The sequence below is a fragment of the Sphingomonas sp. genome, from assembly GCF_041661825.1.
Classification (GTDB): Bacteria; Pseudomonadota; Alphaproteobacteria; order Sphingomonadales; family Sphingomonadaceae; genus Sphingomonas.
This window is the reverse complement of record NZ_JBAZTU010000001.1, coordinates 1,244,294-1,301,964: the sequence shown is the minus strand read 5'-3', so window position 1 is coordinate 1,301,964 and position 57,671 is coordinate 1,244,294. Positions and strand designations below refer to the sequence as shown.

Sequence of the window (57,671 nt, the reverse complement as noted above, 5' to 3'; positions counted from 1 at the left end):
GCGTGGTCTGGGCCTGTGCGGCAGCTGCGACGCAGATGGCAACGATCGAGACGCCCAGCCGGGCGGCGGTGCGAATGCGGTTCATGATTTTCCCCTAAACGCTCTTCGGCGAGACGGGAGTTACCGCCGCTTTGGTGGCAATCTCCCCGCCGTCGCCCTTGCGGGTCAACGTTACCGGGCCATGACCGTTTGACGGCATTTCCGTTACGGAATCGGGTTTTTGTGAAGCGGGCCGCCCAGTCCGGACCGGCAGCCTGCAACTAGGACCATAACGGTACTGAAACCGCCGTCAGGTGCATCCATGCCGCGTTTTTGGGCGTAGCTTGCCTCATCGCCAGAACCGGAGGGGAGCATGTCCAGGCGAACGATCGGTGAGGAACTGCAGTATCTGTTCGCCCGGCGCGATCAGGGATTACTGCCCGAAGACGAATTCCAGCGGCGCAAGGCCCATCTGCTTCGGGTCAGCGCCTGCCGCCTTCCGGCGCTGATGCCCGACCCGGTCGGCACGGCCGCGAAGGCAGTGGCGATCACCGGCGGTGCCGCGCTGGTCGTTCTCGCCGCAATAAGTGTCGCCGGCTGAGCCGGGTCGGGCTAGGGCTGGTTGGAACCACGTCCGAAATTCAGGTATTCGCAGGCAATGTTGTTGCGCTTGGTCAGAATGTTGTTTCCGCGCAAGGTCTTGCCAGAGGGGGAGGCGGCGCGGATCGGAGCGCTGCGCGACGGTCTGGCGCTCGATCCTTCACAGCGCGACATGACCAGGCTGGTGCCGATAATCGTCCCTGAAGAATGTTTGAGCCTCGATTGGCCCGGCCCGATTATGCGCCTTGGCCAGCTTCCGCTTGCGGTGGCGTGGACTGTCATGGGCGACGGGAACATGTTCTTTCACGTTAACCACGATCAGGCGGCCTATTGGGATGGCCTGGCAATCGACTGGCGCGCTGAGGCGATGAAGAATCTCGCGGACATGAGCGGCGGAAGGCTGCGCGCGTCAGGCGAAAAGCTCGACGATACCGGACGCCCATTCGTCTATGTCTTGCTGCAGGAGGATGCGGTGGGGCCGTCCCGATTGCTCCTGCCGCACCTGTTCGACGACATCTTCGGGGCAGATTATCGCGTTGCGATTCCCGAACGGACCTGCGCGGTGATCTACCGCGCAACGCTGACCGATGAGCAGACAGCGACGGTGGACGCCATGATCAACGCCTGTTTCGAGCATGGCACCGAACCGATGAGTCCGGAACGCTTCGACCCGGCATCCTTCTGGGTGTTTGGTTCAGCGGAGCCCCGGTTGGAACTTTAGCCCCTCATAGGTCCGCACCGCATTGCCGCGTTCCAGCTCCTGATTCTGGGTCCATAACGCACGCTTGCCGCCCGCGACCCCCTGCCGGCGCTGCTCGTCGAACTGCATCGCCAGCTTCAGCCGGGCGATCTTGCGGTTGGCGAATTGCGATCTCTGATCTTGCGAGACGCTGGTCAGGCCGGTCGGCACATGCGTCGCCCGCACCGCGCTGTCGGTCTTGTTGACATGCTGCCCGCCCGGGCCCGATGCGCGGAGGGTCTGGTAGCGGATGTCCGCGTCGCGGAAGTCGGGGATATCCTCGATCGTCGGGACGGGCTTCACCCCGACGAACCAGTTGCGGCGCTTGTGCGTCGGGCGGAACGGGCTGGTGCCGATCCAGCGGATCGTGCCCGTCCGGGCTCGGGCAAAACCATCGCTGCCTTCGCCGCTGATGCGGATCAGGATCGAGGCGCTTGGGCCGTCGACGGGCTCGACCGGCTCGCCCGTCAGCCCCATCGACATCGCCTCGCGGCAAAAGGCGTGCGCCAGTTGCGCCACGACCCATTGGCATTCTTCGGGCCCCTGCCCGGCGGAGAGATGGAGGATGATCTCGTTCATGACCGCCTCGTCTTGTAGGTGATGAGCGGACGTAGTGTGGCGATCACTTCGATCAGCCCGGCCCGGTCGAGATCGTCGATCACCTGGGCGATGTCCTTGTACGCCTGCGGCGCCTCCTCATAGATCAGCGCGCGATCTTCGCAGATCACTCGGCTGCCCAGCCTGGTCCGTTCGAGATCGGCGATGCTGTAGCGCCGGTCGAGCTTCGCGCGCGCCTCGCTCCGACTCCATTTCCGGCCCGCGCCATGCGCCAGCGATTGCAGCGCGCGGTCCCCGGCGTCCGGCTTGGGCCGGACCAGCCAGGTCAGGTCGCCGCGCGACCCCGGCACCACGATCGGCCCCTTGTCAGCCGGTGCCGCGCCCTTGCGGTGAAGCCAGCCGCCGTCCCAGGGCGTCACGCTGTTGTGGCAGATGTCGAGCAGACGAACGGCTCTCATGCCGAGCCGCTCACAGAAGCGTTCCGCGATCACCTCCCGGTTGAGCACTGCCCAGCGCACCGCCTGGTCATGCTCCGCCAGATAGGCAGCACAGTCGCTCGATCCGGCCTCCAGCGACTGGGCATTTCGATGCGCAAGATGCCGCACCAGGATCGCATCGCCCAGCCCGCGCGAGCCGCTATGCACCATGAGCTGCACGGCATTGCGGTCGATGCCGAGTGCGACGAAGCTGTCTTCGTCGAGCACCGTATCGACCGCAAGCAATTCGGCGAAATGATTGCCGGCGCCGATGCTGCCCAGTGCTTCGCCCATCAGCGATGGCGGCAATCCCGCTTCCTCGAGCCGTGCGCCATGGTCGCCCGACCAAGGCGCCTCCAGCCCGTGCAGCTTGCGATCGGCAGCGTCGAGCCGGAACTTGCGCACCGGCGTGTCGCTCGCCCAAAACCCCATGCCGCAGCCGATGTCATTGCCAACGAGATGCGGGAACACACGGGTGCGCGACCAGAAGGCCGCCCCAACCGCGATGCCGCGCCCGGCGTGGAGATCGGGCAGGCCGACGATGCGGTCCATTCCCTCCAGCGCCGCCGTCTGGTGGAGCTGGTCGATCGCTGCCTGCTCGATCCAGCTCTCGGGCGAGGCGATGATATCGACGTGCGCACTCATGCCCCGTACCTCCACAGCGGCGCCCATTTCTTCATCTCGCGCTTCGACAATTGGCGCTGCTCGATGACCGACCAATCCGCGCCGCTGCGCCAGGCCGATGCCACCAGCAAATCCCGGAGGTCGAAGTCGCTGATCGGCGGCCGACCGTCGAGTCGGTAGAGGAACCAGCCCTTTTCCCGACGCAGCACGAGGCGACTCCCGTCGATCCAGCGCAGCTCGTCGCACCGCACCGGCATGCGAACGGCGCGACGAATGGCCTTGCGCGAGTCGATCTTCCGGCCGCGCTCCCGCCAGAAGGTCGCGCCATCCTTCAGAATGCCGTCCTCCGGATCGACATAGAAATCGCGCGGGTAGAAACGGCGCCCGCCCTGATCGAGCGGCAACCCGTCGAGCAGCCACTCGCCATAACGGCCACGTGAGATACGGACCGCGATGAAATCCTCGAGATGCTGGCGCACATGCATCTTCACCGTGCTGCCCGTGTCGAGTCCGGCGCAGATCTCGCTGAACACCTCGTCCCATGGCCGCCCCACCCGGCTGCGCACGAAGCGGATCAGTGGATTCAGATTCTCGTTGAGCCCCTTGGTGAAGCAGGTCTGTTCGCAGGCATGCCGCTTGAGGCCGATATGGATGCGGTCGGTATGATCCTTTCGGAGCTTTATCGGCGGCGCGTCGCGCGATCCCCAGCGGGGTCGCTCGACGATGACCTTGAACATGTCAGCGCGCATGGCGAACCTCCCCGGAAACGAGGATGTCGACATACGAAACCAACCGCGGAAACCATGGCGGAAGATGGAAACGAAAAACGGGAAATGATGCGGCCAGATGGCCGCAAGAATCGGTCAGGCGATCGAGATCGCCTTTACAGGGCTTGCCCATGCAAATTGTTCCTGAACACTACGGACTAGGAGAGTGATCGAGCTGTTTGCAGTTGCGGGTCGCATGGAGCACTCCTTTCCGGTTCGAGGAACATTGTCGGTATCGACGCGCGGCCAATACGCGCGGCACCGGGATCGATCAAGGGTGCCGGGCAACTTCCCAAGGGGCGTGCCAAATCCGCAACACGCCCGTGATGTTCCCTGGAGTCGCTGTCGAGGGCGTGGTTCGCGGCGTGGAAGATCCAGATCGCATTCCATGCCGCAGATGCCACCAATATGACAGCAACTCGTCGGCGACACGTGACGGCGGACAATCCCGCGTCAGGGAGAATGGCCTGGTCCTCGTGATAAATGGCTTGAGGTTAATCATGTGGCAATGTCGTTTCCGACCAATACATTGGTTGAGGCACGGCAGTATTTCAGCCGTGAGGGCCGAATCGACCGATTGATCGATTCGATATCGATACAATTATCCGCAGGGTCGCAGACTCAACTCGGGGGGCATCATCCTGAGGAGAAGATCATGGCCGACCATATTCAAGACATCGAAGTGCTGGGCGATCTGCTCGGACAATCCGATGCGATTGCCAATCTGCTGCAGGCGCGGGGCGCCTTCGATACCGCATATGCCGCGTTTCGCGCCGAGGACGCGAAGAAGTTCCAGTCCGTGCTCGAGCGCGCGCAATTGCAGATCCATTGCCACAGGATCTGCCACTGGATCCGCACCAAGGAGTGCGTTTTCCTGTGCCTGGAGCTCGCGGGCCCGCCACAGCCTGCGACCGCGCTCGATCCGCGCGTCCTGGCCAAGGCGATCATCCGGCTGGGGGAGGATGAAAAGCTGGTGCGGCGCGTCGCCGACGTGCTGGCCAAGCGCGACCGGGCGGGCTTCGCCGACATCCTGAAGCTGCTCAAGATCGAGCCCTATGCACATCTGTTCTGCCACTGGCTGTGCGTGATCCGCTATCGGCTGGTGTGCCGCTGGATCTGCCATGTCGGCAAGATCGAGCGGCCGGTGCTCTGGGTCGAGCTCCAGGCGGCGGCGCGCGCCATCGGCGTGCTGGTCAAGGACGAAAAGGCGTTTCGCGCGGCGGTCATCGCATCGACGGCCGGGGACGCGGCCAAGCTGGGTGCGGCGATCACCGGCGCGCAACTGGGGCTGCGCTGTCACTTCGTGTGCGAATTCTTCTGTTCCTGGCGCTGCGTCCTGGTCTGCCTGACCTTGGCGCGACCCTTCCCGTTCGCCGCGATCGAAGGGCCGGCGCAGATCAAGGAGGCGCGTGAATTCGCCGCCGCGATCGTCAAGCTGGCGCAGAACCCGACCGACCTGATGCGCTTCAGCGCGGCGGTCGGTACCGGCAATGTCGATGCTTGGACCGCGCTGATCAAGCAGTACAAGTTCGAACGCTTCGCCCTTCAGCTATGCCACTGGATCTGCGGCTGGCGCTGTGGCCGCTTCTGCAAGCTGGTGTGCGTCAACATCGATTATCATCCGTGGTTCACGCATATCGGCGATTTCAGCATCACCGGCGATATCAGCCCGGCGACCGGCCGCACCGTCGGCCCGCGCGGTGGCCATGGCGGCCCCGATTTCGGCTTCTTCGGCGCCATGAGCCTGCGCGGCTTCTGCCCGAAAAAGGATCCCGCCCACCCGGCCGAGGACATGGCGTACCGCTTCCTGTTCCAGCCGGCAGGCGCAGCGCAACCGATCCCGATCGGCCCCGGTTTCGCTGCGGAAGTGCTGGTGGGGACGCGCTATACCTTGTGGAATGGCGATCCCAACACGCTGCAGACCGTACGCCTGCGCGGCACCGGCCCAACCCCGACACCGCCGACGCCAACCGCCGATCCCACCCCGCCCGACCATTTCATCGTGCCCGATGCGGACGGCTGGGTGCTGGTCGACCAGCGTGCCCTTGACGATGCGTTCAGCGGCTATCTGATGGGGTTCAATTCGCTGGCGGCGATCCTGCCCAACGGTGCGGCACCAACCGGCGTAGCGGCCGGAACCGCGGTGCCCGTCGGCGACCAGAAGAACGGCGTCGATTGCGCGATCATCTTCCAGGCGACGCGCGCGAACACCATCGGTCTGGTCAATGGCGGGGCGGCGCCCGACTATACCAACCAGATCGGCAAGGTGCGGATCAACAACTGGAGCCAGGTCGCATTGCTCGATCTGCTGCAGTTCCATACCGGCGGCGGCACGCCCTGTTCCCCGCTCAGCTCGGCACTCGATATCGAATACAGCGTCGATCACGAGCTGATCCGGGACTGGAGCATCGGCCTGTCGACGGCGGCGCCGGGCGTCTCGCTGACCAGCCCGCCACCGCCGCCTTCCACCGCCCGCGGTGGCGCCGGCACGCACCATGAGGACATTTCGACCTGGCCGACCTGTTCCTACACGGTGACGCTGACGACGCGGCGGCGGCTGACCAACGGACTGAACGACGATCCGAACTGGCCGGTCCCGAAGACCTTCTGCATCGGGCGCGGCACGGTCCGGCCACGGCCCGCCTGACCGCGGCGAGGGCCGGCGCACTTCCCATCCTTTCGCCTTGCCGAGCGAGACGGAAGGGTGGGAGTGCGCTAAATGTCTTTCATGGACCAACCCGAACCGTCCGCGCCCCGCGCGACCCATATCGCCAGGCTCACCCTGGCCGGCCTGCTCGCGCTGCTGGGACTGTGGATCGCCTGGACTTTCCTGCCCTCGCTGGCCTGGGCGGTGGTGATCGCGGTGGCGATCGACCCGATGCATATGCGGCTGCGTGCGCGGTGGCCGGCGGGCCGCACCTGGATCGCCACTGCCATCACCTTGCTGGTCGCGCTGGTGGTGCTCGTGCCGGTCGCGGCCGGCATCACCCAGGCGGCGCGGGAAGCGCATGACGTCTCGGTCTGGATGACTCAGGCCCAGGCGAACGGCCTGCCGCTGCCGGAGTGGGTGGCCAAGGTGCCGGTCGGTCGCGAGATGCTGACCAACTGGTGGCAGGCGAACCTTGCCACGCCCGAGGGCGCGGTCCACCAGTTTCATCAGCTGCGCGCCGTCGCCGATACGCGCCTGATCGGCACTAACGTGCTGCACCGGTCAGTGGTCTTCGCCTTCACCCTGCTGACCCTGTTCTTCCTGCTCCGCGACCGCGAATCGATCATCGCGCAGATGCGCCGTGCCGGAGACCGCCTGTTCGGTCCGACCGGGGAGCGGGTCGGCGTGCAGGCGCTGCGTTCGATCCGCGGGACGATCGACGGCCTCGTCCTGGTCGGCATCGGCGAGGGCGCGGTGATGACGATCGTCTATATCGTGCTCGGGGTGCCACATCCCCTGCTGCTCGGCTCGGTGACGGCGGTGGCGGCGATGATCCCGTTCGGCGCTGCGCTGGTCTTCGCGATCGCGGGGGCGCTGCTGATCGGGATGGGGTCGGTTGCCGGCGCGGTGGCGGTGATGGTGATCGGGCTGGTCGTGGTCGGCATCGCCGATCACTTCGTCCGCCCCGTGCTGATCGGCGGGGCGACCCGGCTACCCTTTCTATGGGTGTTGATCGGCATCCTCGGGGGCGTCGAAACCCTGGGATTGCTCGGCCTGTTCATCGGCCCGGCGACGATGGCGGTGCTGGTGATGCTGTGGCGCGAGTTCCTGGAGACGCCGGGACAGGCCGAGGAAATTCCCGCCGCTCAGTAAACCCCGCCGACCGCCTGCACCGTCGCCACCGCGACCTGCAGCCGGCTGGTGCGCACGTCCAGCAAGGAGCGCTGAGCGTCGAGCGCGGCGGTCTGGGCGGTCACCACTTCCAGATAATCCGCCGCGCCGTCGCGGTAGCGGATCAGCGCCAGGTCGCGGGTGCGTTCGGCCGCCGTCGTCGCCGCCTGCTGGTCGGCCTCCTGCGTCACGAGATAGCGGGCGCGGGCAAGATCGTCCTCCACTTCGCGGAAAGCGGTGAGCACGGTCGAGCGATAGCTCGACGCCGCCTCGTCATATTGCGCGCGGCTGATCTTCACCCGGGCGCGGCGGGCGCCGCCGTCGAAGAGCGACAGCGCGGCCGACAGCGGCCCGAGCGCCCAGAAAGCGTTGGGCGCGCTGAAGATGCCGCTGTCGCCGGCTTCGAACCCGCCGGATCCGCCCAGCGTGAACGACGGATATTGCGCGGCGCGTGCCACGCCGATGCGTGCATTGGCCGCGGCGATCCGCTCCGCTGCGGCGACCACATCGGGGCGGCGCTGGAGCAAGTCGGAGGGCACGCCGACCGGGATCACCGGCGGGGCAAGCGGCATCTCGGCCACCGCCAGCGAAAAGCTCGACGGGGATTCGTCGACCAGGATCGCGACGGCATGCTCCAGCGCGGCGCGGTCGGCGGCGACCGAGGACAGTTCGGCCTTCGCGCTCGACAGGATCGAGGAGGCACGGCTGACGTCGATGCCCGAGGCGATGCCGCCGGCGTGGCGCGTGTCGGTCAGGTCATACGCGCGCTGGAACGCTTCGACGGTCTGCTTCAGCAGGGTGATGCGCGCGTCGAGCCCTCGCATCCGCACATAATTGTCGGCCAGCACTGCCTGCAGGCCCAGCCGCACGGCGGCCAGATCCTGCGCGCTTGCCCGGGTGTCCGCGGCGCTGGCCCTGATCGAATTGCGCACGCGACCGAACAAGTCGATCTCATAGGCGAGCGAGGCCCCCACGCGCAGATCGCTATCGGTCGCCGCCTTGCCGGAGCCGAACGGCCGGCCGGCGGAGATGCGCGAGCGATCGGCATCGGCACCAACATCGACGCTGGGCAGCGCCTGTGCGCCCGTCTCGCGGAGCGCGGCGCGGGCCTGGTCATAGCGCGCGACCGCGGCGGCCAGATCGGGGTTCGCCGCTTCGATGCGGGCTTCGAGGTCGTTGAGGATCGGGTCGGCGAACAGCGTCCACCATTTGCCCGCCTCGGGCGGCGTCGCGGCGATGGGCTGCCACGGGCCAAGCTCCTTGTACGCGGGCGCGGCGGGGCTGGGCGGGAGCGTTTCGGGCGGGGCGAGCGAACAGCTCGCGAGGCTCGTCGCAAGCACCGCTATCAGTACGGCCTCAGCTCGCCGCACGGGTCGCCCCCGGCTGCGCCGTCCGCACCGCATCCCCCGACTGCAGCGAGTCCGGCGGATTGTCGATCACCCGGTCGTTCGCGGTCAGCCCGGCGCTGATCTCGACATTGTCGCCATTGTCCCGTCCGATCGTGATGGTCTTGAGCAGTGCCTTGCCGTGAGGCCCAAGCACCGCGACCTGAGTCCCGTTCGCCCCGATGATCAGCGCGCTCGGCGGCAGGCGCACGCCCGCCCCCGGGCTGCCCGCGCCGAGCGGCAGCTTGACCTGGGCATAGGCGCCCGGCTTCAGCGCGCGGTCGCCGTTCGTCGCCTGGAATTCCATCAGCACGGTGCCCGATTGCGGATCGACCGCGCCGGCGCTCCGCACCATCTCGATATCGAAATCGCGTCCCGGATATTCGGGCACGTTGAGCGAGGCGTGCAAGCCCGGATGGAACGCGCCCGAATAAGGCTGCGGCACCCGCACATAGACACGCATCCGCGCGATATCGGCGACCGTGAACAGCGGTGTCGAGGCGGCGGTGCCCGCGGTGACGAGCGCACCGATCTGGGTCGACCGGCTCGTCACCACGCCCGAAAAGGGCGCGACCAATCGGGTGAAGCCCTGCAACGCGCCGAGCCGCCGCACATTCGCGTTCGCCGCATTGGCGATGGCGGTCTTGGCGGCGAGATCGCCCGCTTTCTCGTCGGTCTCCTGCTTCGACACCGCGTCCTTCGACAGCAAATTGTTCCAGCGTGCGGCGGTCGACTGAGCGAGCGCGCGATTGGCCTGGGCCGTCTGGAGATCGGCGCGGGCGGCGGCGACCTGCTGATCCACCTCGGGCGCATCGAGCACGGCAAGCACCTGCCCGGCGCGCACGGAATCGCCGATATCGACGAACCAGCGGCTGATATAGCCCGTGGTGCGGGCGTAGATCGCGGCGCTGTTATAGGCCTGTACGCTGCCCGGCAGGGTCAGCGCATCGGTCTTTTCCGCCGGCGTCGGGCGGATGATGGTGACGACGGGGGTGGCTTGCGCATCGGTCCAGGTCGTGAGGCTGCTTTGCGCCCGCATCCGGCTGAAGATGCCGAACGCGACGATCAGCAGCGCGACCGCCACCGCGACGATGGCGACGGTCCGCAAATTGACCGAAGGGCGCGCGTCCAGGGAGTCGGTACGGACGTCAGGCATGCGATTCCTCCAGCGCGGCGGCGATGGCGGCGCGCTTGCTTGTCTTTTCCGCGTCGCGGCGATGCGCGAGGCTGAAGATCACTGGCACGAACATCAATGTCGCGACCGTCGCGACGATCAGCCCGCCGATCACCGCGCGGCCGAGCGGCGCATTCTGCTCGCCGCCTTCGCCCAGCCCCAGCGCCATCGGCACCATGCCGATGATCATGGCGAGCGCGGTCATCAGCACCGGGCGGAAGCGCGTGACGCCCGCCTCCAGCGCTGCCTTCATCGCGTCGCCATGTTCGGCCAGCCGCTCGCGCGCGAAGCTCACCACCAGGATCGAATTGGCCGTCGCCACGCCCATGCACATGATCGCGCCGGTCAGTGCCGGCACCGACAACGTCGTGCCCGTCACGAACAGCATCCAGATGATGCCCGCGATCGCGCCCGGCAAGGCAGTGATGATCACGAACGGGTCGAGCCAGCTCTGGAAATTCACCACGATCAGCAGGTAGATCAGCAGGATCGCCCCGATCAGGCCGAAGAACAGGCCGGAAAAGGCGGTGTTCATCGTCTGGTACTGGCCGCGCAGGGTGACGGTCACGCCCTTCGGCGCCTCGGCCTTCATCTGTTTCAGCACCCGGTTGATGTCACCCGCCACCGCGCCGAGATCGCGCCCGCTGGGCGTCGCGAAGATGTCGATCGCGGGCGCGATGTTGTAATGAGAGACGATCGCGGCGGCGTTGCCGCGCGACATGGTGGCGATGCCGCCCAGCACCTGCGATCCGGCATGGCCGGCGCCGGTGATCGGGATGTTCTGCAGGTCGCTCAGCGATCCGACGCGATATTCCGGGGTCTGCGCGACAACTGAATAGGACACGCCGTTTTCGGGGTTGAGGTAGAAGACCGGGGATGTCTGGCCCGATCCGGCAAGCGCACCTGCCAGGCCGTTGGTCACGTCGCGCTCGGTCAGCCCGAACTGGCTGATCCGGCTGCGGTCGACCGCAACGCGCATCTCGGGATAGCGTGCGCTCTGCTGGATCCGGGCATCGGCCACGCCGGGGATGGCCTGCAGCTTGCGCAGGATGTTGCGCGCATAGACGTAATTGGCGGCCTGGTTGCGCCCGCCGGTGATCTGCACGTCGATCGGCGCCGGCGCGCCGAAATTCAGGATCTGGCTGGTGATGTCGGCGGGCAGGAAGGAAAAGGTCGTGCCGGGAAAGGCGCGCGGCAATTCCTCGCGCAGCTTGCGTACATAGTCGTCGGTCGGCGCGTGATCCTTCGACAGCTGGATCAGGATGTCGCCGTCCTGCGGGCCGATCGTGCCCGAATTATTATAGACCAGATTGATGCTGCTGAAGGGCAGGCCGATATTGTCGACGATCGACACCAGCTGGTCCGCCGGGATGATCTGCCGGATGCGGCGTTGGATTCGGTCGAACTGGGCCGAGGTCTGCTCGATGCGCGACCCGATCGGCGCGCGGATGTGCAGGGTGATCTGCCCGGCATCGACCGAGGGGAAGAAATTCTGCCCCAGGAACGGCACCAGCAGGAAGGACAGCGCAACCACCGCAAGGAAGCCAATCACGAAGCGCCGGCCCGAACCGAGCGCGCGCTCGAGCAGCACGCCATAGCCCGTGCGGATCCGCTCGAACCGCGCCTCGAACCCGCGCTGGAAGCGGACCAGCGGGTTGCGCGAGTCCGGGGTGCCCGCTTCGTGGCCGTGACCCGGCGCATGCGGCTTCAGCAGGAACATCGCCATGGTCGGCACCAGCGTGCGCGACAGGATGAACGATGCGATCATCGCGAACACCACGGCGAACGCCAGCGGCACGAACAGGAATCCGGCGATGCCCGGCAGGAAGAACATCGGCACGAACACGATGCAGATGCACAGCAGCGAGACGAAGGCCGGCGTCACGATCTGGGCCGCGCCGTCGAGGATCGAGGGGATCACACCCTTGCCCTGCTCCATATGCCAGTTGATGTTTTCGATCGTCACCGTCGCATCGTCGACCAGGATGCCGACCGCGAGGCTGAGCCCGCCCAGCGTCATGATGTTGAGCGTCTGCCCGGTCGCGGCCAGCGCGATCAGCGCGGCCAGGATGGCGAGCGGGATCGAGACGGCGATGATCACGGTCGACCGCCACGATCCCAGGAACAGCAGGATCATCAGGCTGGTCAGCGCCGCCGCGATCGCGCCTTCCTTGACCACGCCATTGATCGCAGCCTTCACGAACAGCGACTGGTCGCCGATCGGCACGATCTTCAGCGTGTCGGGCAAGGTCGTCTGGATAGTCGGCAGCGCATCCTTGATGCCCTGCACGATCGCGAGCGTCGAGGTCGCGCCGTTCTTCAGGATCGTCATCAGCACCGATCGCGATCCGTCGACATGCACGACATTGGTCTGCGGCGCGGTGCCGTCGCGGACATGGGCGATGTCGCGCATGGTGATGGTGCCGCCATCGACCACCTTGACCGGCAGCGCGTTCAGCTCTTCGATCGATCCCGGCGCGTTATTGAGGCGGACGGTATATTGATAGCCGCCGATCTTGACGAAACCGGCCGGATTGATCTGGTTCTGCGCGGCGATGGCGTTGGTCACGTCCTGCGCGGAGAGCCCCTTGGACTGGAGCGCCTGGGGGTCCATGTCGATCTGGATCTGCCGCGATCGTCCGCCCGATGGATAGGGGATGGCGGCGCCCGGCACCGTGACGAGCCCGGGACGGATGCTGTTCTGCGCGAGATCGAAGATGCGCCCCTCCGACAGGCCCTTGCCCGACAAGGCGAGCTGCAGGATCGGCACGGTCGAGGCATTATAGTTCAGGATCAGCGGCGGCGTCGTGCCGGGCGGAAGCTGGCGCAGCACCGATTGCGACACCGACGTCACCTGCGCGGTCGCGGTGCGGATGTCGACGCCGGGCTGGAAATAGATCTTCACGATGCCGATGCCGGGCATCGACTGGCTCTCGATATGGTCGATATCGTTGACCGTGGTAGTCAGGATGCGCTCGTAGGGCGTGATGATCCGGCCGGACATGTCGTCGGGCGACAGGCCGGAATAATTCCAGGCCGCGGCGATCACCGGGACCTTGATCTCGGGGAAGATGTCGACCGGGGTGCGCGCCGCCGACAGCACGCCGACGATCGCGATCAGGATCGCCATTACAATGAAGGTCAACGGGCGCGTGAGGGCGACCTTGACGATTCCGATCATTTGGGTCCGATCATGGCGGATCTCCGTGCCCTGGGGAGGAGCAGCAACTGAGTCTTCTGGCCGCCGAATGAGCCTTTGCTGCACGTGCGTCCAATATGATTTGACCCCGGATCAAGACGTGGGACATATCGATCATGGAGCTTCGCCATCTGCGCTATTTCGTCGCCGTCGCCGATGCGCTGCACTTCGGCCGCGCGGCGCAGCAGCTTGGCGTGTCGCAGCCGCCGCTCAGCCAGCAGATCCGCGCTCTGGAGGATCTGCTCGGCGTGCGCCTGTTCGAACGCAGCAGCCGCAAGGTCGCTTTGACCGAGGCCGGCCGCGTCTTCCTCGATCAGGCCCGCGCGACCCTGGCCCAGGCGGAGCACGCGATCGACGTCGCAAAGCGCGCCGCGCGCGGCGATTTCGGCAAGCTCACCATCGGCTTCAATCCGTCGGCACCCTTCGTGCCCGCCGTCGCGCGGGCGATCTTCGCCTTCCGCCAGCTTTATCCGGAGGTGCGGATCGAACTGCTCGAGCTGTCGGCCGGCGCGCAGGTCGCGGCGCTGGCGGCGGGCGACATCGACATCAGCTTCCTGCGCAGCCCGACCCCGCCGGTGGTGCCGCCGGGCATCGTCGCCACGCGCGTGCTGGAGGAGCGGCTGTTCATCGCCATGCGCTCCGACCATCGCCTCGCGCGCAAGACGAGCCTGTCGTTCCGGGATCTGCACGGCGAATCGATGATCTTCTATGCGCGCGACCAGAAGGGCAGCTTCGCGACGAATTTCCTCGAGATGCTGCATGCCGAGGGCGTCGATCCCGTCGTGGCGCAGGACGTGCGGGAGATCTCCACCATGTTCGGCCTGGTCGTGGCCGGCCTCGGTGTCGCGGTGCTCGCCGAATCCCTGTGCGCGCTGCAGCCGGCAGGCCTCACCTACCGCGCGCTCAGGGGGAAGAAGGCGATCTCCTCGCTGTGGATCCTCAGCGGGAAGGACGCGGAAGGCCTCGCGGCGCGGCAGTTCCTGGCGGTGCTGGAGGAATCGGGAGCGCCAGCGCAGGTGCCGGGATAACGAGGCCGGGTGCGGTTGATGGTGCGGCGGATGCTCCGATGCGGGCCTCTAGAATTTTCCGCTGATCGTCAGCGTGAAGATCGGCCCGACCCTTTGATACTGGCGTTCGAGAAATGCCATCGGCGCGGCGTTGCGCCGACCGGAATAGACGTTGCGCCAATAGCGTACATGGCCATCGTTGATGTTGAAGATCTGGAAGTTGACCTTCATCCCCTTCACGTCCTTGAGCTCGACGAAGACGCTGGCGTAGGGCCCCTCCCATTGCTGGTTCACCTCGTCGAGGAAATAGGTCAGGCCATAATGGTCGAACGACAGGCTCGCGCCCCAGGCGAATTGGGTGGCAGGCACGTCGTGCCGCAGCGTGAGCTGCGCCCAGCGATCGTGCGTGTTGCTGATGGCGCGCGGCAGTGCGGTCAGCGGGTCGCGCACGCGGGCACGTTCGATGCCGATGTCCGCGTCGAGCTTGGCCCCGCGCCATCCGAGCGGGTCGAACTGGATCGTGCTGATGCTTTCGATTCCCGTGCGCGTCGCCCGGGGCAGATTGCCCACCGCGTCGCCGTCGACATCGACGGGGATATGGTCGACGATGTCCTCGATCCGATAATGGTAGAGCTTCAAGCGTGTCTTGCCCCACCGGCCGAAGGTGCGGCTGACTTCCGCGGTCGCCTCCCAGCTTTGCGGCGGTACGAGATTGGGGTTGGCGTCGTTGCCGCGACCGTTGGTGATGTCCTGGTTCGCCAGGAAATCCGAAAAGCTGATCTGGCCCACCTTGCGCTCGAGCTTGAGGCTGGCATCCCAGCCCCGAGCCGGCCGCCATGCCAGCAGCGCGCTCCCCTTCGGACGGAAGAACCGCCGCGGCTTGGCACCGATGCCGCGCTCGCCAAGCTGGGAATATTCGGCCCCACCGGCAAGCTGAAGATCGAGATTTGGCGATAGCGACCGGCTCAGCGCGGCAATGCCTTCATAGCGCGTCTCGGCGACGATGCCGCTGCCCTGCGGAAACGGAATCGCGACATAGCTGCCATCGGGTTGGAGGCTGGCCAGCGTGCTGCGCTGCTCGAACTGATTGTCGGCGCGCTCGAGCGAGATCGTCCAGTCGTTTGGCCCGCCCTTCCAGTGATATTCCAGACGCCCCACGGTCTCGCTGGTCCTGCCATCCTGGCCGTAGCGGATGCCGTCGCTCGGCGCCCCGCTGTCGTAGTCGGTGCGTTGGTCGACAAAGGAAGGCGCGTGCTCGAAATGGCGCAGGCCGATGAGTTTGAGCCGGCCGGTGCCGAGCGGCACCGAAACGTCGCCGATCACGTCGTAGCGGAAACCCCATGTTTGGTTGAGGCTGGTCCAGACATTGTCGTTGCCGTCGACGCGCACGCGGCGCTGGTCGTTGGCGCCGCGCTGCCAATAAGGATCGTAATCCAGCGTCAGATTGGCCTGGATGCCGCCGGCGCCGCTATATTTCAGGATGGCCGACACTTTGGCGTCGTCGGTGCTGTTCCAGTTCACCTGGTCGCGGCGCTCGATCAGCGCACCTGCCGGCGACAGGACGCGATAGTCGTTGCCGCCGAGCGCGCCGCGCGACGCCTTGTTCTCAAGCGAAACGGTATAGTCCAGATTGCCGGCCGTGCCGTTATAGCTGATCGACCCGGACAGCCAGCGCGGCTCGGCGTAGTGCGCACGTACCGCCGGGCTCCAGCTGAAATTGCCGCTGCCCTTGCGGTTGGTCTTGAGGATTACGTTGGCGACCTGGCCAGTCAGGCCCGCAATGCCGAACAGGGCTGCTTCCCTGACCTCGATGCGCAGCACGTCGCCAGCCGACACCTTTTGCAGCAGCGCCACCGCGCCCCCCGATTTGTCCGTCACGCGCTGGCCGTTGACGAGGACATTTTCGGAGGCCTGGCCGAGGCCGCGCACATCGTCTGCGCTGCGGATGGAGAAACCCGGTACCTGCGACAGCATGTCGTAGGCGGTCTGCGGGGCGAAGCGCGCGAAATAGTCCGGCGTGAAGACATTGGCATCCCCGGCAGCCGCATTGGTATCGGCCGCGGCGGGCGAGGCGTCCTGTCCTGCGATGGCCTCTGTCGAGGCGCACAAGCCGGTCGCCAGCGCCAGAAGTCCCACGGCGCGCCGCCAGTGAACGGCTCTGCAGGGAACGGGCATGATCTTCTCCTCAATGGGTCTTGTTATGTCGGGGCGGTACGGGCGCGCGCCGTCGGCCACTGCGCCGGTCGCAAGGGCGGGCGCAGGCGATCGGGCGCCACGATTGGTGGGGGCGTTACGAAATGCCGGGCTGGAGAGAAGGCCGGCCGCTAGGACCAGCGTTCGGGCTCAGGGGTCGGAATCCAGGTCCGGATCGCCATTCGCGGCTCTGAACTCGGTCAGCTTGTCGGGCGAGGTGAGTTTGATGCCGCGCCTTCGGAGTTTCTGGACGAAATTGACGGTGACGCCGACCGACCGCATGCCCTGATAGTCGTCGAGTGTTCCGTTGATCCCGAACCGCCGCATCGCGCCGATATATTCAGGGCTGAGACCCATTGCGCGCGCTTCGACCACATCGTCGATGGTGAGGGACATGCCGGTCGCGCGCATCGCACGCGCGAATTCCGGGCTGACACCGACACCGTGCGCTTCGGCCAACTGGTCGAACGAAAGATCGGGAAAGCCGGCCTGCGCCATGGCATGCCGGTATTGCACGGAGATGCCGGCCGCGCGCATCGTGTCGACTGCGTCGCCATCCGCCGGCTGGTCTGCCGAGACCCGCTGACCGTCAGCGTTCGGACGGGTACCGGTATTCGCGACGGACGTGACGGGCAGCGGATGCGCCGCACGCTCCTCGGTCGCGATCGGTCGTGACGTCTCGGGCGGCGCTGACGCGGCCAATGGCTTGCCGGAATGCGGAGTCGCGCCAGGGGCCTCGATCGTTGCGTGCGCCGTGCGGCTCGGTGCGATGGAGACTGCTGCCAGCGGCACCGCCATGCTCAGCATGCCCGTTGCAAAGCCCGCGACCCAGGATCGCCCGGAAGGTCCGCGTGCCGGGCTTTGGTCGAGCACGCGCCTGACCCGGCGACCCAGCGAACTCCTGGACGGCGCGACGCCATGCGCGCCAAGAAAGGCGCCACGGCATTGATGGCGCGCGACGCCAATCAGCAATTGGGCATAATCGGGCCCGGCGATGTCGGCGGCGAGCACGGCGTCGTCGGCCGCTTCCTCGCGCAGCTGATGTGCCTCGCGCGCCAGTACCCAGGCCAGCGGGTTGAACCAGAACACTGCCGTTGCGACCCGCGCCAGGATCAGCTTCGCCCAATCGAGATGGACGACATGCGCGAGTTCATGCGCGATGATCGCCTCGGCCTGTTCCGGCGCGAGCACGGCGGCGTCGTTGAGCAGAATAACGGGCCGCATCAGGCCCCAGCTGACGGGCGAACCGAGCTCGTCGCTCCTGAGCAAGGCCGTGCCGCTTTTGAACCCCATACGCCGCTGCGCCCGGGCCAGCGCGCCCAGCCACACGGGATCGACCAGCACCTCGGCACGAGCCCTTAGTCCAACGAGCCGCAGCAACGCGACAAGCGTAAGCGCCAGCAGCGCGAGTGTGGGAAGCAGATAGGCGTGGCGTGCAACCCCGGCGACGGCGCTGGAAAACGAGACGGCGGTGGGCGACCCCTGCGCGGCAGTGGCACGCACCGAAGCCGCCCGGTTACCCAAAATGCCCGAGGGCTCCGCTGTCTCGGCCGGGGCGATGGCAGCGAGGCGCGCAATGGGCGCGGGCAAGGACAGCGCAAGCGTCGGCAGCGCGACACTCTCAAGCGGCAACGCGACGAGCGCGAGTAATCCGAGATGCGCGATGGTCGAGCGCTGGCCCGCGGACCGCGCGCGGGTCAGGCGGAGCAAGAGGAGCGTCGCCGCCGCCACGAGCAGCGATTTTAACGCGAGGAGAAGGACGGTGATCGTCATTTCCCGCTGTCCCGCGCCAGGCGGGCCCGGGCGATCGCCGCTTCGAGCTCGTCGAGTTCACGCGTATCGATGTCCTGCGCCATGCCCAGCAACGCGCTGGCGGCGCTCACCGGCGATCCCTTGAAGAAGGTCCGCACGACTTGGCCGAGCGCTGTTCGCCGCGCCTGATTGTCGGAGACGGTAGGCGAATAGACAAAGCCGCGGTCGCTCTCCTGGCGCGACACGAAACCCTTGTCCTCGAGCCGCTTGAGCATTGCACGAACGGCCGATCCAGTCAGCGGATCAGGCAGTGCCGCGCAGATTTCGGACACAGTGCGCGATCCGCCCTGATACAGCAGGTCGACGATCTGACGTTCGCGCGGGGGCAATTGTGGAAGCATGGCTTACCTCGTGGCTACAAATGTAGCGTGCTACATTTGTAGCGCGGCTGCAAGCCTAAATATGTCGCATGCCTACTCCGTCACGACACGCTCAACTGCCACGCGCATGGATGAGCCGCCAATAGGCGCTGTCGGAACCCTCGATCAGCGGCCGCAGCCGATCGCGATGCGCTTCGAAGGCCGGGGTGGCCATGAAGGCCTGATGCGCTTCTCTCGAGTCGAATTCGGAAAGGAGCAGAAAGCGCCGGCCGCCCTCTTCGGCAAGGAGGCGGCCCCCGCGCGAACCCGCTATGTTGCCGAAAGCCGGAAGGCCCTCCAGCTGGGTCCGGGCAAAGGCTTCGACGTCGCCGGGCCGTACGGTGAAGATGTTGACGTTGAAGAGAGGGGCGTCAGGAAAAGCGGTCATCGGAGACTCCTTTATCGAACAAGGAGCATCTCCATAGAACCTCAAGCCAAGTTGAGGTCAAGGCGGAAATTCGGCAAGACAGATCAGGGAAAAAGACGCGGCGCCTGCAGGGGAAATGCAGGCGCCGCGCCGAGGTTGGCCTTGGGGCGGGGCTAGATCGAGCGCAGCGAGCGGAAGCCTTCGCGCAGGTCGTGGACTAGCAGATCGGGCTGCTCCCAGGCGGCGAAGTGACCGCCCTTTACCGGCTGGTTGTAGTAGACGAGGTTGGGATAGGCCCGCTCCGCCCAGGCCCGTGGCGTCCCGTAAATCTCGTCGGGGAAGTCGCTGACTGCCACCGGAACCTTGACGCCCTTGGGACTGAAAAAGCCGGTCTTGTTTTCCCAATAGAGGCGTCCCGACGAGACGCCGGTGTTGGTCAGCCAGAACAGCGTGACATTGTCGAGCACGTCGTCAGGGGTCAGTCCCTCGTCCTGCCCATCGAAGGACCGCGCGATCAATGCGAGGCTGGCCGCGTCATGATCGAGCAGGAATGTCGCAAGGCCGATCGGAGAATCCGCCAGTGCCGCCGATGACTGTGGCCGGTCGCCCATCCAGATCGCATAGGAGACATGCTTGTAGACATAGGCAAGCCGGTCGTACGCGCTTCTCTCCTCCTCGGTCAGGCCGGCCGGTGCCGCGGCGCCGGAAGCCGATGCGGCGTCGATCTCCGCCGGGATCGCGCCCGCCATGTTGACGTGGATGCCGCGCAGTTCGGGCGGTGCCTGGACGCCGATGAAGTCGGTGACGACCGAGCCCCAGTCTCCGCCCTGTGCGACGAAGTCCTTGTAGCCGAGGCGCTGCATCAGCGTGATCCAGGCGCTGGCGATGCGCTCCGGACCCCAGCCGGTCGAGCTCGGCTTGCCCGAAAAGCCATAGCCGGGCATCGACGGGATCACGACGTCGAACGCGTCCTCGGCCTTGCCGCCATGCGCCGTGGGATTGACCAGCGGATCGATGATTTTCAGCTGTTCGATGATCGAGCCCGGCCAGCCATGCGTCACGATCACCGGCAGGGCGTTTGCGTGGCGAGACCGCACATGGACGAAATGGATGTCCAGCCCGTCGATCTCGGTGATGAACTGCGGATAGCTGTTCAGCCGGGCCTCGACCTTGCGCCAGTCATAGCGGTCGCGCCAGTAAGCGAGCACCTGTTCGATCGTCTTGAGCGGCACGCCCTGGCTGAAATCGTCGACCGTTTCCTTCTCGGGAAGCCGGGCGTTCGCCAGGCGCTGCCGCAGGTCGGCAAGGGCGGCTTCGGGTACATCGACCCGGAAAGGACGGATGGCAACATCGTCGTGAGCGAAAGCAGCGACAATAGCCTGCGATGAATTGTTGGAAGATTGCGAAGTCATGACATTTCTCCTTTTGCGCCTCGGCGCCGATCAGCGAGTTGTTCGACTGACAATTGGAAGTTCTGCCAAATCATGACCGAAATATATGGTACCAAGGGGTGCCGGACCCTTAAGTATACTGTGCGGCCGCCGGGGAGCGGTGCATGGTATACCGAAGTACCATAGGCCGTTTTCTGCGCTTCTTGGTATGAAGTGCTGGAATTGGCGCTGAGAATATCGCCGCGCGTTCTGCCTCAAAGCCGTCCACCGAGGGAGACCAATGGACCATCGACGAAAGCCGCCCGACGACTGCATGGTGCCGCCCTGAAGCCACCGCGAGGACAGAATGGAAATCCAGCCCAGCCGCCAGTCGGACGATACGGACCTCCGGCGCGCCTATGTCCATCTGGCCGAAGCCCAGCGACTGAGCCAGACCGGCAGCTTCACCTGGGATTTCGACCGGGGCGAGCTTCTCTGGTCCGAAGAGCTTTGCCGCATTTTCGAGTTCGACCCGGCAACCACCATCACCACCGATCTGGTCGGGCAGTTCGTGCATCCGGCGGACTTGCCGGCGTTCGCCGCCACGCTGGAGGGCGCCGCCGCGGGCGGGGACGTCGATCTGCCCTACCGCATCGTGACCGCCAGCGGCGTCCTGAAACACCTCCACGCCGTCGGACACCGCATCGATTATGATGCGGAGCGACCCGTGATCATTGGCGCCGTGCAGGACGTGACCGAACGCAAGGTGGCCGAAGAGGCGCTGGACCGGGCGCGCGCCGACCTCGCCCATGTGGCGCGCGTCGCGACCCTGAGCGCGCTGACCGCATCGATCGCGCATGAGGTCAACCAGCCTCTCACCTCGCTCGTCACCAATGCCAGCACGTGCGTGCGTATGTTGGCGGCCGATCCTCCGAACCTGGACCTCGCCCGGACCACGGCGCAGCGCACGATCCGCGACGCCAATCGCGCGTCCGAGGTGATCCAGCGGCTCAGGGCGATGTTCGTCCGGAATGAGCCGGCGGCGGAAGCCGTGGACCTGAACGAGGCCGCAGCCGAGATACTCGCCCTCACATCGAGCGAGCTGCTCAGCGCGCGGGTCGAGGTGCACGCCGATTTCGCCGACGCCCTGCCGAGCATCCGCGGTGATCGAATCCAGCTCCAGCAGGTGATGCTGAACCTGGTCCTCAACGCGCGGGACGCGATGCTCGCGGTCGATGACCGCCCGCGGACCCTGCGCATTGCGACGATCGCGGACGGCCCGGGCCAGGTCCGTTTCTCGGTGCGCGACGCCGGCAGCGGGGTTGCGCCGGACAGTCTCGGCCGGCTGTTCGACGCCTTCTACACCACCAAAAGCGAGGGCATGGGCATCGGCCTTTCGATCAGCCAGTCGATCATCCAGGGCCATGAGGGCCGGATCTGGGCGGCGCCCAATGAGGATGGGCCGGGTGCGACCTTTTCCTTTTCGCTTCCCTTTGGCGTCGCGGACTCGCCTGAACCGGTCTCGAAGGATCTGTGATGGTGACGCGCAACCTCGTGTCGGTCGTCGACGACGATGAATATGTCCGCGAGGCCTTGCCGGACCTGTTGAGGTCGTTCGGCCTGGAGTCGCAGTCCTTCGCCTCGGCCGCGGCGTTCCTCGCGTCGGAAAGCCTCGATCGGACAGGATGCCTGATCCTCGACGTGACCATGCCCGGCATGACTGGCCCCGAACTGCAGCTGGAGCTCGCGAGGCGCCGCTGCGATATTCCCATCGTCTTCATCACCGCCGATGCCGACGAGTCGCTGGGTCCGAGAATGTTGCGGCGGGGCGCGGTGGCGTTCCTGAAGAAGCCCTTCAGCGAGGCGGCCATGATCGAGGCGGTCAACGCCGCGCTGGATTCGGGAAGGGATATGCTATGCGGTTGACCCCCGACGCAGATCGCCGAAACGGCCCCAGATGATGGCACCAACGTCCGCCCTGTCAGATGCCACACCGACCGTCTTCGTCGTCGATGACGACGAATTCGTGCGCGAGGCGCTCGAGACCATGATCCAGGTAGCCGGCTGGCATGCGTGCACCTTCGCCTCGGCCGCCTCCTTTCTCGCATGCCCGCCGGCGACCGGCGCAAGCTGTCTTGTGCTCGACGTCAACTTGCCGGGCCTTAGCGGCCTCGATCTTCAGACGGCCCTCGCCGACGATCGGGGCGACATGCCGATCATCTTCGTCACGGGATTCGGCGATATCCCGATGTCCGTCCGGGCGATGAAGGCCGGTGCGGTGGAGTTCCTGACCAAACCCTTCAGCGAGCAGGTCATGCTCGATGCCATCCGCGCCGCGCTGGACCGCAGCCGGGCGGCCGTCGGCGATCAGGCGGCGTTGCAGGAGCTCCGCGACCGCTACGCGGATCTCAGCCCCCGCGAGCGTCAGGTCATGGCCGGGGTGGTCTCGGGCCGTATGAACAAGCAGGTGGGCGGCGACCTCGGCATCACCGAGATCACCGTGAAGAAGCACCGCGGTCGCGTGATGGAGAAGATGCGCGCTCGTTCCCTGGCCGAGCTTGTCACGATGAGCGCAAGTCTGGGCATTTCCGCTCCGGTAAAAGGTTAGGCATCGGGCTTGCGGCCAATCGGCGCCGCCGCCCCGCCAAGGCTGCTTTACAAGCGCAACACACCTGCTAGCTTCCCGCCAACCGGAGGGAATCCATGCTGAAGATCGAGAAGCTCACCCATGTCTATGGCAACGGCACGGTGGCGTTGGACGGCGTCGATCTGACCATCCCGCCCGGCATGTTCGGCCTGCTCGGCCCGAACGGCGCCGGCAAGTCCACCTTGATGCGCACGGTCGCGACCTTGCAGACGCCGACCTCCGGTACGATAAGCTTCGATGGCCTCGACGTGATCGCGGAGCCCGAGAAGCTGCGCCGCGTGCTCGGCTATCTCCCGCAGGATTTTGGCGTCTATCCGCGCGTCTCGGCCTATGACATGCTCGATCACATGGCGGTGCTGAAGGGCATTTCCGGGCGCGGCGAGCGCAAGGCGACGGTCGAGGGGCTGCTCAACCAGGTCAATCTCTGGGGCGTGCGCAAAAAGGCGCTGGCCGGTTTCTCGGGCGGCATGCGCCAGCGTTTCGGCATCGCCCAGGCGCTGATCGGCGGCCCCAAGCTGATCATTGTCGACGAGCCGACCGCCGGCCTCGATCCCGAAGAGCGCAATCGCTTTCTCAACCTGCTCGGCGAGATCGGCGACGATGTCGTCGTGATCCTGTCGACTCATATCGTCGAGGACGTGGCCGATCTCTGCCCGCTGATGGCGGTGCTGGCCGGCGGGCGCATCCTGCTCCAGGGCGCGCCGCTCGACCTGATCGAGGCGACGCGCGGCCATGTCTGGAAGAAGACGATCGACCGGAGCGAGCTCGATGCCTATCGCGCGGATCACCGCGTCATCTCGACCCGGCTGTTCGCCGGCCGCACCATCATCCATGTCCTGAAGGACGCATCGCCCGGCGACGGGTTCGAGCCGGTCGCCGGCGGGCTCGAGGATGTCTATTTCTCGACGCTCGACACCTCGCGTCGCGCGGCCTGATCATGGGCATGTTCGCGGGGGTCACCCGGTTCGAGCTTCGCTACCAGCTGCGCAACCCGGTGCTCTGGGTCGCGGTGGTGGTGTTCTTCCTGCTCGGCTTCGGGGCGACGACGGTCGACCAGATCCAGATCGGATCGGGCGGCAACGTCCACAAGAACGCGCCCTTCGCCATCGCGCAGGTCGTGATCATCATGTCGGTCTTCTACATGTTCGTGTCGACGGCGTTCGTCGCGAACGTCGTGGTGCGCGATGACGAAACCGGCTTCGGGCCGATCGTGCGCGCGACGCGGATCACCCGCATCTCCTACCTCATGGGCCGCTATACCGGTGCCTATATCGCCGCCGCGCTCGGCTTTCTCGCGGTGCCGTTCGGCATCTGGCTCGGTTCGCACATGTGGTGGGTCGACAGCGAGACGCTCGGGCCGAATATACTGTCCTATTATGCCGCGCCCTATCTCTGGTTCGCGCTGCCCAATCTGCTGCTGACCTCGGCCTTGTTCTTCGCGCTTGCCACCATGACGCGGTCGATGATGGCGACCTATCTCGGCGTGGTCGGTTTCCTGATCCTGTGGACGGTCGCCAGCGTCGTGCTCGATCGCAACCCTGCCTATGAGCTGGCCGGCGCTTATGGCGAGCCCTTCGGCATCGGCGCCTATTCCTATGTGACCAAATACTGGACTGCCGCGGATCGCAACACGCTCGTCGCGCCGGTCGATGGCATGCTGTTGTTCAACCGCGCGATCATCGTCGCGATCGGCCTCGCCGCGCTAGCCCTGGCAACCGCCACCTTCCGCTTCGGCGCCCGCCCGTCAAAGGCCAGCCGCCGCGCGCTGAAGCTTCAGCAACAGGTCGAGGCACCCGCCGCGTCGGCGCCGCCCGAAACCCTCAATGCTCCGCTCCCGACCCCGAGCTTCGGCCGCGCCACCGCCTGGGCGCAGCTCCGTGCCCGCACCCGGCTGGAACTCGGCCAGGTGTTCAAAAGCCCGGCCTTTTTCGTCCTGATGGCGCTCGGCCTGTTCAACGCGGCCGCCGCGATGATCGATCTCGGCGAGGTGTTCGGCACGCCCGTCCTGCCGGTCACCCGTGTCGTCATCGGCCTGCTGGAGGGATCGTTCAGCATCATCCCGGTGATCATCGCGATCTATTATGCCGGCGAACTGGTCTGGCGCGAGCGCGACCGCAAGATCCACGAGATCATCGACGCCTCGGCGATCCCCGACTGGGCCTATGTCGTGCCCAAGGCGCTCGCGGTGGTGCTGGTGCTGTTCTCGACCCTGCTGGTCAGCGTCGTCGCCGGCCTCGTGACTCAGCTGCTCCACGGATATGCCGATGTCGAGCTCGGCAAGTACCTGCTCTGGTACGCGCTGCCCGACACGATCGGCTTCACGCTGATCGCGGTGCTCGCCGTGTTTATCCAGGCGCTCAGCCCGAACAAATATCTCGGCTGGGGCCTGATGGTGTTCTACTTCATCATCATCCGGGTGACGCTGCGCAATCTCGGCTTCGGCGATGCGCTCTACAATTACGGCCAGTCTCCGCCCCTTCCGCTGTCCGACATGAACGGCATGGGCAAGTTCTGGATCGGCGCCTGGTGGCTGCGGCTTTACTGGACGGCGTTCGCGGTGATGCTGCTGGTGCTCGCCCATGCCCTGTGGCGCCGCGGCACCGAGACCCGGCTGCGCCCGCGGTTGAAGCGCCTCCCGCGCCGCCTGGCCGGCCCGGCGGGCTGGGTCGGCGGCATTGCGCTGGCGGTGTTCGTCGCGAGCGGGGTGTATATCTTCATCAACACCCATGTGTGGAACCATTATTCCACGCCCGTCGCCGACGAAGCCTTTATGGCCGATTACGAAAAGGCGCTGCTGCCCTATCAGAAGCTGCCCCAGCTGTCGGTGACCGCCGCGCGCGTATCGGTCGATCTGCGCCCGCAGGAACCCGGCCTGACCGCAAAGGGCGTGCTGACCCTGGTCAACAAAACGCCCGGCCCGATCCAGGACGTACATGTCCGTATGGGCGATCAGGCAACGAAGATCGGCTCGATCGCCATCCCGGGCGCGAAACTGGCCCGCGATTATCCGAAATTCCAGTACCGCATCTATCGCCTCGCGGCCCCGCTCGCGCCCGGCGGCACCACCAGCCTGGCCTTCCGCACCGAGCGCACCCAGCGCGGCTTCCGCAACAGCGGCAACGATGTGCGGGTCGTGCAGAACGGCACCTTCGTCAACAATTTCGAGTTCGTGCCGATGATCGGCATGGACCAGAACAGCCTGCTGCAGGATCGCGTCAAGCGCCGCAAATACGGCCTCCCGCCCGAGCTTCGCCCCGCCAAGCTGGAGGATATGAAGGCGACGCGCTTCAACCAGCTTCGCACGGACTGGATCAGCACCGACATCACCGTCACCACCGATGCCGGCCAGACCCCGATCGCCCCCGGTTACAAGGTCAGCGACACGACCGCCGATGGCCGGCGCACCGCGCGCTTCGTCGTCGATGCGCCGATCCAGAACTTCTATTCGGTCCAGTCGGCGCGCTATATCGAAAAGCACCTGATGCATGACGGCGTCGATCTGGTGGTTTATTATGACGCGCGGCACGGCGCCAATGTCGACCGCATGCTCGCTGCCTTCGCGCACGGCCTCGATTATTATCAACCCGCGTTCGGCCCCTATCAGTTCCGCCAGGCCCGCATCATCGAATTCCCGGCCTATGCCGATTATGCGCAGGCGTTCGCGGGGACGATGCCCTATTCGGAAAGCATCGGCTTCATCGCCGACCTCTCCGATCCCGAGAAGATCGATTACGTCACCTATGTCGCCGCGCACGAGCTGGCGCACCAATATTGGGCGCACCAGGCGATCGGCGCGGACATGCAGGGCTCCACCATGCTCACCGAGACCTTGGCGCAATATTCGGCGCTGATGGTGATGGAGAAGCTCTACGGCCGCGACCAGATCCGCCGCTTCCTGAAGTTCGAGCTCGATCGCTATCTGCGCAGCCGCGGCGGCGAAGTGATCGAGGAACTGCCGCTCTACCGGGTCGAGAACCAGCAATATATCCATTACCGCAAGGGCTCGCTGGTCATGTACCGGCTGAAGGACGCGCTGGGCGAGGACCGGGTCAACGCCGCGCTGAAGCGCTATCTCGAACGCTTCCGCTTCAAGGGCGCGCCCTTCCCGCGCTCGCTCGACCTGATCGCCGAGTTCCGCAAAGGCGCCTCACCCGAGGAGCAGGCGCTGATCACCGATCTGTTCGAACGCATCACCCTGTACGACATCAAGACCAGGGGCGCGGTGGTGAAGAAGCTCCCCGACGGCCGGTTCGAGACCATGCTGACGGTCGAGGCCCACAAGCTCTACGCCGACGGCAAGGGCACGGAGACCGAAGCGAAACTGGCCGAGACGGCGGAGTTCGGCCTGTTCGCCGCCATGCCCGGCCGCGGCGCCTTTGCGAAGAAGGACGTGCTGCTGCTGCAACGCCTGCCGCTCAGGACCGGCACCCAGACGATCAGGCTGGTCACCGCGACAAAGCCGGCCTTTGCAGGCGCCGATCCCTATAACGTCCGGATCGATCGCAACTCGGACGACAACGTCATCGCGACGACGGGCTAGGTGCCGCCTTCGCCTTGATGATGCGCTGCATCGTGTTGACGCAGGCGCGGATGAGGCTCGGCGCATGGACGGTGATGGTCGGCTGGCAGGCCTCGCGCACTTCCCGATCGGCCTCGGTGATGAGATATTTGTCGCCGCTGCGCTCGTACATGATCGTGCGGGAATAAGCGCGCCCGACCCGGGTGGACACCCAGTCGAGCGGTGCTCGCTCGCGCGTGGCTTCCTCCAGCGCGAGGCCGAAGGCAGTGACTGACTCGTCGAGATGCCCCGTTTCCTTTTCGCGCAGCCCGAGCTCCTGCAGCGAATAGCCGAGATCGCTCTGGGTCCTCGCCCAGAACAGCGGTGTCCGGTCGCGGCGCATTTCGCCGAGCGCGAGGCGGTAGCGATCGACCGATTCGCGCAGGCGCGCCTTGCTGTCCTGCAAGGTCCCGAGCGTGAACAATGCCCGCGCCAGCCCGGCATCGATCGTGGGCCAGTAGCGAATGTCGGGCGTCCGGCCACGCCGCCGGATCGCCAGCTGATAGGATGCGATCGCCTCGCGCAGCCGGGCCGGGCTTTGCGCGGTCTTTCCAAGCGCTTCCAGCGACTGGCCGATATTGATGTGGAGCGCGATCCAGGCAGCGGCCGGATCGCTCGCGCGCTTGTATTCGAGCAGCGCCAGGCGATAGGCGGCAATCGCCTCCTCGAGATGGGCAGTGCCGCCCTGCACCCTGTCGAGATTGTACAGGGCATCCCCGATCGCGCTTTGCGTGCTGGCCCAGAGCAGCGGCGAGCGGTGGCGCGGCGTGAGCGGAAGGGCCAGCCGGAGCAGGTGCAGCCCGCGCTGGACCGCGGCCTTGTCCCGCTCGACCTCGCCCACCTTGCTCCGTGCCACCGCCGCGTCCGTCAGCCGCAACCAGCGGGCATAATTGCTCAGCCGGGTTTCGTCGGCTGCCGACAGGCGCAGCGCTTCGGCGCGATCATGCTCCTGCTTGAAGTCGGCTATCTTGGCGCGGACTTCGACTGCTTCCACCCAGGCATTGCCGCGCGCGCTCGACCATGGCTCGCGCAACGCGTCGAACCTTGCCATGGCGCGGTCGACGGCATCGATATCCTTGTCCCGGAACCCTGCGGTCGCGCGGTCGAGCGCCTCATCGGCGTTGGCGCGCCAGGGCTCGTCGATCGTCCTGATGTGCCGTTTGATCGCCAGGATACTGGCCGATATCTCCGCCAGGCTCGCCAGATCCTGCGACAGCTTGCCGTCATAGCCATAATCCGGACCACGCAGATCCTGCGCGACCGAACGCACCGTCCACATGGTCTTCTCGAGCGCGTCGGGATCTCCGTCGGAAAGCGCCGCCGTACTGTCGGCGGGCGGCGGCGGCCGCTGCGCGACGGCAGGAGCGGCAGGCCAAAGCAGAAGCGCGGGGCCACATCGACTTAGCGCGAACCAGATAACTCTCCGTTTCATCATCGCCCCCCGATCCTCCAGACCGTTCTAGGGTCCGTTGGTGGGGCCCGCAACGGCTCGGGCGGCCGACGATCCCGGACCCGAAGGATTACCCTTCGATCCCTGCCTTCAACCCCGCCAGCAACTCCTGCCACCATTGCCCATGACGCTGCAGGAACAACATGCCGACCATGCCATGCCGCGCTACATGCGGGGCAGGCACGCTGTCCCAGCCGAGATGCTCGACGGTGACGCGCGTCTCCGCGCCGATCGCTTCGAACCGCACCTCGACCTGGGTGGATTGGTCCTCCGTGAAGCTCGCCTGCCGCCAGGTCAGGCCGAGCCGCGCGCCCGGTTCCCAGGTCGTGACCCGGCCGATCTCGAACACCGCGCCGTCAGCCTGGGTCTCGGTGAAGCGCCCGCCCGCCATCGGCTCGATCGCCAGGGTCCCCGGCCCGGCGCGCGTGAAGCGGAACAACTGGTTGGGGCGCCACCAGAGGTGGATCTCGCGGGTGAACGCCTCGAACACCCGCTCCGGGGTCGCCGCGATGCGCAGCGCGACCAGCACGCGCGAGCTCATCGCCGCTCCTCGACATGCGCCTTGAGCGCCCCGAGCTGATCCGCCCAGAGCTGCTCGGTCTCGTCGACCCAGGATTTGAGGCCCGCCATCGATCCCGCTTTCAGCGCATAGATGCGCACCCGCGCATCATAATCCGGGTGCACTTCCTCGATCAGCCCGCCGGTCTTCAGGGTGCGCAGATGCCGGCTGAGCGCGGCGGGGCTCAGCCCGATACTCTCGGCCAGCTCGCCGGCGCGGTGCGGCCGGTCGCGCAGCAGCTCGACCACGCGCCGCCGGGTCGGGTCGGCCAGCGCGGCCAGCGTGCGGTCGATCGCGGCGGCCGCGCTCAGGAGAACATCTCGATCTTGAGGCCGGTCGCCTTTTCGGATTCCTCGGCCGAGAAGGGCCGCATGGTCTGCGCGAAGGTCCAGACATGTCCTTCGGGGTCGCGCGCGCGATAGGTGCGGTCGCCATAGAATTGGTCGGCCGGTTCCTGCACGATCGCCGCACCGGCCGCCCGCGCCCGGTCGCAATGCGCATCGATGTCGCTGTCCAGATTGACGTGCAGGCCCTGGCTGTTCTTGCCGCCGATGCTCGCCGGGCTGGCGGTATAATCGGCCCATTCATTGCCGATCATGATATAGCCATTGCCGAAGCTCAGCTGGGCATGGACCATCTTGTTGTCGGGATCGGTGATGAGCATCGCCGGCTCGAAGCCGAAGGCCTTTTCCAGCCAGGTGAAGGCCGCCAGCGGGTCGCGGTAGAAGATGGCTGAGGCGAGCGAGGCGCGGTCCATGAGATTTTCCCTTCACGAATCGATCAATATTTAACGTTATAGGCAAATATATTGACGCGCGTCAAACCGCCACGCTGCGCCTATGATCGGGCGGGGAGATGTCACATGCGGATCATGCTCGTCACACTGGCGATGGCCATCGCGATGCCGGCCTCGGCCCAGGACCGCGCGGCTTTGGTCGGAGTCTATGACGGCCATCAGACCGAGATGGGCGCCCAGCTCAGCCTGACCGCCGATGGGCGGTTCGAATACGGCCTGGTCTATGGCGCGCTCGACGAGGCGGGGCAGGGGCGCTGGGTCGTGAAGGATGGCCGCGTGCTGCTGACCAGCGATCCCGTCACGCCGCCGCGCTTCGTCTTCACCGGGCAGAAGCCGGCGCCGGCCGGCGCATTGCGGCTCTCGCTCGAGGCGCCGAAGGGCATATCGCTGCAATATTTCGATGCCGTCTTCACCTCGGCCAGGGGCGCGACCAAAGGCGGGCAATTGACCGAGGATGGCCTGTCGCTGCCGCTCGACGCCGCCGATCCGCCGGTCAGCGTGCGCCTGTTCCTGCCGATGTTCGAGCTGGCGGGCGAGGTGGTGCCGATCGACCCGGCCAAAGGCTATGGGCTGAGCTTCCGCTTCGAGCCGAACGACATCGGCAAGGCCGATTTCCGCGAGACCGCGCTGACGATCGACAAGGGCGATCTGGTGTTCGACCGGTTCGGCCGGACGATCCGCTTCAGGAAAGTGGAGTAGGGCAGATCGACATTCGGATGCGCCGCCTTGTTCCTCTCCAGTGGGAGAGGATAGTGTAGCTTGGCAACTTGTTGCCTAGCGTAACTTGGTGAGGGGCTCCGGGAGCCTTCGATAGCTCCCGGAGCCCCTCACCAACTCCGACTAGATCGCTGCGCTCTCAAGTCTCCGTATCAGTTTTGTCGGGAGGCAGGTCGAAATGCCCCCCGGGCATTTCTCAATCATGCCGGGGGCATGATTGACCTGACTCCCGACAAAACTCCCAAAGGAGAGGACGAAGTGAATGTCGATGTGCCCCTGGCTCCCCTCCCGCGAGCGGAAGGGGAGGTGAGACGGCGCTATTTCCGCCAGACCGCCACGCTGCGCGACCCGCAGACATAGTTGGACACGCGCTTGTAGCCCTTGGCCGTGTTCTCGGCGTGCTTCGCCGCGGCGACGTCCGGGGTCATGCCGAAACCATAGAGCCATGCGCCGGTGGTCGGGACCCACCAGGTGTCATAGGTAGAGCCATTGTTCTGGCAGGTGGCGAGGTTCAGCATCTCGCCGGAATTGAACATATGGTCGACGTGGCGCTTGAAGTCCTCGTCCTTGATGCCTTTGAAATTCCAGGTGCCGATCTGGTGCGGCGGCCAGAGCAGGATCGGCCCGCGCGGCAGCTGCTTGCCGGCGATCGGCGTCCACGGCCCGTTGATGTCGGCCTTGCCGTCGACATAGGGGGTGGTCAGCCCGCGGTCGAACATCGGCTTCACCGGCTTGCCGTCCTTCTCCATATGGATGTGGAGATGCGGTCCGCTCGACGCGCCCGAATTGCCGACCTTGCCGATCACCTGCCCGGCCTTGATCCGCGCGCCGTTCACGACGATCGCTTCCTTGCGGATGTCGGGATTGCCCTGGACGATGGCATTGTCCTTCAGCAGCGTCGCATTGTGCGGGCAGAGCGCGGCCGGGATCGAGCCGGGGATGGTGTGGGCGTAGAGCGCGACGGTGCCGTCGTCCTGCTTCACCCACAGATGATTGCCGCCACCCGGGATGAGGCCCTTGTCATAGGCGGGGTGCTTGTCGCCCGCGGGGTTCTCGGGGGCATTGCGCCAGCATCCGATCACGGTGCCGTCGGCCATCGCATAGATCGGCTTGCCATAGACGACATAGTTGGCGTTGATCTTTTTGTCGGTCGCGCCTTCCTTCAGGTCGGTCCATTGGGCGTCGCTGACGCGGCGGCGCGCGATGATGTCCTGCCCTTCGGCCTGGATGCCGCCGGTATGGACATTGGTGCTGAAGCGTTCGCCGGCGGCGAGATCATTGCCACGCAGCGGCATCGTATGGGCATCGGCGATTACGGGCAGCATCAGGGCGACCGCAAGGATCGCTGGTTTAGAGGTTTTCAAGATAGGTCTCCGTCTTGGCGACGCCCCCGCCGGCCAGGGCCGCCTATTGGCCTCAAAGCGGGGCAAGAGAAGGTGCAGCGACGCACGCCACCGTTGCACGGCAGGATGCAACGGTTGCACGAGGTGGGCCTCGTCCGCATAGTCGCGCGCCATGAGCAGCTTTGCAGACCGGCTGACGCTCGTCCTTGCCGCCTTGTCCCTCAGCAGGGGCCGGCTCGCGGCGGAAATGGGCGTGGACAAGTCGCTGGTCGGCCGCTGGTGCTCGGGCAACACCACCCCCTCGGCCTATAATCTCGATCGCCTGACCAATTTCGTGGCGGCGCGCAGTCCCGGCTTCACCATGCTCGACTGGCAGGCCGACCTGGCCGTCCTCGCCGTCCGGTTCGGCGTCGAGCCGCCACGCCCGCCCGTTGCCGACGGCCTGCCGGGCTGGGACTGGCTGTCGCCGACGCTCCTGTCCGAAGCGATGACCAATACCCGCATGAACGGCGAGGCGTTCGAGGGCATCTGGCGCACCACCCGCCCGTCGGCGGATTCGCCGGGCATGTTCGCGCATGATCATATGCTGCAATATCGCGCGCGCAATGGATTGCTGCGCTATCGGCTCGGCGTCTGGCGGCTGCGTTTCGACGGCTGGGCCCTGCCGATCCAGAACCAGCTTTTCTCCATGGCCAGCGACCCGGTCAGCGGCGTCTTCATCTTCTCGATCGTGAAGGGCGTCGCGCGCCGCAAGGCCATGGTGCTCGACGGCATCTCGCTCACCTGCCTGCGCAACACGGACGGCGATATCGTCGCGACGCCGTGCATCTTCGAACGCGTTGCCGATCTTACCGGCGATGCCGTCGCCGATGAGGCGCGGTTCGAAGCCTTCATGGAGGACGGGCCGATCCACAGTGCGCCGGACGCGGTGCCCGACGAGATCCGCGCACACCTGTTGCCTGATGTCGGTCCAGCCGCAGCGGCGACAGGTGGCGAAATGCTGATGCTCATGCGCTTCGCCAACAGCCTGTCGCGGGCCGCGCCCGTCGGCGGCGACCTGCCCGAGGCTTCTTAGGTAATCGGCATTCACACCCCTTTTTTTCCTCTCCCATTGGAGAGGAAATAAAAGCCTAAGGCGTCGCCGGATCGCGCCGCACCGGCGCCGGCGCATCCTGCCAGCCGCCGCCCAGCGCCTTGAACAGGCTGATCTGCGCATCCGCCACCGCCGCATCCGATTGCGCCAGCGCGGCGCGTGCATCGGCACGATCGCGCTCGGCCTCGATCAGCAGCAGGAAGCTGTCGGCACCATAATCGAAGCGCAGCCGCGACAGGCGCGCCGCTTCGGTGCTCGACTGCGCCGCACGGGCGAGTGCCGCATTGCGATCCAGCGCACCGGCATAGCGCGCGAGCGCCTGCTCGACTTCCTTCAGCGCCGTCAGCACCGTCCCGTCGAAGCGCGCAAGCGATGCGTCGGCGCCAGCCTCGGCCTGGCGGACGCGGGCGCGCCCCGCCGTCATGTTGGGGAAGCTCCAGGAGATCAGCGGGCCGAGCGACCAGGAGAAACCCGCCGGCTTGAAGATGTCGCCCGGCTTCTGCGCGCCGAAGCCGACCGAGCCGAGTAGCCGGATCGAGGGATAGAGATCCGCCGTCGCGACACCGACGCGGGCGGTGTCCGCGGCCAAAGTGCGTTCGGCCGCGCGGACATCGGGGCGCCGGGCGAGCAGCGCCGCGCCGTCGCCGACCGGTACCGTCACGGTCACGCGCGGCGGGGTCGTGCATCTGTCGGCATCGGCGTCGATCACTTCGGGCGCATGGCCGGTCAGCGTCGCCAGCGCATAAAGCGCGGCGCGCCGTTCGGCCTCGAAAGTCGGGATCTGCGCCTGGGTGTTGGCGAGCAGCACGTCGGCGCGCTGCACGTCCCGGCGGGTGCCGCGCCCGGCCTCGAACAGCGTGTTGGTCAGGTCGAGCGTCTGCTGCTGGAGCTTCACCGTCTCGAGTGCGACCGAACGCTGCGCTGCGTTCGAACAGGCCTGGGCATAGGCACGCGCGGTTTCCGCCGCGACGGAGACCCGGGCCGCGTCGAGCTGCGCGGCGGCGGCATCGGTGTCGCCCCGCGCCGCCTCGATCGCGCGGGTCACGCCGCCGAACAGGTCGATCTCATAGGAAGCATCGAAACCCAGCGAATAGAAATCGGTCTCGAACGACTTGCCGGTCGGGCTCTGCGTCGCGGGCGTGCGGCTGCGGGTCGCCTGGGCGCTGAGATCGGTGCTCGGCAACCGCGCGCTGCGCTGCTCGGACAGGACGGCGCGGGCGCGGGCGAGATTCGCCGCCGCCGTGCGGATATCGGTATTATGCGCCAGCGCGTCCGTGACGAGCCGGTCGACGACCGGATCGTTATAGAGCTGCCACCAGTGATCGGGCAGCGGCGTTGCCGCGACGCGATTGGTCCGCGCGGTCTCGGCAAAGCCGGCGGCCGAGCTACTGGGGGTGGAGGGGTGTTTGTAGTCAGGTCCGACGGTGCAGGCGGAAAGGGCGAGGACAGAAGCCAACACCCCCATTACCTTCCCCGGCGAAGTTGGGCCACCGCATTTGCGTGCGTCGACGCTTGTTTCGGAGCTGGCGAAGAGAAAAGGGGTTCGCGCGGAGGTGCGGAGGCGCGGAGGTGCCGGGACGCGATCGAATGAAACGCCGATCGCGGAAGCGATATCGACATCTCTGCGCCTCTGCGCCTCCGCGCGAACCCCTTTCTCCACCTTCTCGACTGTGCACTGCATCAGATGCGATAGCCCTGCTTCGCCGGGGAGGCGGAAAGAGAAAAGGCGAGCCCGCATCATGCCGGCTCTCCCGCAGGCTCGGCATGCGGCGTCTCAGGCGTCTTCTTCCGCGGAATCTTGCTCGATACCCAGTCGCCCAGCTTGCGGCTGATCACATAGAAGCTCGGCGTGAACAGCAGGCCGAAGGTGGTCACGCCGATCATCCCGAAGAACACCGCCACGCCCAGCGCCTGGCGCATCTCGGCGCCCGGACCGGACCCGATCACCAGCGGCAGCACGCCGAGGATGAACGCGATCGAGGTCATCACGATCGGGCGCAGGCGCTGCTCGGCGGCATGCTCCGCGGCGGCGTGCATCTCCATGCCCGCTTCCTCGTTCTGCCGCGCGAACTCGACGATCAGGATCGCGTTCTTCGCCGCCAGCCCGATCAGCACGACCAGCCCGATCTGGGTGAGGATATTGTTGTCCCCGCCCATCAGGTTCACGCCCAGGATCGCAGCGAGCAGGCACATCGGCACGATCAGGATGACCGCCAGCGGCAGCACCAGGCTTTCGTAATTCGCCGCGAGCAGCAGGAACACGAACAGCACCGCCAGCCCGAACACCAGGCCGGCGGTATTGCCCGCCGCCTGTTGCTGCAACGCCAGCTCGGTCCATTCGAAGCGCATGCCCTTGGGCAGGGTCTCTTCCGCCAGCTTCGCCATCGTCTTCAGCGACTGCCCCGAGGAGAAGCCGCGCACGGTGTCCCCCTGGAATTCCGCCGACGGATAGAGATTGTAGCGCACCACCCGGTACGGCCCGCTGTCGTTCTTCAGGGTCATCACTGCATCGAGCGGCACCATCTCGCCCGCCGCCGATCGCGTGCGCAGATGCCCGACATCGGAGACCTCGTCGCGGTACGGCGCATCCGCCTGCGCAGTCACGCGATAGGTGCGGCCGAGGAAGTTGAAGTCGTTGACATAGGTCGAGCCGAGATAGGTGCCGAGCGTCGAGAAGACATTCTCCACCGGCACGCCGAGCTGCTCGGCGCGTTCGCGGTCGACATCGGCGAACAGGCGCGGCGTGCGCGTGTTGAAGGTGGTGAAGGCGCTGGTGATGCCCGGCGTCTGGTTCGCCTTCATCATCATCGCAAAGGCCGCGCCCTCGAGCGCCTTGAGCCCCAGATTGCTGCGGTCCTCGATCAGCATCTTCCAGCCGCCGCCGGTGCCGATCCCGCGGACGGGCGGTGGCGGCACGACCAGGATGTTGCCACCGTTGATCGATCCGAACGCCTTGCGCATCTCGTTGGCGATCACATCGGCATTGGCGCGGTCGGCATGCGGCTTCAGCGGGATGAACATCGCGCCGGCATTGGGCGCGGTGGAGAAGGTCGCGCCGTCCAGGCCGGCAAAGGCGACGGTCGCCTCGGTCGCCTTGTTGGCGCGGGCGATCTGCCCCGCCCGGTTCATGATCTCGGTCGTGCGCTGCAGCGAGGATCCCGGCGGCAATTGGATGACCGCGATCAGATACCCCTGGTCCTGCGCGGGAATGAAACCGGTGGGGGTCGCGGTGAAGCGCCAGCCGGCCAGCGCGATCAGCCCGATATAGACGATGCCGACCAGCGCCAGCGCGCGGACGGCGCGCGCGGTGAACTTGCCGAAGCGCTCGCCGACCTTGTTGAAGCCGCGGTTGAAGCCGCGCGCGAACCGCGCGGGCCAGCCGAGCGGGCCGGGCCGGGGCTCGCTCTCATGCTTGTGCTTCAGCACGATCGCGGCGAGCGCCGGCGACAGCGTCAGCGAGACGAAGGCGGAGATGACCGCCGCCGACACGATGGTCAGCGCGAACTGCTTGTAGAACTCGCCCGAGATGCCGGGGATGAAGCTGGTCGGGATGAACACGCCGCACAGCACCAGCGAGATCGCGATCAGCGCGCCCGACACTTCGTCCATCGTCTCGTGCGCGGCATCGCGCGGCGACAGGCCCTTTTCCTCCATCAGCCGTTCGATATTCTCGACGACGACGATCGCATCGTCGACGACGATGCCCACCGCGAGCACCATGCCGAACAGCGAGAGGTTGTTGAGGCTGAAACCGAAGGCCGCCAGCATCGCCAGCGATCCGATCAGCGCCACCGGCACCGCGATCAGCGGGATGATCGTCGCGCGCCAGCTTTGCAGGAACAGCAGCACGACCAGCGCGACCAGGACGATCGCCTCCATCAGCGTGTGGTACACTGCCTCGATCGACGCCTCGATATAGTCGGTCGGGTTGTAGGGGATGCTGTACGTCATTCCCGGCGGGAAGCTTTTCGCGGCTTCCGCGATGTCGGCCTTGACTGCCTCGGCGGTGGTCAACGCGTTGGATCCGGGCAGCTGGGTGATGGCGATGCCGATCATCGGCTTGCCCGACAGGAAGGCGTTGATCCCGTAATCCTGCGCGCCGATCTGCACGCGGGCGACGTCGCGCAGGCGCGTCATCCGTCCCTGGTCGTCGCGCTTGACGATGATCTCGCCGAACTGCTCGGGGGTGGTGAGCCGGCCGGTAGCCTGGATGCCGAGCTGGAAGGCAGTGCCGCCGCGGTTGAACGGCGGCTGGCCGACCGATCCGACCGCGACCTGGGCATTCTGCGCGCGGATCGCCGCGACGATCTCGTCGACGGTCAGGTTGCGCGAGGCGGCGCGGTCCGGATCGATCCAGATGCGCATATTATAATCGCGGCCGCCGAACGCGCGCACGCCGCCGACGCCGGGGATGCGCGCCATGCGGTCGATGATCTGCGTCGTCGCATAGTTGGAGACATATTGCTGCGGCAGCGACCCGTCGGGCGAGGTCAGCGCGATCACCATCAGGATGTCGGGGGAGTTTTTCGCGACGGTGACGCCGATCTGGCGGACCTCGGCGGGCAGGCGCGGCTCGGCGGTGGAGACGCGGTTCTGCACCAGCACCTGCGCCTGGTCGACATTGACGCCCTGCTTGAAGGTGACGGTGATCGCGAGCGACCCGTCGCCCGTTGCCGACGAGGACATGTAGAGCATGTTCTCGACGCCGTTGATCGATTCCTCGAGCGGCGCGGCGACGGTTTCGGCGAGGGTCTCGGCGGTGGCGCCGGGATAATTGGCGGTCACCACCACGGTCGGCGGCGCGATCTCGGGATATTGCGCGACGGGCAGGCCGGGATAGGCGACCAGCCCGAACACCACGATCAGGATCGACAGCACGGCCGCGAAGATCGGCCGCTCGATGAAGAAATGGGGGAATTTCACGGGGTCAGTTCGCCGTCGCTTCGGACGCCGGCGGCGCCGAGTCGGGTTGCGAGGTGGGCGATGTGTTGGCCGCCTTGGGCCGCATCGTGACCTTCTTCGCCTGCACCGGGGATCCGGGTTGCAGGTTGGTGATGCCTTCGATCACCACCAGCTCGGTCGGGGCGAGACCGGTCTTGATGACGCGCAGGCCCTCGACCTGTGGGCCGGTCTCGACCGGCCGCGGCGATGCCTTGCCGTCCTTGCCGACGACATAAACGAGCTTGCGGGTCTGGTCGGTGATGATCGCCTCGTCGGGGACGAGCATCGCATGATAGGTGCCCGAGCCGAGCAGGCGGGCGCGGCCGAACATGCCGGGGGTCAGGAAACCGTCCGGATTGGCGATCACCGCATGCGCGCGGATCGTGCCCGAATTGGTGTCGATCGCATTGTCGACGAACTCCATCCGCCCGTGCCAGCGATAGCCGCTTTCGTCGGCGAGCTGGACCTGGACCGGGTTGGCCGTGTCGCGCGACGATCCGCGCTCGCCCTTGCGGTCCTGGCGGAGATATTTGAGGTAGAAGCTCTCGGCGCCTTCGAACGAGAACCAGATCGGATCGGTCGAGACGACGCGGGTCAGCACCGTCGTGCCCTCGGTCGCGAAATTGCCCTTCGACACGCGGCGGTCGGAAACCAGGCCGGTGATCGGCGACCGGACGGTGGTGAAACCGAGGTTCAGCCGCGCGTTGCTGACATTGGCCTGCCCCGCCGCGAGATCGGCCGCGGCGCTGCGCACATTGGCCTGCTTCGTCTCATATTCCTCCTTGCTGATCGCCTGGGCGGCGAGCAGCTTGTCGGCGCGGGCAAGCTCGGAACGGGCGTTGATCAGCGCGGCATTGGCCTTGGCGACCTGCGCCTGCGCCTGGCCGAGCGCGGCGGCGTACGGCCGGGGGTCGATCGTGAACAGCGGCTGGCCCGCGCGGACGCGCTGGCCGTTGGTGAACAGCACGCGGTCGATCGTGCCCGACACGCGCGGGCGGAGCTCGACGTCCTGGATCGCTTCGAACCGGCCGACATATTCGTCCCAGTCGACCACGTCGCGCTGCAACGGCACGGCGACGGTTACCTGCGGGGCGGGCGGCGGGGGCGGCTTGCCGCTGCCCGAGCAGGCAGACAGGGCCAGCGCCGCGAGCGTGATCAGGGAGGCGGCAGGCCAGCGAAAGACAATCGGCATCGTTGGCTCATCCCCTTTAGCGGCCAGCTTTCTTTTTCCGAGCATCCCCGACATGATCCTGGGTCTCGCGCCCGGCATATATTCATGGTGCAAGTGCGAACGTTGCGAGCCGTTTGCAAGACCGATCCGGCCGGTTTTGGTGTCGTTTTACCGCTAACATATTCAGGCAAAAGCGGAACTTTCTTTCCACTTTGTTGCTGCCACCCATGGTCCCGTATCTGGCTATTCGTCCAGCTCGCCGAGCGCCGGCACGGTGAAGCTGAACACCGCGCCGCCCCCCGGCCGGTTGGCGGCGGTGAGCGTGCCCCCATGCGCTTCGACGATCCGCCGCGAGATCGACAGCCCGATGCCCATCGCCGCCCCGCCCTTGGTCGTGGCGAAGCGCGAATAGAGCCGGTCGGTCAGTTCCTTGGGCAGGCCGGGACCGGTATCGCAGACCGAGATTTCGACCATGTCATCGGCGAGGCGCGATCCGATGACGATCTCGCGTTTGCCCTCGGCCTGGCCGCGCAGCGCATCCACTGCGTTGCGCAACAGATTGACCAGCACCTGCTGGATCTGGATGCGATCGGCGAAGATCGTGTCGGTCTCGGGCTCGAGCGCATAGCTCAGCTGGATGTCGAACTGCGCAGTGCCGAACAGCACCAGTTCGACTGCTTCCCGCACCACCACCTCGAGCGATTCCACGCGCATCTCGCCCTCGCGCTTGGCGAGGAAGTCGCGCAGGCGCCGGATGATCTCGCCCGATCGCAGCGTCTGTTCCTCGCCCAGCTTGAGCAGCTCGGCGACGCGCCCGCCGTCCTCGCCGCGCTGGATCAGGATGCGCGCGGTGGCCAGGAAATTGGCGGTCGCGCTGAGCGGCTGGTTCAGCTCATGCGCCAGGTCCGCGGCCAGCTCGCTCATCGCGCTCTGGCGGGAGATGTGCGCGAGCTCCGAATTCAGGTCGCTCATCCGCTGTTCGGCGGCCAGCCGGTCGGAGACGTCGCGGATCACGCCGGTGAAGATGCGTTCCTTGCCGAGCCAGGCCTCGCCGATGTTGAGCTCCACCGGGAACAATGTCCCGTCGGCGCGGCGCGCGGTGAGCTCGCGGGTGCTGCCGATCACATGGCGCTCGCCGGTCTCCAGATAGCGTTCCAGCGACGCATCATGCCCGGCCGCGATCGCCTTTGGCATCAGGAAGCTCACATTGCGGCCGATCGCGCTCGCCGCGCCGATATCGAACATCCGCTCGGCGGCGGGGCTGAAGCTGCGGATGATGCCCCTGGAATCGATCACGACCGTCGCGTCGGGGATCGTCTCGATGATCGACTGGAGCTGCGAGGTGGCCTCGCGCTCGTTGCGCTCGGTCACGTCGACATGCGTGCCGATCAGCGTCTTCAGCGTGCCGTCCGCATCATAATGGCAGGTCGACGAGCCTTCGATCGTGCGGATCTGCCCATCGGGTTGCCGGAAGCGATAGGTATAGGAGATGTGTTTGTCGCGTTTGGCCGCGGCCGCCGCCAGGATCGCCATCACTTCGCGTCCGTCCTCCGGCTCGACGGCGGCGAACCATTGGTCGAACGTCGAAAGGCCGCCCTCGGGAAACCCCAGCCGCTGCTCGGAGCCTGGGGACAATTCCAGTCGCCCGGTCGCCACGTCCCAGTGCGACACGCTGATCTTGTGGGCATCGGCGGCCGCTGCGAGCCGCGCCTCGCTCAGCCGCAACGCACTCTCGGTGCGGACCCGCTGGGAGATGTCGAGCATCTTGACAACGTACAGCGGCTCCTTGTCGGGGCGCTCGTGAACCTCGGTGCGCTCCACCACGCTGATCTCGGTGCCGTCGCACCGCCGCTCGATCAGCTCGCGCTCGGCCGAGCCGGTGGGCTGGGGCGGTTCGGCCGGGCCGCCCTCCCCATGGCGTGAATGCAGCAACGCATATTTCTTGCGGCCGATCGCCTCAGCCGCCGGCCAGCCATAGAGCTGCTCGCACCCGTGCGACCAATAGGTGATCTCGCCATCGGGCCGGGTCAGCGCGATCGCCGCGACATCGAGCGCCAGCGTGACTTCGTTGAGTTCCTCCTGCTGGCGCCGGAACCGATCGGCCGACAGCCAGAGCAGGAAGCCGAGGATCGCGACATTGCCCAGCATCGCCAGCAGCTCGGTTTCGGGCAGCGCGACCGGCCCGCTGCCGGCGCCCCAGCGCGCGGCGAGGGTGGGCATGATCGGCAATGCGATGACGAGCGGCAGGATCAGCCAGTAAAGGGGGCCACGCGTACGCCCCGGCGAGAGCAGCACCGTCCAGCCCGCATCGGGCCGCCACAACAGGAACGCAGTGGAGAGCGCGACAGTGATCAGACTGCCGGGCAGCGGTGCGACGAACATCCGCAGGATCGCCATCTCGTCGCCGGCCCTGACGAACAACAGCAACAGGGCTGAGGTAACGCCGAAGCAGAAAGCCGCCGAGGCGAACAGATTGGCGAGCTCGGCCCAGGCCTGGCCGCGCCGCCGCCCGGCGGCCAGCAGGGCGAGCCCGAGAAAACCGAAGGTCGCGACCGAGTTCGCGACCGGACGCCCGGGATCATTCCCGCCGAACCGGCCGACCTCTTCGGGAAAGAGCAGCAGGTCGATACCGGGGGAAATGCCCGCGATATTCTCCGCCAGCACGCACGCCGCGATCAGGATCGGGACGGCGAGCAGGAAAGGGGCCATGCGATGCCGGGCGATCGTCGCCCAGAAACCGGCGGAGAGAAAGATATAGCCGACCGCCGACAGCGGCCACATCGGATAGCCGCTGACCCCGAAACTCATGAGCGATGGCGCGTCGAACACCCATCCGGCAAAAGGTACGCCGCTGAACAGACCGGCCGCGACGATAAGGATGAGAACAATCTTCCGTTCCGTGGACCCATCGTGCCCTGGACGTGCATGTGATTGTTGTTTCAACCCTTTCGCACCTCCTGTACCCGGCAAAGTCAGCCGGGAGATTAACACGGATCAAGGGTTCAGGCGAGCTTGGCAAACCCTGGCGACGGGATCACCGGAACCAATATGGTTGTTCCTCGCAAACGGCATAGACGAGCGATTCCCCCGCCGACTCACCTAAAGATAATGAAGCGCCGATTAGGCATCGCGCCCGGATTCCACCCGGAGACGGCGGATGGGTCTGAATCGGTTGTATCTCGATTTGGGACTTGCCCGGACCTTCTGTCAGCATAAGCGTGGGAGCGCATGGCCCGGGGAGCATGATGGCATGAGGGAGAGTCGCGCACAGGGGCTCGGCGTGACCGCGATCACGCGCGCTCCTGCAACCATGGCGATAGCGAATGCGGCGAGATGACGATCAGGTAGCGGGTAGCAGTGTAGGTCCATGACGAATCCGGAAGGCGTGCCCAACCGTGCGCAATTGCTGTCGGTCATCGCCCATGCGCGCGCGGGTGCGCTCGATCGTGCCTGGGCGCTGTACGGCGGACTGGATGTCGCGGCCGACCCGGCGGCACTGGCGGTCAAGGGCCGGCTGCTCAAGGACATGGCATTGCAGGCCGAGGGCGCGGCCCGGCTGAGGCTCTTTGACGATGCGGCCCAGGCCTATCGCCAGGCGGCAGAGGCGGGCGGGGGGACCTATCCGCTGATCAATGCCGCGACCTTGTCGCTGCTGTGCGGGGCGGGGGATAGCGCGCGCCTGCTCGCCGGAGAGGCGCTCACCCGCATCGCGGCGCATCCCGACGAGCCCGAGACCCCCTATTACCGCGCGGCGACCCGGGCCGAGGCGCTGCTCCTGCTCGGCCGGGAGGACGACGCGCAGGCGGCGCTGGCCGAAGGCGTGGCGCTCGCGCCGCGGGCATGGGAGGACCATGCATCGACGCTCCGCCAGTTTGCGATCATCCTCGGGGCGCAGGGCCGGGGCGACGCCTGGCTGAATGCCTATCGCCCGCCGCGCTCGCTCCATTTCGGCGGCCACATGGCGTTCTGCGCCGATCCGGCGCCGACGGACCTGTCGCGCGACATTGCTGCGGTGCTCGAACTGGAACGCGTCGGCTTCGGTTATGGCGCCCTTGCCGCGGGCGCCGACATCATCGTCGCGGAGGCACTGATCGATTGCGGCGCCGCGCTGCACATTGTCCTGCCCGGCACAGTGGAGGGCTTTGCCTCGGTGTCGGTCGATCCGCATGGGCCGGCATGGCGCCGCCGCTTCGACGCCGCGCTTGCCGCGGCCGAGACGGTGCGGACAGTCGAGCCTGCCGAGGGGCGCCCGGACGAGACGATGATCGCGCTGGCCGACGAAATCGCCATGGGCGGGGCGCTGATCAACGCGCGGCTGCTGGCGAGCGAAGCGGTGCAATTGCTCGTCATGCCCGACGATGCCAGCGGCGCCGATGGCGCATCGGCTCGGTCCCGCGATGCCTGGTCCCGCGCGGGTCGCCGCCAGACCATCCTCCACGCCCCGCGCGAGCATATCGACGTGCCGGCGGATGCCGAAAGCATCGCCCCCCGGCATCGCGCCGCCGTGCTGGCGATCCGTGTCGCGCGGGAAGATCGGCAGGCCGGGCTCGACGCGCTGAAGGCAGCGCTGGAGCAATGCCCCGCACCGGACGTGGCGCCGAGCTTCACCGGCGACGACATCGTTCTCGCTTATGACGATGTCGCGCGCGCAGCGCGCGCGGCCGCGATCCTGACCGGCGCGGCGGGGAGCGTCGGCGGCCAATATGGCATCGCCGAACGGGTGCATGACCCCTTTGCCGGATCGGTGCGGCTGGCCGGCCGGGCGCTCGATCTGGCGCGGGCGGCCGCGGCGTCGGCCCCTGCCGGCACCGCGTGCGTCACCGAGGATTTCGCGGCGGCGCTCGCCGTGGCGGCGCCCGAAGCCTTTCGCCCGGAATTCGTCGGGGAGCTTGGCTCGGCTATCGATGCGCCGCCGATCGGCCTCTTCGCGCTCAAGCCGCAGCGATGATGCCCGTCACAGGATCATTTCCTCCAGCCGTCCCGGCGCGACCACGGTCAGGCAGTCGCCGTCGCGGCGGATGATGCCGCGCCGCTCCAGCGCGTTGACGGTGCGCGACGCCGTCTCCCGCGTGGTCGCGACGCGCAGCGCAAGATCGGCGATCACCGGCGCCGGGCGAATGGTCATCGCATCGCCGCCGCGTGCCTGGCGCAACAGCTCGGCATGGACGCGCCCGACCGCCGACAGCGCGGTGCGTTCGTACATACGCTCGGTCGTGCGCCGCAGCCGCTGCAGCAGCATCCGCGACAGCGCCAGCCCGATACAACCATATTGCTGGGCGAGGAGCGCAAGATCGCCGGCGTCGAGCGTCAGCGTCCGAACATCGTCGATTGCCACGACATCGGCATCCTGCCGCGCCGCTTCGGCTTCGCCCAGCGCGCCGAACAGGTCGCCGGGGCCGAATTCGTGCAGCAGCACCATCTGCCCTTCGGCGGCATAGAGCAGCGCATGAGCCCGCCCGACCAGCAACAGGAAGGTCAAAGTCAGCCAGTCGCCCTGGCGCAGGATGATCGCGGCCCGCGCGAAGGAGCGCAACCGCCCGCGATGCGTCACCTGCTCGGCCACGTCCGCCGGGCAGGCGAACACCGCGCTGACGAACATCCGGGCCTCGTCCTGCTGCACCCCGCGCTTCCCCCCAGGCAAGGCGCCGATTGGAGCCGAAGCGGGCGGCCTTGGCAATCGGGAACGCGCGCCATCGCAGGAACAATCCGGCCGGCCGCTGGTTTCCTTCTCCTTGGGCATCCGCCGAAGGGGCGGCGGGGGAATAATGAAAAGCGCAGAGAACGGAACGCAGCAGACGAGCAGGTTCGAACTGCTCGTCCAGAGCGTCACCGACTATGCGATCTACATGCTCGATCCGGCCGGCGTGGTGATCAGCTGGAATGCCGGCGCGGAACGCTTCAAGGGCTACCGGGCGGACGAGATCATCGGCGACCATTTCTCCCGCTTCTACACGAAGGAGGATCGCCAGGCCGGCATGCCCGCCCGCGCGCTCGAAACCGCCCTGAACGAGGGCCGATTCGAGGCAGAGGGCTGGCGAGTGCGCAAGGACGGCACCCGCTTCTGGGCCAATGTCGTGATCGATCCGATCCGCGATACCGACGGCAGCTTCATCGGCTTCGCCAAGGTGACGCGCGATCTCAGCGAGCGGCGGAAGGCGGAGGAGGCCCTGCGCAGCAGCGAGGAACGGTTCCGCCTGCTCGTCCAGTGCGTGACCGATTATGCGATCTATATGCTGGATCCGACCGGTGTGATCGTGAGCTGGAACGCGGGCGCGCAACGCTTCAAGGGCTATACCGCGGACGAGATCGTCGGCGAGCATTTCTCGCGCTTCTACACGGAGGAGGACCGCAAGATCGGCCTGCCCGAAACCGCGCTCGACACCGCGGCGCGCGCGGGCCGGTTCGAGGCGGAGGGCTGGCGCGTGCGCAAGGACGGCACGCGCTTCTGGGCGTCGGTCGTGATCGATCCGGTGCGCGATCCGGCGGGCAAGCTGCTCGGCTTCGCCAAGATCACGCGCGACCTGACCGAGCGCCGCGAAGCGCAACAGGCGCTGGATATCGCACAGGAGGCATTCTTCCAGTCGCAAAAGATGGATGCGATCGGCAAGCTCACCGGCGGCGTCGCGCATGATTTCAACAATCTGCTCGCGGTGATCATCGGCAGCCTCGATCTCGCTCGACGACGCATGGGCGAAGGTGTCGACATCAGCCGTTTCCTCGACAACGCGATGAGCGCGGCGGAACGCGGCGCGACCCTGACGCAGCGCATGCTTTCCTTCGCGCGGCGGCAGGAGTTGAAGCTCGAAACGGTCGATGTCGGCGATCTGGTGCGCGGCATGGCAGAGCTTGTCCAGCGGACGATCGGCGCTGGGATCAGCATCGACACGGAATTTCCGCTCCGCCTCGCGCCCGTCCATGCCGATCCCTCCCAGCTCGAGCTGGCGGTGATGAATCTGGTGGTCAACGCCCGCGACGCGATGCCCGAAGGCGGGCGGGTGACCATCGAAGGCAGGGAGAAGCGGATCGGGCGCGGCGCCGAGCTGGAGCCGGGCGACTATGTCCGCCTGTCGGTGATCGATCGCGGCCAGGGCATGGACAAGGCGACCCTGGCGCGCGCGATGGAGCCGTTCTTCACCACCAAGGGTATCGGCAAGGGCACCGGCCTGGGCCTGTCGATGGTCCATGGGTTCGCCGAACAATGCGGTGGCCGGCTGATCCTGAAGAGCCGTCCGGGCAAGGGCACCAAGGCAGAGCTGTGGCTGCCGATCTCGAAGGCGGCTGCCGGTGAGGATTCCCACAGCCCGGCGGTGGTGCCCCAGATAGAGATGGAGCCGCTGGTGGTGCTCACGGTGGACGACGATGCCCTCGTCCTGATGAACACCGCTGCGATGCTCGAGGACATGGGCCACCGCGTGCTGCAGGCGACGTCAGCGCGAGAGGCGCTGGCAATGCTCGACCGGGAGGCGGTCGACCTGGTCGTGACCGATTACGCCATGCCGGTGATGACAGGCGCCGACCTTGCGGCCGCGCTTCCCGCATCCATGCCGGTCCTGATCGTTTCGGGCTATGCGGAGATCCCCGCCGGAGCGGAGGCCATGGGGGTCAGGCTCAACAAGCCGTTCCGCGACGAGCAGCTTGCGCGCGCGGTACGCGAGGCGATGCGGTTGCGGGAAGCGACGGCCATTCCCTAGCGGCGCAGGGTGCGCCGCGGCCCCGTCATTCCGCGGCCGCGACCTTGCTCGGCTGGACGCGAGTCGCTGACGCGGTCTGGCTATGGGGGGCGCGTTGGGACAGCTCGGTGCGAACCTCGTCTGCCCGGATCCGGTCCAGCACGAACCACACGGCCGCGGAAAGCAGGAAGAGCAGCGCGAAGGTGATCAACACCGGCACCGCGTCATTCTCCTGCGTCGTGACCACCTGTTCAGGCAGATCATTAGTCAGATCGGTCATACGGTCCCCCAAACTATCAAGGGGCGCAACGAGGCTGCGTCCCACTGGTTCCCGACGGAAATTGAAGATCGCTCCGGCAGCGGGCGCGTTCGAACCTCTGCCACACCGGTGATCGTCCGCCCCCTAACAGAGCCATGCTCGATATGGAAAGCCAAAGACGGTGGAATGGTACCGTTAGGAGACGAAAATGCGCCAAACGCGTCGTCTGACCCGTTTTGAAACTTCCGCCGGGAAGAATCGTTCGACTCTGATGACCGCAACCGAATGCGACTGCCTGGCCGACCGCAAGTCCCTTCCCGACACTGCCGTGCATATCCTTCGCGAATGCTGGTTCCTCGCCTGGAGCCTGGTTCCCGCGGGCAGGACGCTGCGGCGGCGCCTCGCCAACCGGGGCGGACCGCGTATCCTGTTGCTGCCGGGGCTGTTCGCGACCGATGCCGCGATGCGGCCGATGCGTATGGCGCTGCGCTATGCCGGCTACCGTGCCTATCGCTGGGGCCTCGGGCGCAACAAGGGCGCCTCGGCGGATCTGTTCGATCGGCTCGATGCGCGGATCGATCAGTTGCAGCGCCGCGACGACCGCCCCGTCATCCTGCTCGGCTGGAGCTTCGGCGGGCTGATCGCGCGCGAATATGCCAAGGTCGCGCCGCACCGCGTCCGCGCCGTCATCACCCTCGGCAGTCCGTTCTCGGGCGATCTCAGCGCGACGATGCTGGCGCGCGTCTATGAATGGATCGCCGGCCACCGTGTCAGCGCGCCGCCGATCGAGTGTACCCTGTCGGAGAAACCGCCGGTGCCGACCGCCGCGATCTGGTCGCGCTGCGACGGCGTCATCCCCGTCTCCGCCGCGCGCGGTGCGGCCGGAGAGGCCGATTACCGGATCGAGACAAGCTGTTCGCATCTCGCCTATCCGTCCGACGGCGGGGCGCTCATGGCAGTGCTGGATGCGATTGCACGCTGCTGCCCGGACGAGGTGATGGCACCGCCGGAGCCTCGGCCGGTCTTTGCGCGTGGCGATCTGCCCCGGGGTCTCCCGGCCTGATTCCCCGAACTGCCTCGATGTTAAGGCGCCGCACTTCGGTACCGCCTAAGCCCGGTCTTTATCGGCGCTTGCGTGCTGGTCCGGCGCGGCGAACAATGGAGCCGAAATGAACACCAAAAAGGCCGAAACCGGTGTTGCCGGGCTCGATGACATCACCGCGGGCGGCTTCACCCGCGGTCGCCTCTATCTTCTCGAGGGCAGCCCGGGCACGGGTAAGACGACGATCGCCAGCCAGTTCCTGATGGCCGGTGCGGCCGCCGGCGAACGCTGCCTGTACATCACCCTCTCCGAAACCGAGGAGGAGCTGCGCGAAAGCGCGGCATCCCATGGCTGGGTGTTCGACGACGCCATCGGCGTGTTCGAGCTGGTGCCGCCCGAGAGCCTGCTCGACGAGGATCAGCAGCAGAGCCTGCTCTATTCCTCCGATCTCGAGCTGGGCGAGACGACCAGGCGCATTTTCGAAGCGTTCGAGCGCGTGAGGCCCGACCGTGTCGTGCTCGACAGCCTGTCCGAGATTCGCCTGCTCGCGCAGAGTTCGCTACGCTATCGCCGCCAGATTCTCGCGCTGAAGCATTATTTCTCGCGCCACGGCACGACCATCCTGATGCTTGACGATCTGACCACCGAAATGCTCGACAAGACAGTGCACAGTGTCGCGCACGGCGTGATCCGGCTGGAAGAGCTGTCCCCCAATTACGGCGCGGAACGCCGCCGCCTGCGCGTGGTCAAATATCGCGGCCAGCGGTTCCGTGGCGGCTATCACGACTTCGTGATCGAAACGGGTGGCGTACGGGCTTTCCCGCGGCTCGTTTCGGCCGAGCACAAGAACAGTTTCAGCCGCGATCTGGTGGCCACCCGGCAGGGGGCGCTGAACGCGCTGCTGGGCGGCGGCTTCGAGCGCGGATCGAGCACCCTGATCATCGGTCCGGCCGGTACCGGCAAGTCGTTGCTGACCCTGACCTTCGTCGCCGATGCGATAGCGCGGGGCGAGCATGCCGCGATGTTCATCTTCGACGAAGAGATGGGCTTGCTCACCTCCCGGGCAAAGGCGCTCGGCATCGATCTCGAAGCGATGGTCGCCAGCGGATCGCTGACGCTCGAGCAGGTCGATGCGGCCGAGCTGACCCCGGGCGAATTCTCCGAGCGCGTGCGCACCTGTGTCGAGAATCACAAGGCGCGCACCGTCGTGATCGACAGCGTCAACGGTTATCAGGCGGCCATGCCCGAGGAGCAGGCGCTGATCCTGCACATGCACGAGCTGCTGCAATATCTGAATCGCCAGGGTGCGACGACCTTCCTGACCGTCGCCCAGCATGGCCTGGTCGGCGACATGAAGGCGCCGGTCGACGTGACCTATCTGGCCGATACCGTGATCCTGCTGCGCTATTTCGAGGCAGCCGGGCGCGTCCGCCGCGCGATCTCCATCGTGAAGAAGCGTACGGGCGCCCATGAGGATACCATTCGCGAATTCCGGATCAGCGGCGACGGCATCACGCTGGGCAAGCCATTGACCGAATTCCAGGGCGTGCTCCGCGGCGTGCCGACGTTGATCGGGTCCACGCCGCACGATGCCAACGCGTTCGCTACCGAATGACGTCCGCGTGAATCGCACATCGGCCCAGCGCGCGATCGTCCTCGCCCCGCATGGCCGGGACGCGGCGATTGCCGCGGGCATGTTGCGCGAGGCGGGGATCGATGCCGTGCCGGCGGTCGACCTTCCTGCCCTGGTGGAGGCGCTTCGCGCCGGGGCCGGCTTTGCGCTCGTCACTGAAGAGAGCCTGCGTGGCGCTGATCTCCATCCGCTCGATGCTTTCCTGAAGGAGCAGGAGGAATGGTCCGACTTCCCCTTCATCCTGCTTACCCAGCGCGGGGGCGGGCTGGAGCGCAACCCGGCCGCCGTGCGCCTGCTCGAGACGCTCGGCAACGTCACCTTCCTTGAACGACCATTCCATCCGACCACGCTGATCAGCCTGGCCAAATCGGCGGTCCGGGCGCGGCTGCGTCAATATGAGGCGCGGACGCGGCTCGCCGCGATCAATGCCAGCGAAGCGCAGTTTCGCGCCTTTGCCCAGGCAATGGCCAACCATGTCTGGACCGCGCCGCCGGACGGCAAGCTCGACTGGTTCAACCAGCGGACGCTCGACTATAGCGGTCTGAGGCAAGCGGCGCTTGCGGGGGATGGCTGGGCGACCATCGTCCATGTCGACGACCTGCCGGACGCTGCCGCATTGTGGGCATCTTCCGTCGCTTCGGGCACCGACTACGAAACCGAATTCAGGATCCGCCGAGCCGATGGCGAATATCGCTGGCATCTGGTTCGGGCGCTGCCGATCCGCGCCGATGACGGCACGATCCTGCGCTGGATCGGCACCAACACCGACATCCACGAGCAGAAACTGTCCGAGGCCGAAAGCCAGCGCGATCGCGATCGCCTGTGGATGCTGTCGCAGGATCTCATGCTGGTGTGCGATTTCGACGGTGTCGTCACTGCGGTGAACCCGTCCGCGATGCGCCTGCTCGGCTGGCGTGAGGAGGAGATGGTCGGCCACAACATCGTCGACTTCCTCCACGCCGACGATGTTGCCACGACCGCGAGGCAGTTCGCGACGCTGTCGGCGGGTGCCACCACCCTGGCCTTCGAGAACCGCTACGCGCGCAAACAGGGCGGCTATCGCCTGCTCGACTGGACGGCGGTGCCGGATGCGGGGCGGGTCCATGCGGTCGGCCGCGACATCACCGAGGAACGGAACCTGGCGCGCGACCGGGAGCGGATCTGGAATCTCTCGCCGGTGGTGAAGCTCGTCCTGTCCATCTCCGGTGAGGTTCATGCGGTGAACCCGTCCTGGACCAAGGTGCTGGGCTGGAGCGCGGAAGAGACGATTGGTCGCAAGATCACCGATTTCGTCGCGCCCGACGAATTGCCCAGCAGCCAGGCCGCACTGGCCGAGCTGGCCGCCGGCGCGCCGCTGCTCGAGGTCGAGCGCATCTATATGAACAAGGACGGCAGCCGCCGCCGCCTCGCCTGGATCACCGTGGCCGACGGCGGCACGCTCTACAGCTTCGGCCGCGACGTGACTGCCGAACGCGAAGCAGCGGACGCGCTTGCCGAGACCGAGGCGGTACTCCGCCAGTCGCAGAAGATGGAGGCGGTGGGTCAGCTCACCGGCGGTATCGCGCATGATTTCAACAATCTGCTGCAGGGCATCACCGGCAGCCTGGAGATCGTCCAGCGCCGCCTCGATGCCGGGCGGCTCGACGGGGTCGATCGTTTTCTCGACGGCGCGGCCAATGCCGCCAATCGCGCTGCCGCGCTCACGCACCGGCTACTGGCTTTCTCCCGGCGCCAGCCGCTCGATCCCCGGCCGGTCGACGCCAATCCGCTGATCGCCTCGATGGAGGATCTGATGCGCCGCACGCTCGGCGAGCAGATCGATCTCGATCTGGTCCTGGTCGACGATCTGTGGCTGACCCTGTGCGACCACAACCAGCTCGAGAACGCGATCCTCAACCTCGTCATCAACGCGCGCGACGCGATGCCCGATGGCGGCCGGCTGACGATCGAGACCTCGAACACGGATTTCGACCGGACGTCCGCGGCACGACACCGGGATCTGGAACCGGGCCAATATGTCTGCATCCGCGTGACCGACACCGGCAGCGGCATGGACGCGGACACCATCGCCCGCGCGTTCGAGCCCTTCTTCACCACCAAGCCGCTCGGCCAGGGCACCGGCCTGGGCCTGTCGATGATCTACGGTTTCGCCCGCCAGTCCGAGGGTCATGCCACGATCGAGAGCGAGCCGGGTGTCGGCACCAGCATCAGCCTGTGCCTGCCCCGCCATGTCGGTGCGATGGCGGTCGATGACCCCGCGCCCGCAAGCGAGGATCGCACGGCGCCGGCGGGTACCGAGGAGGTGGTGCTGGTGGTCGAGGACGAACCGGTCGTGCGCGGGCTGATCGTCGAGGTCCTGACCGAGCTTGGCTACCGTGCGATCGAGGCCGGCGACGGACCCGAGGGCCTGGAAAAGCTGCGGGCGCGTGGCCGAATCGACCTGCTCGTCACCGATATCGGTCTGCCGGGGCTCAACGGCCGGCAGATCGCCGATGCCGGGCGGGAGCTCCGCCCGGATCTCAAGGTCCTGTACATGACCGGCTATGCGGAGAATGCCGCGCTCGCGCCGGGCTTTCTCCAGCCCGGCACCGCGATCATCACCAAGCCCTTCGCGATCGAAGCACTCGCCGCTCGGGTACGATCAATGCTCGAGGCACCCATGGAGCAGGGACTGGAAACGGTGTTCGACCCGGCGCCCTAGGCGCTGGCGCGCTTCGCTCGGGTCGCGCGCGGCTTCGCGGTGCGTGATGCCTGGCGACGGGCGGGGCGGGCAGGGGGCGCTTCCGCTTTCCTCCGGCCATAGAGCAGTGCGCCCGCGATCGCCGCGACGCCCAGACCGATCGCCGCCCCGATCGCAATCGTGTTGGTCGACAGGGCGTCGGACAGCGAGAAACGCTCGGCGAAGGTGTAGTGCGCCCGTTCGTCATCCTCCTCATGGTGCGTGCCCATGGTGAAGAAGGCGGGCTCCCGCGTCTCGTCATGGGCCTCGGGATGCAGCGGATAGGGCGGGACGGCTGCGTCGGGGAGCGGGCGTTGATGCGTCATGACTGGCCTTTCGCGTAGACGGCAATGCCCATCAACGCGTCGCATCCGCTCCGGTTGCCGGCCTTATTTGGGCTGGTCGATCCAGACGATCCAATATTTCGCCAGCGCCGCCCGCGGCCCGCTGACGGCGGCGAACACCTGCTTGGCGGCGTCGCCCTGGCCACTCAGCGCCAGCGCCGCGCCCATCCTCGTGTTGACGATATTGGCGTCGACGCCGCCCTTGGCCAGCGCGACCTTGTACAGCTCGATCGCCGGGGCATAGTCGGCATAACCGAAATAGGCATCGGCCATCGCCAGGGCGACCGTTCCGGTGCCGCTGGGTCCCTTGGCTTGCGCCGCGCCGGCGGGCAGGCTCGCGCGGTCGCTCGCGATCTTGGCCTTGACCACATCGTTGAACTCACGCGCGGTCATGTTGGTCGCCAGCACGATATCGCCGCTCTTGATGCCTTCGGCCAGCACGGCCGAGGCCTCGCCGGGCAACTTCTGATAGGTGTTCTCGACATAGGACAGATAGTCGCCCTGGCCCTTCATCGCCTTGGCAGCGCGCAACAGGCGCATCAGATCGACGACATATTGGGTGTCGATATCGTTCGTGTCGCGAAAGCCGATCAGCGCATCGCGCCAATGACTCGCGCTGGGATAGGCGGCGACCCGCGCCCGGCCGGCTCGCTCGACCCCTGACCCCAGTTTCGCCTGATAGGCGATGCCGAACGCGCGGGCATACCAGTCGTCGGGCACGGGCACGCCACCGGGCTTCGCGGCGGCGGCCTGCTCCAGGACCGTGACGGCTTCGTCCGGCTTCTTCTGGGCAATCTTCGCTTCCATCAGCAGCGCATAGACGTTCGCGTCGCTGGCGCCCGCGGCGATGGCGGCGGTCAGATATTTGTCCGCCTTCGCCATATCCTTGTTGTTATAGGCGATCTGCCCGGCCGCGAGGTTGAAGGGCACCACATTGGCGGCCGGCAGGAACCCGCTGGCGAGCACGGCCTCGATGCCCTGCGCCTGGATATTGACGTCGTTCTGCGCCTTGCCCAGATCGAGCCGGAGCGATCCGATCATGAAACGGTCGTCGTTGCTTTGCGCCAGCCCGTCGGCTTGAGTCAGCTTGGCGGCGGCCGTGGCGAAATCGCCTTTCTTGATCGCTGCCTGCGCGTCGGCCAATGCCGGCCGGGCTTCCTTGGAGATCTTGGGCGCCGCCGGTGCCGGCGGCTTCTGCGCCAGGGCCGCGGCCGGCGTCGCGCCGATCAGGGCAAGACAAAGAACGGACCGTATGGCGACGTACCTCATGGCAGACCTCTCCTTGATTGTGCCGGCCGTTATCCGCCGTGCCCCGAGGAGGTTTCTGAACCGTTTCTGGCAACTTTTCCAGTGGCCGTCCCAGCCTCAGGCGATCGGGCACATCCCGCCGCGCATCATCGCCGCGCCGTTCGCGAACCAGCGGCTGGAATCCTGCATCGTCGTGGTGTCGTGGTAACAGGCCTCGCCGGTCTTCGTCGCCGGGTCGAACAGGAAAGCCCAGTTCAGTCCGCTGCAATCCCGCGCGTCGCAGCCCGCCGCGGCGACCTTGCCGGCGCGGGCATAGATCGGCTTTTCCGGGCCCCTGGATTCGCGGAAATGCGCGCGGGTCGCGTTATCGTGCACGGCTTCGAGCAACGCCCTCGACACGTCGGTGCGGTCGAAGAACAGCACGCCGCCGACCGGATCGTTGGGGAATTTCCCGACATAGGCGGTGGCGGGCGTGTCGGGCGTCTGCCCGGGCATCGGCGTCGCGGCGACGTCGCGCGGCGGCACGAAACCGGCGGCATTGGCGGGCGGTACATCCTTGCTCTCCGCACCGCCGCAGCCGGCGAGCAGGAACAGGGCGACAAAGGCAGGCGCGGTACGGTTGGTCATGATCGGTCAACGCGCCGGCCGCTTCGTCGGGCCCCGGAATTCGTCGCCCGGAATTCGTCGTCAGACCGCGCGCACGCCCCCGGCCAGCCAGCGTGCGCAGATCGGGCCGAGCTCGGCCACGCTGCGCGTCTCGTAATCGGTGACGTCGCGCAGGCTCAGCGTGTCCCGCCAGCGCCCATTGGTGCCCTTGTTGATGAAGGTCTCGGCGCCGCCATCCCAGAACACGCCGCCCAGCGGCGCTGCCTTGGTCGCGTTCGCCTTCATCCAGGGGAAGGAGCAATGCTCGAGCATCGACGGAAAGCGGTCGCGGTCGACCTTGATGTCGAGGAAGTCGGCAATGCGCCGCATCTCGCCCGCCAGGTCGCGCTTCAGGTCCTCGAAATGGACGAGCATGACATTGGGCTGGTCCTTGATCGCCCACCAGCTCCGCACATTCTCCCAGAACGGCCAGAAGGGATCGCCGTCGCGCTCCAGCCAGTTGCGGAAATAATGGTGCATATCGGGGTCGGCGCTCATGATCGGCGGGCCGACCCGGCCGGGCGTGTCGTTGAGGGCTGCGAACCACGCCGCATTGGCGTTGGCGTGGTGGTTGTGCATGCTCCAGATCACGTCGCGGCCGTCGCGCGCGACATAGAGATATTTGGCCTGGCCGCTGAACACGAGCGCATCGACCGGCAGGTGCGTCTTCAGGAAGCGCCGATGCTGCTGCGCCGCGACTGCCTGCAGCTTCTCCGCCTTGGGCGGCACGCGCAGGTCCATCCAGGGCGACAGGTCGCAGACGCTGACGTCCGGGTCGCCGCCGAAGATCAGCTGGCCGACGATCTGCTGCATCCAGGTCGTGCCGGACTTGCCATAGGTCGCGATGACGATGTCGTCGCCGCGAAAGGCGAAATCGTTCCAGATCGTCGAATCGAAATGGTGGTTGTGGAATTCGCGCGTCTTCATGGGTGCGCGCGGGGCGAGTTGCGTGGCCATGGGTGCTCCGGCTGCGAAAAAGTCGCGTCCGGGTGCGGCAAATACCGGGTCGGGCCAATGTCGTTGCGCTCAAGAATCGACCAAGCGACCAGCGCGTAAATCGTCGCGGGAACGGCGCTTTGCCGTTCCCGCGACGGGTTTACCGGGCGGCTTCCCGCACGGCGGCGATCGCCGCTTTCTCCGCCGGGCCGACCGGTTCCCATTTGGCGCCGCGCGCCTCGTCGGTGGTGAAGGGCTGGCCGGTCCGGTAGAGCACGCCGCCGGTATAGACGTCGTGCGGCGCCGTGTAGGTCCTGGGTTGCTTCATGGCGTATCCTTTCGCGGTCACGGGTTGGTCTGGTTGCCGGCGGTCACGCCGGCAGTGATCTTGCCCAGCGTCGGCGCGGTGCCGGCGACGGTGTATTTGAGCCGCAGGTACCGCTCGTCGGTGCCGACCGGCAGTTCGTCGGGGAGCAGCAAGGTCGCGCCGACCGCGAGCTGTGCCAGCGTGTAGGCGGGCGAGGTCCACACCGTCTTGGCCGAGGCGAAACCGACATTGTCGTCGGTCTCGATGCCGATGGTCAGCGAGGTCAGGTTGTTGAAGCTCTCGACCACACTCGCGCGGATCGCGACCTCGCGGCCCTTGCCGACATCGCGGATGAGGGCGGCGGCGCCGCCGAATACGGTGCCGGTCGCGCCGAGGTCGATGATATTGGTCGAGGCTGCCGTGGCGGTCACCGCCTGGGCGTTCGAGAACAGGGTGGTTGCGTCGAAGATCATGTCTGTTTCCTGATTTGCTTTCGACCCCTTGGCGTTCCCCGGCGAAGGCCGGGGTCCAGCTGGAGGGCAGAAATTGGTGGGCGTTGGGCGAGGTTAGGAAACCACGCTCTCCGCATTGATCAGCGCATCGGTCTCGCGGATCGGCATGCCGCGGTACGACAGCACTTCCTCGCCCTGCAGCTCCATCGGCTTGAGCATCAGCGCGCCGTTCGAGGCGTTGGTGCCGGTCGCATCGAGCGCCTGCAGCATGTCGCGGTTCATGTAGATGACGGTGCGGCCCTGCGCCGCGACGTTCGCCGGCATCTTCGCCGCGCGCCGGCCCTGCAGCTTGTAACAGGCCTGGCGCATGAGGGCGTAGAGGTCGACCGATCCGGCAAACACGTTCGACACGTCGATGTTGGCGATGCGCGCATTATAACGCCAGTCGCGCACCGCCACGCCGACATGCTGGCGGAACAGCTCCTCCTTCACATAATAGATATTGCCGTTGCCGTCGCTGGTGCGCTGCTCGCCCTTGTCCTCGCGCGTCACGCCGGCCTTGGTACCCTTGGGGTGAATGAGGGTCGTGTAATCGTCACCCCAGGTGACGAACCAGATCGAGCTATTGTCGGAACCGACACCGCCGCCATTGATGATCTGGCCGCCCGCGCCGCTGCCGCCGAGCGCCGAATAGCGCGCGGCCAGGCCCTTG

48 protein-coding genes (2 of these 48 running past the window's edge) are annotated in these 57,671 nt (G+C 66.5%); 17 read left to right on the top strand and 31 right to left on the bottom strand.

Annotated elements, in window-relative coordinates:
- Positions 1–85 carry the start of a TonB-dependent receptor gene (locus WC729_RS06020; RefSeq protein ID WP_372850543.1) on the bottom strand. It extends 2,594 nt beyond the left edge of the window, so the window shows 85 of its 2,679 coding nt (coding positions 1–85); it begins with the start codon at positions 83–85; the stop codon falls past the left edge of the window.
- Between the two features lie 267 nt (positions 86–352).
- On the opposite strand from WC729_RS06020, the gene WC729_RS06015 reads away from it, so the two are divergent.
- On the top strand, positions 353–580 hold the full coding sequence (locus tag WC729_RS06015) for an SHOCT domain-containing protein (protein WP_372850541.1): 228 nt from the start codon (positions 353–355) through the stop codon (positions 578–580).
- A 57-nt stretch (positions 581–637) separates the two neighbouring features.
- A complete protein-coding gene (locus WC729_RS06010) occupies positions 638–1,300 on the top strand; it encodes a hypothetical protein (RefSeq protein ID WP_372850539.1) in 663 nt (220 codons plus the stop codon).
- On the opposite strand, the gene prfH is transcribed toward WC729_RS06010, so the two are convergent.
- From prfH to WC729_RS05990, 4 genes are read right to left on the bottom strand one after another with little or no spacing between them, the layout of a single operon-like run.
- Positions 1,274–1,897 (bottom strand): peptide chain release factor H, encoded by a 624-nt coding sequence (prfH, locus tag WC729_RS06005; RefSeq protein WP_372850537.1) that lies wholly within the window; start codon positions 1,895–1,897, stop codon positions 1,274–1,276. The two genes, WC729_RS06010 and prfH, sit on opposite strands and share 27 nt — an antisense overlap.
- Positions 1,894–2,997, bottom strand: coding sequence for an RNA ligase RtcB family protein (locus WC729_RS06000; protein ID WP_372850535.1), 1,104 nt, complete (start codon positions 2,995–2,997; stop codon positions 1,894–1,896). Before WC729_RS06000 ends, prfH begins: the two co-directional genes overlap by 4 nt.
- Positions 2,994–3,725: a hypothetical protein gene (locus WC729_RS05995; protein WP_372850533.1), complete on the bottom strand. Its 732-nt coding sequence runs from the start codon at positions 3,723–3,725 to the stop codon at positions 2,994–2,996. Before WC729_RS05995 ends, WC729_RS06000 begins: the two co-directional genes overlap by 4 nt.
- Positions 3,715–3,876 (bottom strand): hypothetical protein, encoded by a 162-nt coding sequence (locus WC729_RS05990; protein ID WP_372850531.1) that lies wholly within the window; start codon positions 3,874–3,876, stop codon positions 3,715–3,717. Before WC729_RS05990 ends, WC729_RS05995 begins: the two co-directional genes overlap by 11 nt.
- Before the next feature lie 522 nt (positions 3,877–4,398).
- Here WC729_RS05990 and WC729_RS05985 point away from each other — a divergent pair.
- Together WC729_RS05985 and WC729_RS05980 are read left to right on the top strand one after the other, a co-directional pair.
- The gene (locus WC729_RS05985; protein WP_372850529.1) at positions 4,399–6,390 is read left to right on the top strand and encodes a hypothetical protein; all 1,992 of its coding nucleotides are present in this window, start codon (positions 4,399–4,401) and stop codon (positions 6,388–6,390) included.
- A 72-nt stretch (positions 6,391–6,462) separates the two neighbouring features.
- Complete coding sequence (locus tag WC729_RS05980; RefSeq protein WP_372850527.1) at positions 6,463–7,545, top strand: AI-2E family transporter; 1,083 nt, start codon at positions 6,463–6,465, stop codon at positions 7,543–7,545.
- Here the strand turns inward: WC729_RS05980 and WC729_RS05975 are convergent.
- Genes WC729_RS05975 through WC729_RS05965 form a run of 3 tightly spaced genes read right to left on the bottom strand, consistent with a single transcriptional unit; the run spans position 7,539 to position 13,303 of the window.
- The gene (locus tag WC729_RS05975; RefSeq protein ID WP_372850525.1) at positions 7,539–8,966 is read right to left on the bottom strand and encodes an efflux transporter outer membrane subunit; all 1,428 of its coding nucleotides are present in this window, start codon (positions 8,964–8,966) and stop codon (positions 7,539–7,541) included. The two genes, WC729_RS05980 and WC729_RS05975, sit on opposite strands and share 7 nt — an antisense overlap.
- Positions 8,920–10,104, bottom strand: a complete 1,185-nt coding sequence (locus WC729_RS05970; protein ID WP_372850523.1) for an efflux RND transporter periplasmic adaptor subunit — start codon at positions 10,102–10,104, stop codon at positions 8,920–8,922. The genes WC729_RS05975 and WC729_RS05970 overlap by 47 nt, the downstream gene beginning before the upstream one ends.
- Entirely contained in the window at positions 10,097–13,303 is a 3,207-nt protein-coding gene (locus WC729_RS05965) for an efflux RND transporter permease subunit (RefSeq protein ID WP_372850521.1), read from the bottom strand. Before WC729_RS05965 ends, WC729_RS05970 begins: the two co-directional genes overlap by 8 nt.
- A 134-nt stretch (positions 13,304–13,437) precedes the next feature.
- Between WC729_RS05965 and WC729_RS05960 the strand changes: the two genes are divergently transcribed.
- Positions 13,438–14,349: a LysR substrate-binding domain-containing protein gene (locus WC729_RS05960; protein ID WP_372850519.1), complete on the top strand. Its 912-nt coding sequence runs from the start codon at positions 13,438–13,440 to the stop codon at positions 14,347–14,349.
- Between the two features lie 48 nt (positions 14,350–14,397).
- Here the strand turns inward: WC729_RS05960 and WC729_RS05955 are convergent, their stop codons facing one another.
- From WC729_RS05955 to WC729_RS05935, 5 genes are all read right to left on the bottom strand, one after another.
- Positions 14,398–16,503, bottom strand: coding sequence for a TonB-dependent receptor plug domain-containing protein (locus tag WC729_RS05955; protein ID WP_372850517.1), 2,106 nt, complete (start codon positions 16,501–16,503; stop codon positions 14,398–14,400).
- Between the two features lie 168 nt (positions 16,504–16,671).
- Entirely contained in the window at positions 16,672–18,294 is a 1,623-nt protein-coding gene (locus WC729_RS05950; RefSeq protein WP_372850515.1) for a M56 family metallopeptidase, read from the bottom strand.
- On the bottom strand, positions 18,291–18,674 hold the full coding sequence (locus WC729_RS05945) for a BlaI/MecI/CopY family transcriptional regulator (protein ID WP_372850513.1): 384 nt from the start codon (positions 18,672–18,674) through the stop codon (positions 18,291–18,293). The genes WC729_RS05950 and WC729_RS05945 overlap by 4 nt, the downstream gene beginning before the upstream one ends.
- A 91-nt stretch (positions 18,675–18,765) precedes the next feature.
- Positions 18,766–19,080: an antibiotic biosynthesis monooxygenase gene (locus WC729_RS05940; RefSeq protein ID WP_372850511.1), complete on the bottom strand. Its 315-nt coding sequence runs from the start codon at positions 19,078–19,080 to the stop codon at positions 18,766–18,768.
- A gap of 152 nt (positions 19,081–19,232) precedes the next feature.
- Positions 19,233–20,471 (bottom strand): epoxide hydrolase family protein, encoded by a 1,239-nt coding sequence (locus tag WC729_RS05935; RefSeq protein ID WP_372850509.1) that lies wholly within the window; start codon positions 20,469–20,471, stop codon positions 19,233–19,235.
- A 325-nt stretch (positions 20,472–20,796) separates the two neighbouring features.
- Here WC729_RS05935 and WC729_RS05930 point away from each other — a divergent pair, with 325 nt between their 5' ends.
- The 5 genes from WC729_RS05930 to WC729_RS05910 all read left to right on the top strand — a co-directional run bounded on the left by WC729_RS05930 (position 20,797) and on the right by WC729_RS05910 (position 27,616).
- Positions 20,797–21,966, top strand: a complete 1,170-nt coding sequence (locus tag WC729_RS05930; protein WP_372850507.1) for an ATP-binding protein — start codon at positions 20,797–20,799, stop codon at positions 21,964–21,966.
- Entirely contained in the window at positions 21,966–22,355 is a 390-nt protein-coding gene (locus tag WC729_RS05925) for a response regulator (RefSeq protein ID WP_372850505.1), read from the top strand. Before WC729_RS05930 ends, WC729_RS05925 begins: the two co-directional genes overlap by 1 nt.
- A gap of 31 nt (positions 22,356–22,386) precedes the next feature.
- The gene (locus WC729_RS05920) at positions 22,387–23,037 is read left to right on the top strand and encodes a response regulator transcription factor (RefSeq protein ID WP_372850503.1); all 651 of its coding nucleotides are present in this window, start codon (positions 22,387–22,389) and stop codon (positions 23,035–23,037) included.
- Positions 23,038–23,132: 95 nt separating this feature from the next.
- Complete coding sequence (locus tag WC729_RS05915; RefSeq protein WP_372850501.1) at positions 23,133–24,011, top strand: ABC transporter ATP-binding protein; 879 nt, start codon at positions 23,133–23,135, stop codon at positions 24,009–24,011.
- 2 nt (positions 24,012–24,013) lie between these two features.
- A complete protein-coding gene (locus WC729_RS05910) occupies positions 24,014–27,616 on the top strand; it encodes an ABC transporter permease/M1 family aminopeptidase (RefSeq protein WP_372850499.1) in 3,603 nt (1,200 codons plus the stop codon).
- On the opposite strand, the gene WC729_RS05905 is transcribed toward WC729_RS05910, so the two are convergent.
- The 4 genes from WC729_RS05905 to WC729_RS05890 form a co-directional block, all read right to left on the bottom strand.
- Positions 27,597–29,066, bottom strand: a complete 1,470-nt coding sequence (locus WC729_RS05905; protein ID WP_372850497.1) for a hypothetical protein — start codon at positions 29,064–29,066, stop codon at positions 27,597–27,599. The two genes, WC729_RS05910 and WC729_RS05905, sit on opposite strands and share 20 nt — an antisense overlap.
- A gap of 88 nt (positions 29,067–29,154) precedes the next feature.
- A complete protein-coding gene (locus WC729_RS05900; RefSeq protein ID WP_372850495.1) occupies positions 29,155–29,625 on the bottom strand; it encodes an SRPBCC domain-containing protein in 471 nt (156 codons plus the stop codon).
- Positions 29,622–29,924 (bottom strand): ArsR/SmtB family transcription factor, encoded by a 303-nt coding sequence (locus tag WC729_RS05895; protein WP_372851021.1) that lies wholly within the window; start codon positions 29,922–29,924, stop codon positions 29,622–29,624. Before WC729_RS05895 ends, WC729_RS05900 begins: the two co-directional genes overlap by 4 nt.
- 26 nt (positions 29,925–29,950) lie before the next feature.
- Positions 29,951–30,400, bottom strand: coding sequence for a VOC family protein (locus WC729_RS05890; RefSeq protein WP_372850493.1), 450 nt, complete (start codon positions 30,398–30,400; stop codon positions 29,951–29,953).
- Between the two features lie 105 nt (positions 30,401–30,505).
- Between WC729_RS05890 and WC729_RS05885 the strand changes: the two genes are divergently transcribed.
- A complete protein-coding gene (locus WC729_RS05885; protein ID WP_372850491.1) occupies positions 30,506–31,138 on the top strand; it encodes a hypothetical protein in 633 nt (210 codons plus the stop codon).
- Positions 31,139–31,473: 335 nt separating this feature from the next.
- Here WC729_RS05885 and WC729_RS05880 read toward each other — a convergent pair whose 3' ends face one another.
- A complete protein-coding gene (locus tag WC729_RS05880; RefSeq protein ID WP_372850489.1) occupies positions 31,474–32,481 on the bottom strand; it encodes a M23 family metallopeptidase in 1,008 nt (335 codons plus the stop codon).
- Positions 32,482–32,671: 190 nt separating this feature from the next.
- On the opposite strand from WC729_RS05880, the gene WC729_RS05875 reads away from it, so the two are divergent.
- Positions 32,672–33,574 (top strand): multiprotein-bridging factor 1 family protein, encoded by a 903-nt coding sequence (locus WC729_RS05875; protein ID WP_372850487.1) that lies wholly within the window; start codon positions 32,672–32,674, stop codon positions 33,572–33,574.
- Positions 33,575–33,629: 55 nt separating this feature from the next.
- Here WC729_RS05875 and WC729_RS05870 read toward each other — a convergent pair whose 3' ends face one another.
- From WC729_RS05870 to WC729_RS05855, 4 genes are all read right to left on the bottom strand, one after another.
- The gene (locus WC729_RS05870; protein WP_372850485.1) at positions 33,630–35,057 is read right to left on the bottom strand and encodes an efflux transporter outer membrane subunit; all 1,428 of its coding nucleotides are present in this window, start codon (positions 35,055–35,057) and stop codon (positions 33,630–33,632) included.
- Between the two features lie 272 nt (positions 35,058–35,329).
- Positions 35,330–38,515: an efflux RND transporter permease subunit gene (locus tag WC729_RS05865; protein ID WP_372850483.1), complete on the bottom strand. Its 3,186-nt coding sequence runs from the start codon at positions 38,513–38,515 to the stop codon at positions 35,330–35,332.
- Positions 38,516–38,519: 4 nt separating this feature from the next.
- Positions 38,520–39,725 (bottom strand): efflux RND transporter periplasmic adaptor subunit, encoded by a 1,206-nt coding sequence (locus WC729_RS05860; RefSeq protein ID WP_372850481.1) that lies wholly within the window; start codon positions 39,723–39,725, stop codon positions 38,520–38,522.
- Between the two features lie 222 nt (positions 39,726–39,947).
- Positions 39,948–42,512 carry a PAS domain S-box protein gene (locus WC729_RS05855; protein ID WP_372850479.1) on the bottom strand — a complete coding sequence of 855 codons (2,565 nt, stop codon included), beginning with the start codon at positions 42,510–42,512 and terminating at the stop codon, positions 39,948–39,950.
- 559 nt (positions 42,513–43,071) lie between these two features.
- On the opposite strand from WC729_RS05855, the gene WC729_RS05850 reads away from it, so the two are divergent.
- Entirely contained in the window at positions 43,072–44,652 is a 1,581-nt protein-coding gene (locus WC729_RS05850; RefSeq protein WP_372850478.1) for a tetratricopeptide repeat-containing protein, read from the top strand.
- A gap of 6 nt (positions 44,653–44,658) precedes the next feature.
- Here the strand turns inward: WC729_RS05850 and WC729_RS05845 are convergent, their stop codons facing one another.
- A complete protein-coding gene (locus WC729_RS05845) occupies positions 44,659–45,345 on the bottom strand; it encodes a Crp/Fnr family transcriptional regulator (RefSeq protein WP_372850476.1) in 687 nt (228 codons plus the stop codon).
- Between the two features lie 124 nt (positions 45,346–45,469).
- Between WC729_RS05845 and WC729_RS05840 the strand changes: the two genes are divergently transcribed.
- The gene (locus tag WC729_RS05840) at positions 45,470–47,395 is read left to right on the top strand and encodes a PAS domain S-box protein (RefSeq protein ID WP_372850474.1); all 1,926 of its coding nucleotides are present in this window, start codon (positions 45,470–45,472) and stop codon (positions 47,393–47,395) included.
- A 25-nt stretch (positions 47,396–47,420) separates the two neighbouring features.
- On the opposite strand, the gene WC729_RS05835 is transcribed toward WC729_RS05840, so the two are convergent.
- A complete protein-coding gene (locus tag WC729_RS05835; RefSeq protein ID WP_372850472.1) occupies positions 47,421–47,654 on the bottom strand; it encodes a hypothetical protein in 234 nt (77 codons plus the stop codon).
- A 250-nt stretch (positions 47,655–47,904) separates the two neighbouring features.
- On the opposite strand from WC729_RS05835, the gene WC729_RS05830 reads away from it, so the two are divergent.
- The 3 genes from WC729_RS05830 to WC729_RS05820 all read left to right on the top strand — a co-directional run bounded on the left by WC729_RS05830 (position 47,905) and on the right by WC729_RS05820 (position 53,009).
- Entirely contained in the window at positions 47,905–48,696 is a 792-nt protein-coding gene (locus tag WC729_RS05830; protein WP_372850470.1) for an esterase/lipase family protein, read from the top strand.
- A gap of 106 nt (positions 48,697–48,802) precedes the next feature.
- Positions 48,803–50,290 carry an ATPase domain-containing protein gene (locus WC729_RS05825; protein WP_372850468.1) on the top strand — a complete coding sequence of 496 codons (1,488 nt, stop codon included), beginning with the start codon at positions 48,803–48,805 and terminating at the stop codon, positions 50,288–50,290.
- 7 nt (positions 50,291–50,297) lie between these two features.
- Entirely contained in the window at positions 50,298–53,009 is a 2,712-nt protein-coding gene (locus WC729_RS05820; RefSeq protein ID WP_372850466.1) for a PAS domain S-box protein, read from the top strand.
- Here WC729_RS05820 and WC729_RS05815 read toward each other — a convergent pair.
- From WC729_RS05815 to WC729_RS05785, 7 genes are all read right to left on the bottom strand, one after another.
- On the bottom strand, positions 53,006–53,353 hold the full coding sequence (locus WC729_RS05815; protein WP_372850464.1) for a hypothetical protein: 348 nt from the start codon (positions 53,351–53,353) through the stop codon (positions 53,006–53,008). The two genes, WC729_RS05820 and WC729_RS05815, sit on opposite strands and share 4 nt — an antisense overlap.
- Positions 53,354–53,416: 63 nt before the next feature.
- Positions 53,417–54,640, bottom strand: a complete 1,224-nt coding sequence (locus WC729_RS05810; RefSeq protein WP_372850462.1) for a hypothetical protein — start codon at positions 54,638–54,640, stop codon at positions 53,417–53,419.
- Positions 54,641–54,736: 96 nt separating this feature from the next.
- Positions 54,737–55,246, bottom strand: coding sequence for a hypothetical protein (locus WC729_RS05805; RefSeq protein ID WP_372850460.1), 510 nt, complete (start codon positions 55,244–55,246; stop codon positions 54,737–54,739).
- Between the two features lie 60 nt (positions 55,247–55,306).
- Complete coding sequence (locus WC729_RS05800) at positions 55,307–56,221, bottom strand: sulfotransferase domain-containing protein (RefSeq protein WP_372850458.1); 915 nt, start codon at positions 56,219–56,221, stop codon at positions 55,307–55,309.
- A gap of 139 nt (positions 56,222–56,360) precedes the next feature.
- Entirely contained in the window at positions 56,361–56,528 is a 168-nt protein-coding gene (locus WC729_RS05795; RefSeq protein ID WP_372850456.1) for a hypothetical protein, read from the bottom strand.
- Positions 56,529–56,545: 17 nt separating this feature from the next.
- Positions 56,546–56,980, bottom strand: coding sequence for a Bbp16 family capsid cement protein (locus tag WC729_RS05790; protein WP_372850454.1), 435 nt, complete (start codon positions 56,978–56,980; stop codon positions 56,546–56,548).
- A gap of 93 nt (positions 56,981–57,073) precedes the next feature.
- Positions 57,074–57,671, bottom strand: the 3' portion of a protein-coding gene (locus WC729_RS05785; RefSeq protein WP_372850452.1) for a major capsid protein. The gene runs 425 nt beyond the window's last position; only the last 598 of its 1,023 coding nucleotides appear in the window; its start codon lies off the right edge, out of view — the gene reads right to left on this strand; it ends in the stop codon at positions 57,074–57,076.

What these genes read in the sequence shown, in the direction of transcription:
- WC729_RS06015 (WP_372850541.1), top strand. Translation starts at nt 353, where the DNA reads ATGTCCAGGCGAACGATCGGTGAGGAACTGCAGTATCTGTTCGCCCGG.
- WC729_RS06010 (WP_372850539.1), top strand. Translation starts at nt 638, where the DNA reads ATGTTGTTGCGCTTGGTCAGAATGTTGTTTCCGCGCAAGGTCTTGCCA.
- prfH (WP_372850537.1), bottom strand. Translation starts at nt 1,897, where the DNA reads ATGAACGAGATCATCCTCCATCTCTCCGCCGGGCAGGGGCCCGAAGAA.
- WC729_RS06000 (WP_372850535.1), bottom strand. Translation starts at nt 2,997, where the DNA reads ATGAGTGCGCACGTCGATATCATCGCCTCGCCCGAGAGCTGGATCGAG.
- WC729_RS05995 (WP_372850533.1), bottom strand. Translation starts at nt 3,725, where the DNA reads ATGCGCGCTGACATGTTCAAGGTCATCGTCGAGCGACCCCGCTGGGGA.
- WC729_RS05990 (WP_372850531.1), bottom strand. Translation starts at nt 3,876, where the DNA reads ATGGGCAAGCCCTGTAAAGGCGATCTCGATCGCCTGACCGATTCTTGC.
- WC729_RS05985 (WP_372850529.1), top strand. Translation starts at nt 4,399, where the DNA reads ATGGCCGACCATATTCAAGACATCGAAGTGCTGGGCGATCTGCTCGGA.
- WC729_RS05980 (WP_372850527.1), top strand. Translation starts at nt 6,463, where the DNA reads ATGTCTTTCATGGACCAACCCGAACCGTCCGCGCCCCGCGCGACCCAT.
- WC729_RS05975 (WP_372850525.1), bottom strand. Translation starts at nt 8,966, where the DNA reads ATGCGGTGCGGACGGCGCAGCCGGGGGCGACCCGTGCGGCGAGCTGAG.
- WC729_RS05970 (WP_372850523.1), bottom strand. Translation starts at nt 10,104, where the DNA reads ATGCCTGACGTCCGTACCGACTCCCTGGACGCGCGCCCTTCGGTCAAT.
- WC729_RS05965 (WP_372850521.1), bottom strand. Translation starts at nt 13,303, where the DNA reads ATGATCGGAATCGTCAAGGTCGCCCTCACGCGCCCGTTGACCTTCATT.
- WC729_RS05960 (WP_372850519.1), top strand. Translation starts at nt 13,438, where the DNA reads ATGGAGCTTCGCCATCTGCGCTATTTCGTCGCCGTCGCCGATGCGCTG.
- WC729_RS05955 (WP_372850517.1), bottom strand. Translation starts at nt 16,503, where the DNA reads ATGCCCGTTCCCTGCAGAGCCGTTCACTGGCGGCGCGCCGTGGGACTT.
- WC729_RS05950 (WP_372850515.1), bottom strand. Translation starts at nt 18,294, where the DNA reads ATGACGATCACCGTCCTTCTCCTCGCGTTAAAATCGCTGCTCGTGGCG.
- WC729_RS05945 (WP_372850513.1), bottom strand. Translation starts at nt 18,674, where the DNA reads ATGCTTCCACAATTGCCCCCGCGCGAACGTCAGATCGTCGACCTGCTG.
- WC729_RS05940 (WP_372850511.1), bottom strand. Translation starts at nt 19,080, where the DNA reads ATGACCGCTTTTCCTGACGCCCCTCTCTTCAACGTCAACATCTTCACC.
- WC729_RS05935 (WP_372850509.1), bottom strand. Translation starts at nt 20,471, where the DNA reads ATGACTTCGCAATCTTCCAACAATTCATCGCAGGCTATTGTCGCTGCT.
- WC729_RS05930 (WP_372850507.1), top strand. Translation starts at nt 20,797, where the DNA reads ATGGAAATCCAGCCCAGCCGCCAGTCGGACGATACGGACCTCCGGCGC.
- WC729_RS05925 (WP_372850505.1), top strand. Translation starts at nt 21,966, where the DNA reads ATGGTGACGCGCAACCTCGTGTCGGTCGTCGACGACGATGAATATGTC.
- WC729_RS05920 (WP_372850503.1), top strand. Translation starts at nt 22,387, where the DNA reads ATGATGGCACCAACGTCCGCCCTGTCAGATGCCACACCGACCGTCTTC.
- WC729_RS05915 (WP_372850501.1), top strand. Translation starts at nt 23,133, where the DNA reads ATGCTGAAGATCGAGAAGCTCACCCATGTCTATGGCAACGGCACGGTG.
- WC729_RS05910 (WP_372850499.1), top strand. Translation starts at nt 24,014, where the DNA reads ATGGGCATGTTCGCGGGGGTCACCCGGTTCGAGCTTCGCTACCAGCTG.
- WC729_RS05905 (WP_372850497.1), bottom strand. Translation starts at nt 29,066, where the DNA reads ATGAAACGGAGAGTTATCTGGTTCGCGCTAAGTCGATGTGGCCCCGCG.
- WC729_RS05900 (WP_372850495.1), bottom strand. Translation starts at nt 29,625, where the DNA reads ATGAGCTCGCGCGTGCTGGTCGCGCTGCGCATCGCGGCGACCCCGGAG.
- WC729_RS05890 (WP_372850493.1), bottom strand. Translation starts at nt 30,400, where the DNA reads ATGGACCGCGCCTCGCTCGCCTCAGCCATCTTCTACCGCGACCCGCTG.
- WC729_RS05885 (WP_372850491.1), top strand. Translation starts at nt 30,506, where the DNA reads ATGCGGATCATGCTCGTCACACTGGCGATGGCCATCGCGATGCCGGCC.
- WC729_RS05880 (WP_372850489.1), bottom strand. Translation starts at nt 32,481, where the DNA reads ATGCTGCCCGTAATCGCCGATGCCCATACGATGCCGCTGCGTGGCAAT.
- WC729_RS05875 (WP_372850487.1), top strand. Translation starts at nt 32,672, where the DNA reads ATGAGCAGCTTTGCAGACCGGCTGACGCTCGTCCTTGCCGCCTTGTCC.
- WC729_RS05870 (WP_372850485.1), bottom strand. Translation starts at nt 35,057, where the DNA reads ATGGGGGTGTTGGCTTCTGTCCTCGCCCTTTCCGCCTGCACCGTCGGA.
- WC729_RS05860 (WP_372850481.1), bottom strand. Translation starts at nt 39,725, where the DNA reads ATGCCGATTGTCTTTCGCTGGCCTGCCGCCTCCCTGATCACGCTCGCG.
- WC729_RS05855 (WP_372850479.1), bottom strand. Translation starts at nt 42,512, where the DNA reads ATGAGTTTCGGGGTCAGCGGCTATCCGATGTGGCCGCTGTCGGCGGTC.
- WC729_RS05850 (WP_372850478.1), top strand. Translation starts at nt 43,072, where the DNA reads ATGACGAATCCGGAAGGCGTGCCCAACCGTGCGCAATTGCTGTCGGTC.
- WC729_RS05840 (WP_372850474.1), top strand. Translation starts at nt 45,470, where the DNA reads ATGAAAAGCGCAGAGAACGGAACGCAGCAGACGAGCAGGTTCGAACTG.
- WC729_RS05835 (WP_372850472.1), bottom strand. Translation starts at nt 47,654, where the DNA reads ATGACCGATCTGACTAATGATCTGCCTGAACAGGTGGTCACGACGCAG.
- WC729_RS05830 (WP_372850470.1), top strand. Translation starts at nt 47,905, where the DNA reads ATGACCGCAACCGAATGCGACTGCCTGGCCGACCGCAAGTCCCTTCCC.
- WC729_RS05825 (WP_372850468.1), top strand. Translation starts at nt 48,803, where the DNA reads ATGAACACCAAAAAGGCCGAAACCGGTGTTGCCGGGCTCGATGACATC.
- WC729_RS05815 (WP_372850464.1), bottom strand. Translation starts at nt 53,353, where the DNA reads ATGACGCATCAACGCCCGCTCCCCGACGCAGCCGTCCCGCCCTATCCG.
- WC729_RS05810 (WP_372850462.1), bottom strand. Translation starts at nt 54,640, where the DNA reads ATGAGGTACGTCGCCATACGGTCCGTTCTTTGTCTTGCCCTGATCGGC.
- WC729_RS05805 (WP_372850460.1), bottom strand. Translation starts at nt 55,246, where the DNA reads ATGACCAACCGTACCGCGCCTGCCTTTGTCGCCCTGTTCCTGCTCGCC.
- WC729_RS05800 (WP_372850458.1), bottom strand. Translation starts at nt 56,221, where the DNA reads ATGGCCACGCAACTCGCCCCGCGCGCACCCATGAAGACGCGCGAATTC.
- WC729_RS05795 (WP_372850456.1), bottom strand. Translation starts at nt 56,528, where the DNA reads ATGAAGCAACCCAGGACCTACACGGCGCCGCACGACGTCTATACCGGC.
- WC729_RS05790 (WP_372850454.1), bottom strand. Translation starts at nt 56,980, where the DNA reads ATGATCTTCGACGCAACCACCCTGTTCTCGAACGCCCAGGCGGTGACC.